We start from the raw sequence: 48945 nt of genomic DNA on the forward strand, positions 1-48945 counted from the left end.
AGGTGCTAGGTGCTAGGTGCTAGGTGCTAAAAATATTAACCTTGTGGGTTTTTCCTGCAAGGTTTTTTTATACCTAAAACTTATCAGTTAATATTTGTGCTACACAGGACTCTGCAAATAAGTAATACTTAACATCATAAATAATTAGGTAATATTCATTTATGTTAGGGTTTTGGTACAGTAAGTCTCCGCAATTTGCAAAGGATCACAAAGATTTTTGCGAGCACGTTTAATCGCCCATTTTTTACTATTTTCAACAGCTTACTTTTTCATTTTAACAGTACTCAATGTTTTCTATTTCGAGCAATTAGACCTTGCCTTAATTGACTGTTTAGGACTTGTTATCTCATTAACTATTTATTTCTGGTTTTACAAATCTGGCAACGTTAATGTAACCGCATGGGCGGTTACATTAATGGCTAGCAGCTTAGCTATGTTATTTATAATTTCGGTAGGCGGAAATCCATTCTCAATATTATGGGCTACGCTTATCCCCCCTATTGCATTTTTTTTAATAGGCAGAAAACGGGGAAGCATCATCAGCGCAATTGCATTCTCTATTTGTGCATACTTAATTTATACACAGCAACAACAAACAATAACCACAGGGTTAGGATCATTATTTAACACTATCGAAGTCAGTATCGCTCATATTCTAATTTTTAGATTTTACGAAAAAACACGTTCGTTAGCGTATCAAAACTTATCTAACCTTAATGACGAAATTAAAAAGTTAGCAGAAACAGACAAGTTGACTGAGTTATATAACAGACAAAAATTTGATGCAGAGTTATCGGCATTAATAACTAAAAGCGAGCACTCTCAAACATCTCATTGTTTACTTATGTGTGATATAGACTATTTCAAAAAAATTAATGATACCCACGGGCATTTAGTTGGCGATAAAGTACTAAAAGAGTTTGCCCATCTGTTGCAGCAAAAAATAGGTGAGTAAGCGTTAATCGCTCGTTGGGGTGGTGAAGAGTTTGTAATAATATTACTCAACACTGCTTTGTTGGATGCAGCAAAGCAAGCGAATGAATTAAGGAGTTTAATTAGCTCAAATACAGTTGCCAATATGCCTATCACTATCAGCCTTGGGGTAACCGCTATACAAAAGAGTAATGATAGCGTTTTAAAAGTATTAGAGCGAGCTGATAAGGCACTCTACTTTGCTAAACATCACGGCCGAAATTTAGTTTGCATCAACGATAACAACGCACATGTTACCTGTTATGACACATTTTTAAAATTAGTCGACGATGATATAAACGAATAATACCAATCGACTTAAATATTTAACTATTCTAGCGCGCTAAATAAAGCGCTAACTGCGTTAGTAATTTTTCATGTAGAACAACTACATGTCAAAATTTCTGCCTTGTTATCACTGTGTTTTTCTGTCGCTATAAATGGTCAGTAACTTAAAACGATTGGTATAATCTGTGATTCGAGAACGGAAAAACTACGCATTTGAAAAACAAAAAACCCAGCCTAAGCTGGGTTTTTGATATTCATAGAAAACTAAAATTACTTGATTTTAGCTTCTTTGAAAAGAACATGTTTACGGATTTTTGGATCAAACTTTTTGATTTCCATTTTTTCCGGCATGTTACGCTTGTTCTTGTCGGTAGTGTAGAAAAAACCAGTACCAGCTGTAGAAACTAAACGGATCTTATCACGCATGACTCAGGTCCTTAAACTTTTACGCCGCGAGCACGGATTTCAGTAAGAACCGTGTCGATGCCTTTTTTATCGATAATACGCATACCTTTAGTAGTAGTGCGTAATGTTACAAAACGTTTTTCACTTTCAACCCAAAAACGGTGTGTTTGTAGGTTAGGTAGGAAACGACGTCTAGTCGCGTTTCTCGCGTGTGAACGGTGATTACCAACCGCAGGACGCTTACCTGTAACTTGACATACTTTAGACATGTCTATATATCTCCAATAACTTCGCTCGAGCTTAATTTGTCCCCTAGGCTATGTATTTTGTGCCCCAGGGATAAATCGAAGGGCGCTCTTTATACAGCTTATACAGGCAAAGATCAAGTGATTGATCTAATCCAACCAGCTCATGTGTAAATTTGATAGCGGCTAATTATAAAGATCGAATGCCCTTAGGGAAAGTAAAAACTGCATTTAAATTAAACTAATTTGCAAATAAGCACTAAACCGCTCATTTTTAACACGCTTAGTGATTTGAATACGCTTAAATCAAGCCTCGTTCTGCAAACGAAACACAATTATCTCCCCCAACAACGATGTGATCTAAAATATTTATATCGACTAATTGCAAAGCTTGCTGCAATTTAGTGGTAATTAATTTATCAGCTTGGCTTGGTTCAGCAATACCTGATGGATGATTATGAGCCAGAATAAGTGCCGCAGCGTTATTTTTTAAAGCCGCTTTGACGACTTCTCTTGGGTAAACAGATGCCGCATTAATAGTGCCATAAAAAAGTGTTTCTTCTTTAATTAAGCGATTCTGACTATCTAAATACAACACCATAAACACTTCTTGCTGCAAGCCTCGCAGCTCAATCGTTAAATAGTCATATACTGATTGCGGTGAATTAAATACTGCTTCGCGCTGGCATTGCTCCATCATATAACGACGACTCAACTCCAGTACTGCTTGAAGTTGCACAAATTTTGCTGTGCCCAGTCCTTTTTGTGCACAAAAATCATCGATTGATGCATTAAATAAGTTATGCAGTGTTTGATTTTGTGTCATTAAATGTTGTGCTAACTCAACTACATTCATGCCCGGCAAACCCGTTCGCAAAAATATCGCTAATAACTCGGCATCGCTTAACGACTTAGCCCCTTTCGCCAATAACTTTTCGCGTGGTCGCTGGCTACTTGGTAAAGAGGTGAGCTGCATTATTTCGTCCCTGAAAAATGATTTATAATTTAACTGTAATGCAAAAATAAAATTTCGCCTGTAAAACTGCGAATAAATTCCATATTAAAACTTCGTCCCCAAGGCAAAGATTTGCTATCGTTAGCGCATATCGACAAACAGTTTTATCAGAGTATGACAAAGTTAATGACCAATTTAGCGATAGAATTAGTAAATAAAAAAATTGTACTTGGTATCAGCGGTGGTATTGCCGCCTACAAATGCGCCGAACTTGTTAGACGTTTAAAAGATCATGGTTGTGATGTCAAAGTGGTGATGACTGAGTCAGCTAAGCACTTTATTACTCCGCTTACCATGCAGGCCGTAAGTGGTGAAATGGTCTCAGACTCTTTGCTCGATCCATCTGCTGAAGCCGCTATGGGCCATATTGAATTTGCTAAATGGGCTGATTTAATATTAGTCGCTCCTGCCACATCTAATATCATCGCAAAAATGGCAGTCGGCATTGCAGATGATTTACTCACCACTCTATTGCTGGCAACCCCCGCAAAAGTAGCAGTGGCGCCTGCAATGAATCAACAAATGTATGCCCACCCAGCAACTCAAGCTAACCTAGCAACTTTAAAACAGCGTGGCATTGCAATTTGGGGCCCAGGTAAGGGTGAACAAGCATGTGGTGATGTAGGTGCAGGGCGAATGCTTGAACCACATCAGTTAGTGGCACTATGCACGCAACCTTCGCAACCGCAACTACTAGCTGGTAAAACAATTACAATCACCGCAGGGCCAACTCGTGAGCCACTTGATCCGGTGCGTTTTATATCAAATCACAGCTCTGGGAAAATGGGCTTTGGGCTTGCACATGCGGCAGTTAGTTTAGGTGCAACGGTTAACCTGATTTCAGGTCCGGTAACAATTGCGCCACCACCAGGTGTAAACCTAATAAACATTGAGACCGCTGAGCAACTACTTGAACAATCACTTATTTTTGCTCCCAAATCGGATGCTTTTATTGGTTGCGCCGCGGTTGCCGATTATCGCGCCGCAGCGATAGCCGAGCAAAAAATGAAAAAACAAGGCGATGAACTGACTCTCACTTTAGTTAAAAATCCAGATGTAATTGCCGCAGTTGCTAGCCTTACAGAGGGTCGCCCATATACAGTTGGCTTTGCCGCAGAAACTCAAGATGTCGCAAGCTATGCGAAAGGCAAACTCAGCAATAAAAACCTCGATATGATCTGCGCTAACGATGTATCACAAACGGGCCTTGGTTTTAATTCAGATCATAATGCTTTAACACTGTTCTGGCATAATGAACAAAAAGAACTGCCCGTCGATACCAAAAGCGCATTAGCACTGAGTGTAATGAGTGAGCTTGCTAAACGATTGTAAAAAGGCTGGAAAGAAACTGAATAAAACATTAACATAGCCCTTATCGCTTGCTCAAAAAGTGAGTGATAAGTAGCCGCCAAAAGCTAAGTAAATAATTATAAAGAAAGGAATGTTCATGCCTGCGACAAAAAGAAGTAATCGCAAAGAGCAAATACTACAAGCACTCGCACAAATGTTAGAAACCAGCCTAGGTCAACGTATCACCACAGCAAAATTAGCTGCTGAGGTAGGCGTTTCTGAAGCTGCGCTTTATCGTCATTTCCCGAGTAAAGCACGGATGTTTGAAGGCTTAATAGAGTTTATTGAAGACACTTTGTTGTCGCGCATAAATCTCATTCTTGAAAACGAAAAAGAAACTCAAAGCCGTATCTATAATATTTTATTGCTACTACTGGCATTTGCTGAGAAAAATCCGGGGATCACTCGTATTTTGACCGGCGACGCCTTGCAAGGTGAACAAGAACGCTTGCGTGAGCGTGTACAAAGCTTGTTTGAAAAGCTTGAAACACAACTAAAACAAGTACTACGCGAGCGTAAACTTCGCGAAGGTAAAACCTTTCAAAGTGATGAGTTAACCATTGCCAACTTTTTACTTGCCTACATTGAAGGCAAGATGAACCAATTTGTCCGCAGTGACTTTAAAGCAAAACCTAGCGCGCAATTTGAAAAACAGTGGTTAGAATTACAAAAAATATGGCTTTAACTCCTAGCTCCTAAAATTATCAACCTTGTCGGTTTTCCTACAAGGTTTTTTTATAAATGTTACTTTCAACCTTTATTTTCGACCGCTTATCGTTTCTACTCGAATTGTTGAACAAACTCGTTATGATGATGCAGATGAAACAAAACGAGAAGTAACAATGAAAGCACAACTTTCACTACTCAGCGTAGCACTGGTTGCAAGCCTTGGCAGTGCCATGGCATCCGCAAAAGAGCCGCTACAATTTAAAGATGTATTCGATTTCAAAGCAGCTAAAACAACGCAATTATCTGAAAATGGTGAAGTACTGAGCTTTAGTGCAACCCCATACCGTGGCGATGCAACAGGCCAAGTCTATACCTTAAACAATAATAAATTACTTGCAGAAATTGAGCGCGGCACTAAACCTCAGATCAACAAAGCAGCTAACTGGGTAGCATTCACCCAAGTCCCTACTTTGCTTGAAAAAGAAACCACAAAAAAGAAAGACACCTTAAAAAACAATCTAGTACTCGTTAATACAATAACGGGGGAACAACAAGTTTTTGAGAACGTAAAAGATTACCAGCTCTCTGATGATGGTAACTGGTTAGCTTATCGCTTTGATGAAAAAGCAGATAAAGACGCTGATAGTAAAGATATTGATGACACAAAAAACACCGCTAAAACCAGTGAAATCAAACCTGATAAAAAAGATAAAGCGTTTGAGCTCATTGTTGTAAATTTAAAAGACAAAACAACTCATACAGTAAATAGCGTATTTAGTTACGCAATCAATACATTTGGCAGCGAGCTTCTTGTCAGCCAAAGCTATCCTGACGGTAACGATAACCAAGTAGCATTAATTACATTAAACCAAACATTTGATACGAGTGTATTAATTGATGAACCAGGCGTTGTTGCAAACAAAATAGTGTGGCATCCAACTAAGAATATTGCCGCATTTACACTGGGTAATTATGTAAATGACGATATGCGCCGTCGCGATCATCAGCTAAAACTGTGGCAAAACGAACAGCTTACAAATATTGCTGCTCCTGAAAAAGATTGGACTATTGGTAAAACAGCAAAATTGAGCTGGTCTGAAGACGGTGAACGCCTGTACTTTGAAAATCACCCTAAGTTAGCGGAAAAAATTAAAGAAAAGAAATACACCGATCAAGCCTCGTTATTTGATTACGATACGATACGCGACCAAAAAGGCCTTCACGTTTGGCATAACAACGATGCCGAAATTAAACCCCGCGAAGAGCAACAATGGAACGAGAGCAATAAAAATCGTCATTATCAAGCCGTTTACCATCTTAATGGCAAACAAGTTGCGCAACTAAGTAACACTGACATGCCAGATGTGGCACTCAATACCAACAATCGCACTGCGTTACTTGGCTCTTCAAATTTACCTTATCTTAAACGTATTATGTATGGCGGTTTTTTTGCTGACTACTATGCAGTCAATGTGCAAAATGGTGAGCGTAAAGCGATTATCAGTGATTACCCGTTTAGGCCCAGCCTATCACCCAGTGGACAATTTGCTGCTTACTTTGAAAATAGCCAAGTGCAACTCAAAGACTTAGGTAACAATAAAGTCAGTACCTTAACAACAGCGATTAAAGCAACGTTCGCTGATGATCAGCACGATTACCCTTCAACTCAACCGGGTTATGGTTTTGCCGGTTGGTTAACTGATAGCAGCCAAGTGCTGGTATATAGCAAATACGATATCTGGGCATTTGACGTTAAAACTCTCAAAGCCACACGCCTTACACAAGGCAAAGAAAACAACACGCAATATCGAGTCATCAAACTTGATAAAGACCAAGTAGGCTTTAAACAAGATGAAACTTTACTACTTAGCGCTACAAACTTACAGCAAAAGCAAACTGAAATAGCAAAACTCAATCTTGCTGATAACTCGATCAGCAAAGTATTAAGCGGTAAAAAACGTTTTGACGTGGTAAAAAAAGCTAAAAATGCCGATAAATACCTATTCACTGAGCAAACTTATCAGCAGTTCCCTGACTTTTATCAAACTGATTTTAGCTTTAAAAAGCCACAACGCGTTACTAACTTAAACCCACAAGTTAACGACTTTGCGTGGGGGCAAAAACCGGAGCTAATTAGCTATAAAGGCTTCGATGGTGAAGACTTACAAGGCGTATTGATAAAGCCTGCGGGCTATAAAAAGGGCGATAAAGTGCCAGTGGTGGTGTATTTTTACCGTTATATGAGTCAACGCATGTTTGATTTCCCTAAAATGGAATTAAACCACCGCCCTAACTTCCCAATGTTTACTTCGAACGGTTACGCGATTTTCTTACCTGATATTCGCTTTGAAATTGGTCACCCAGGTAAATCATCAACGCAAACCATGATCAACGCCACCCAAAAGCTGATTGATTTAGGTATCGCTGACCCTGATAAAATTGGCTTACAAGGGCATTCATGGGCGGGCTATCAAAGTGCCTTTATGATCACCCAAACTGATATGTTCAAAGCGGTAGTATCGGGTGCGCCCGTGTCAAACATGACCAGCGCTTACAGCGGTATTCGCTTAAAATCTGGATTAGCGCGTCAGTTCCAATATGAAACTGGGCAAAGCCGTATCGGTAAAACCTTGTTTGAAGCGCCAGAGCTTTACATCGAAAACTCACCGGTATTCTTCGCTGATAAAGTAAATACACCAATCTTAATTATGTTTGGTGATAAAGATGATGCTGTACCATGGCACGAAGGCGTACAGTATTATTTAGCGCTGCGCCGTGCAGGCAAAGATGCGACGTTTTTGCAGTATGAAGGTGAACCACACCACTTAAAGAAATTCCCTAACCAAGTGGATTTTTCAATTCGGATGATGCAGTACTTTGATCACTACTTAAAAGGCAAGCCTGCCGCTAAGTGGATGACCGAAGGCGAAGCTTTCATTGAAGAATAAGCTGAAGAATAAGCAGCCATAAACTAAAACGCCCAGCAAATGCTGGGCGTTTTTTATTTACCTAAAACTACCTAGCCCGCTGACGATTACCGCCAACCTTAGGTTTGGTATTGGCTTTTTTAAACTGGCTAAATCCGGTGTGACGACTAAGCGCTGGACGCCCGCCTTTACCTGCTTTAAGCGATTTTTCGTCACGGGTTTCTTCTGGCACTAAGCAGTTTGGACCTTTACCAATCAACTTAGCTTTGCCCATACTACGCAGTGCTTCACGGATCATCGGCCAACCTGCTGGGTCGTGATAACGCAATATCGCTTTATGTAAACGACGTTGACGCGCGCCTTTTGGCACCGGCACTTGCTCAGTATTATTTTTAATATTACGCAGCGAGTTCATCCCAGTGTGATAAATCGTGGTGGCATTAGCCATTGGTGACGGATAAAAATTTTGCACTTGATCTAGTTTAAAATCGTTCGACTTTAACCACAACGCCATGTTCACCATGTCTTCGTCTTTAGTGCCAGGATGCGCAGAAATAAAATAAGGGATCAGGTACTGCTTTTTCCCTGCTTCTTTTGAGTATTTATCAAAAAGCTCTTTAAACTGATCATATGCGCCCATGCCTGGTTTCATCATCTTAGATAATGGCCCGTCTTCGGTATGCTCAGGCGCTATCTTTAAATAACCACCAACATGATGGGTTACAAGTTCTTTGACGTAACGAGGGTCTTGCACAGCTAAATCGTAGCGAACACCAGAGGCTATTAGGATTTTTTTAATCCCCTTAACTTCACGGGCCTTTTTATACAACTCGATAGTCGGTGTATGGTCGGTATCCATATGCTTACAAATATCAGGATATACACATGATAAACGTCGGCAGGTACTCTCAGCTTTTTTGCTCTTACAACGCAGTTTATACATGTTAGCAGTTGGCCCACCAAGGTCCGAAATAACCCCAGTAAACCCTGGTACTTTGTCACGAATTTGTTCGATTTCTTCAATAATCGATTCTTGTGAACGACTTTGAATGATCCGTCCTTCATGCTCAGTAATTGAACAGAAACTACAGCCACCAAAACAACCTCGCATAATATTAACTGAGGTTTTGATCATGTCGTAAGCGGGGATTTTTGCAGTACCATAACTTGGATGCGGAACACGCTGATAAGGCAATCCAAACACCGCATCCATTTCATGTGTTTCAAGCGGATACGCAGGTGGGTTAACCCAAATAGAACGATCGCCATGGCGTTGGAATAACGCTCGAGCACAACCTGGGTTCGTTTCTTGATGTAAAATACGTGATGCATGAGCGTACAGTGGTTTATTAACACTCACTTGCTCAAACGCAGGTAGCTTAACGTAGGTTTTTTCCCAAGGTTTAGGACGCGCTGGCTGAATGGTAATTGGTTTTGCCGCTTCAGCTTGTAAATCAATACCCGCTTTTTTAAATTCGCTTTTGCTACAACCCACATCATCCGCACCATATGGGTTTGGAATTGGGTCAATTTTACCAATTTTATCAATCGCGGTGGAATCACTACCACGCCAGCCCGGTAATGGCTCTTTACGAATAACCGCCGTACCACGGATATCTTGAATGGTATCCATCGTTTCGCCGGCGGCAATACGATGAGCAACTTCTATTAATGGTCGCTCAGCATTACCGTAAATAAGAATATCGGCTTTGGCATCAAATAAAATACTACGGCGAACTTTTTCTTGCCAGTAATCATAATGGGCAATTCGACGTAAGCTGGCTTCGATACCACCTATTACAATTGGCACACCTTTGTAGGCTTCGCGGCATCGTTGTGAGTAAATCATCACCGCACGATCAGGACGCTTGCCACCCACATTACCGGGCGTGTAGGCATCATCATGGCGCATACGCTTTTCAGCCGTATAGCGGTTGATCATCGAGTCCATGTTACCGGCAGTCACACCAAAAAATAAGTTAGGCTTACCAAGAGCCATAAAGGCATCTTTCGAATCCCATTCTGGCTGAGCGATAATACCGACCCTAAAACCTTGTGCTTCAAGTACACGACCAATTACCGCCATACCAAAGCTGGGGTGATCTACATAAGCATCACCACTGATAATGATGATATCGCAGCTATCCCAGCCAAGGGCATCCATCTCTTCGCGTGTAGTTGGTAAAAATGGTGCTGTGCCGTAACACTCAGCCCAATATTTAGGGTATGAGAATAACGCTCGCTTGGCTTTAAGTGCGCTCATATAAAGTAACCAATTGCTTTAAAAAAGGTCGCAGAGTATACCCGAATTAATCACCAAGCGATATTAGCTATTTACACTGGCATCAAACATAATATTATTTTTTACTTTCAATATATTGAATAAGCTCAACTTCAGGCATCGGTTTAGCGTACATAAAACCTTGCACTTCATCACAACCCAATTGCTTAAGAAAATCAGCTTGTGCTTGTGTTTCAACACCTTCTGCAATCGTTTTTAATCCGAGCTGCGCGCCAAGAGCTATAACCAGCTTGGCAATTGCGCCGCTGTCTTTTTCGGGTAAGTCTTTGACAAATGCACGATCTATTTTCAACCTATCCAACGGTAACTTTTGCAAATAACTCAGTGATGAAAAACCAGTACCAAAATCATCTATCGCCACTTCAATACCAAACTCTTTTAGATCTTGCAGTGTTTCAATCACCATCGAGAGATCATCCATCACCACACTTTCGGTAACTTCTAATTCAATATTTTTTGGGTTTACCTGATATTTTCGCAAAGTATCTTTGACTTGTTGTGCGTAGCCTTTTACCTTAAATTGCGGTACCGACACATTGACCGCAATACAAATTTCAACACCTTGAACCTCAAGACGTTTTTGCTGCTGACAAGCCTGCTCCAATACCCATTGACCAATCTCAACAATTAGCCCGGCATCTTCAGCAAGTGGTACAAAAATCGCAGGAGAAATATAGTTACCTTGTCCCGATGGCCAACGTAGTAATGCTTCACAGCCTTTTAATGACAAATCACTAAACGCCAATTGCGGTTGATACCATACTTCCAATTTATTATTTTCAAAGTCTTGGCGAAGCTGGCGAATAATCCCTAATCGCCAAGCCATTTGCTCTTCCATATCGGGTGTATAACAAACAGCATTCCCCTGATTACCTTTTTTAGCGTGATTGAGTGCAATATACGCAAGCTTAAGTGTTTCAATACCGGTGGTTTGAAAGTCCAGTTGCTCGCACAAACCAATTTTAAAATTAACCGGTAACAGATGCTCTGCTGCTGCAAACGGTAAGCTTAAATTTTCACTTAATTCGTTTAGATCAAATCCATCGCGCTCAATTAAAAAACCAAATACATCTGCACCAATCCGTGACAGTAATTTAGCGTTTGGGTATTCTTGTTTGAGTCGCTCAACGATTGATGTAAGTAAGTGATTACCCACTTCTTGACCCAGACCATTGTTGATGTCTGAAAAATGAGCGACATCAATTAGAATAAATAGATACTCGTTACTATTTAATCGATGATACTTTTCAATTTGTTCAATAAAATCAGTTCTATTGGCAAGACCTGTTAACACATCTTTGTAGGCTGCATCTCTGAGTTTATTAAAAAGTCTGACGTTATCTAAGCCTACACTGACGTTTGTTAAGAAAATTTCAGCAAATTGCAATTGTGTTAAGCTTGGTTGGCTAACGTACTCTAAGTAAATAGCAGCCTGACGATTTTTACTTTTCAATAAAAACGTAGTGTCGTGCTCAGTGTGCTGATGTTCGCCAAACTCAAAACAATTTTGCACTTGCAAAATAATCCGCCCATCATCAAGTTGTTCTACACCTTGGCCAATAAAAGCACTAAACTCAGCGCAACCACCCAACACTTGAACTTGATAACTATCATCCAGACTGCCACACACAACCCCCCTTGGCGCACAATCTAAAATTACCGAGAGCTGCTTAATCACCGCCATAGTAAATGCTTTAATGTCGGTAAAACCTAAAATTGCCTTTGAGGCTAACAGAATATTATTTAACGCTTTGCTTTGATATTCAAGTTGGCAAACTTGTTCGTATGAGCGAATAGCTGTAACTAACGAGGTAACTAGCTTACTGCGGGTAAGTTCGGTTTTAGTTTTATAATCATTGATATCATATTCTCGGATCACCTGTTCTTCAGGCGCATATCCAGGCTGACCCGTTCGTAAGATAATTCGTACGTTATGATTTTTCAGCGTATCACGTACCTCTTTAACTACTTTTAAACCCGCATCATCGGATTCCATGACTACATCTAACAGTAATACCGACACATTATTAGTATTAGCTAACACTTCAACTGCTTCAGCGCCAGAATAAGCATGATGAAAACGCAGTGTTCTTCCCCAAAACTCGACGCCTGAGAGTGCTAGTTCTGTTACAGTGTGAATTTCAGGATCGTCATCAACAATCAGAACATCCCAGTAATCTTTGGGCACAACCTCTTCATGAGGCTCATCTTCATGGTTAAAAAACAAAAAATCATTGTGTTCTGACGTCATTCCAAATCCTTTAAATTCAAATATTACGCGCCATCATTTAATATTGAGACAATTCAGTTATTGACTAATAAGTTATCACTATTTAACTTATGATACAGTATTAATGTCGATGATTAATGAATATTGATTTACAGATTATAGTCGATATTCAGCAGCTTGCTGTGCGACAGTGGAATTTATAATTTAAGGAACAGCCATTAATATTTTACCCAGAATTACTAAATTTATTTTTCTGATTACTTTAATTCTTTTGGTAATTGGGCTGCTATTGCCACAGCAATACCAAGTACAAAAGAGCATTGAAATTCATGCTCCGCAAACAGATATCACCCCGTTACTTAGTGATTTTACCAAGTGGTCTAGCTGGTCACCTTGGCAAAAAGTAGATCCGAGTATTGTTTTCACGCTTGGAGAGCCGAGCTCTGGCGTTGGTGCTCATCAATTTTGGCAAAGTAGCTGGGGATTTGGTGAAATGACGATTACCAATATAAGCAGCACTAAAATCAATTTTAATATTCTCTTTAATGAAGAGCATATTGTTACAGGTGTGGTCTCTTTTTCACCACTAGCTAATGGTAATCAAGTGACATGCTCACTAGATGGCGAAGTTACTACTTCAATTTTAGGTGGTTACTTGGCGCTATTTAGCCAATATATTTTGGCAAATACGGTGAAACTTGGACTTAATAATTTAAAAACTACTGCACAGCTGCAAATAGCCCCACACAGCGAGAAGATCGATGACGATTCAAACAGCCCAAGCAAAAATTAACCTTGCTCATATAATTGAAACTAAGCTAGGTTACTCGATGAGTAAAACCAGTTCGACTCGCCTTACCAGTACCAGTGATGATAGTTATGGCCCACAAGGGCAAAGTAAACTGCCCTATCAAGTCAATAGTGATAACTCAACACTCAATAGAGCCCAACATCGCCAACAATTGCTCCTTATCAAACAACAACACAATATTGAAGCGATTATGGCCATGGCAATGGATTTTTGCCCTGACGTAACTAGTAAAGGGCAACCTGACAGTGATTGGGTCGAACGCTTTATTGCACTATGTGAAGATACTTCAAACGAATCAATGCAAAAGCTGTGGGCAAAAATTTTAGCGGGAGAAACGGTATCACCGGGAACATTTTCAATTAAAAGCTTACAAACACTTAAGCAAATGACCCAGCGCGAAGCGGATGCATTACAAAAATGTACCGCGATTTGTGGCTATAATGAAAAAGATAATAGCCATTTAATTTTATTAGGCTTTTATAAAAAACCTTCGCTATTTGATTTGCTACGCAAAGGCAATAAAGTGTCGTTTAACTTAGGTAAAGCTGGGATCAGCTTTCCTGATGTATTAACTTTGATGGATATCGGCCTAATCTACCGTAAAGAAATTGAATCCGCAGCACTTAAGGCGGGCCAAGAAATGAATCTGACATTTTTAACCCAACGGATTGCACTCAAACCAAAAAATAACGATTTAGTGCTCAGTTACTATAAATTTACGCAAACGGGTGATGAACTTAGAAAATTGATTAACACGCCAGTTAATAAGGCCTATAAGCACTTGTTAAACAGTGCACTTGAGGAAGAGTTTGAAGTAGCGTGGCACGCAATTAAATAACGGTACCACGCCAAAGCACACAAATTAGAAGTGAATTTGTATGCCGGCAAATGGACCTGATGCATCAATATTAGTATATAGATTATCAATATCATCAAGCTCTAGCGTCATTTTACGGTAACCCGCTTTGATATCTAAATCTACCGCTAAGTTATCAAGTAAAGCCCATGCAATACCCGCTTGGTAGTCTTGTACTTTGCTATCATCGATAGCAAGTAAGCTGCCTTCAAAGAAGACGCTTAAACCCGTTAACGGTAAGCCTACTTCAGCACGACCATAAACTAATGGCACAAAGCCTGAGAAATCAACAACTACTGTTTTTTCATCATCCGAATTCTGAACTTTCCCTGTAACTGATATCTCTCCATCAAACTGCTTAGCATTTACACCTAAGTCGATAGACAACAAGTCATTATCGAAAATTTCGTAGTAAAGAATATAGTCCATATGTGAAAAATCACTGATAGCATTTACACTTGAGCCGCTAACAAAGACACTACCACCAAAATAAAATGAGCTGCCATTTGGAATATCTCCCAAACCATTTAACTCAAGCTCGGTATACTTTAACTTAATATTTGGCACTAATGGAATTGGATGCTCAAGCGCTGCGTAGTAGCTAATGAAGGTTTCATCTTCAAAATTAAAGTCTTGCATATTACCGCTATCAGAAAAGCTACCTGAATTATCAGATTGCCAGCCATCAACACCAACATATAAACCTAATAGAGTGTCAGCGTGAGCCGCTGGAGCTAAAAATGCCATCGAAAGGGCAGCGGCTAAACAGTACTTTTTCATGTGTTATCCTTGCGCTAAAAGTTCGCTAAGTTCAATAAGAGCCGCATTGGCTCGTGAAATATAATTTGCCATTACTAATGAGTGATTAGCAACAAAACCAAAACCATTACCATTTAAAATCACCGGACTCCAAACAGTCTCTTGGGTTGCTTCAAGCTCACGTATAATTTGTTGTAAGCTCACACGTGCATTCTTTTTCTCTAATACATCAGCAAAGTCATATTCTACAGCTTGCAAAAAATGTAATAAAGCCCAAGTTGCACCGCGTGATTCATAAAACACATCATCAATTTCCCACCAAGAGGTTTTTATCTGATTTTGTAATGGTGCATAAGTCGCTTGGTGTGCTTCTTTGTCACCAGCTAAATCAGTATTTAACCGATCTTGACCAACGCTGGCACTTAACCGCTGACTTAAACTACCAAGGCGTTTTTCGGCTTCTTTTAACCAGCCTCGTAGGTTGTCTGCCCGCGCGTAAAACTGACTGTCACGGCTGTTTTGGTCAGCTATTTGAGTACGATACACGATTAATAAATCAATGCCTTTTTGGTATTCACTCTCGGCACTTGGCCACGCCCATGCTTCTGAACTAATATTAAATTGGGGCTGGGCTTTTTTTAGAGCTTCATGTTCGGTCGATTGCGACTGAGAACGGCTAAAGTCTTTACGCATTGATAGCGCCAAATCGCGCGTCATTTCTAATGCGCCATATTCCCAAGCAGGCATATTATCCATAAGAATACTCGGAGGTATTACATCATTTGATAAATAGCCACCAGGTTTATTCAATAATGTGCTGGCAACATTAATCAAAGCCGTAGTTGTTGTGTAACCTGTTACTAGTTTTTCGCCACGCTGCTGCGCATCCTGTTTAGCTTGCGTGATCACATTTACGCGGCTTGGCTCAACACTCCAATACACAGATACGGCATAAAATAAAATAAAAACTAATATTAGCCCTGCTATAATTTTCCCTTTATGTTGTGACATTTAATCTCCTAGTGATGTGTATGGTGCTGTTCAGATAGTGATACTTGCTCAACTTGGCTTTCTAATGAAACCACGGTAGCTTGAGTAAATACACGATCTCCATTGCTAAAATATAGCGTGAGTTTGAGTTCTTGCCCTATTTTTAACGGCTCTTTTGGTTCAAAAACCATTAAATGATAACTACCTGGCTTAAAATCTAGCTGTTGATGTGCTTTGATCTCTAACCCATCTACTTTTTGCATTTTCATCATACCATTAACATGCTGATGTTCATGTACTTCAACTCGTCCTAAGCCCTCAAGGCTAGCCTTAGTTAATGTCACTGCTGCATCACCATGATTAACAAGCGTTAAATAACCAACACTGGATTGACTGCCAGGTAAAAAAATCCTTACTTGGGCATTGCTAACTACAATATCACTTGCTGTATCATGTTGATGCTCTGCATGGGCAAATAGCACAGGAGAGTATAGGCCTACAGCTAAAAAAGCCGCTGTGAAGATAGTTAGTAATGGCTTAAGAGTCATTTCGATCCTTGTTATAATAATCACTTTAAGTGCTAAATTTAGCATATTTGCGAAAAAATAGTCAGCTAAATTAGCATTTAAGGTAACCTCTGTGTGGCAAGCTATGCCACCTTTTTATTATCCGCGACTAACCAACACAGAAAAACAATCAGCAGTAGCGGCCATGCGATCATCACAGAACCAAACAACAAAGCCAGCATCACGCCGACTCCTATTATTAGACCTGCGCCAATCAAACCAACACTAACCAGCGCAATAATGGCAATAACGACCACCACAGCGACTAATGCACCAAATAGTTCAATGCCAACCCAACTCAAGTCAGCAATCCACAAAGGGAGCTGCCATGAGTCAAACTGCATTATCTCAAATGGACTAGAAGCGATAAACAATGCTGCTAGTAGACACAGTGCAATAATTTTCATGGCGCTCTCCTAATAAACCTTGTTGTCTAAACAACAATGTGCAATTAAATAACCCGCACCAATAAACAGTGGGAACTGAATAAACAGTACAATAGTTGCTAATCGAGTTGCCCAAATCGGAAAGTCAAACCGACGCGCTAAGCCACTACATACTCCCGATATTTTTTTATTTAATGGATCTTTACACCATTGAGTATTGTTATTAAATGTATTCATTTTTATAACTCCTAAGCCGACTGTTTTACTTTAGCTTTAAGTGCTGCAAGCTCTTTATCCAAGGCTTCGTCTTTTACAAGCGCATCAATTTGCGTTGCCGTGTCTGATTGATTAGCTGCAGCCATTTCGTATGCTTCCACTTGTGATTCAATTGACTCAACTCGGCGCTCAATCACATCAAAACGCGACAGTGCATGTGCCACTTTATCGCTATGTAACTGCTGATTAACTCGTACTCGTGCATTTAAAACACTATGCACCTGAGTTAAGCTCTGCCGCTTTGCTTTGGCAGCACTAAGTTTGTCTTGTAAACGCTGTGCATCGTCAGCTAACTTGGCCAATGAATCGGTTAATTTAACAAGCTCAGGTTCAACAGCTGCCATATCAGCGACTACACGCTGCTTTTCTTTTAATGCGGCTGTGGCTAAATCATCTCGGCCTTTACTAACGGCTATTTCGGCTTTTTCTTGCCATTGTGCTATGGATGTTAACTTATCACTTTGCTGGCGTTTCAATGCTTTTTCTTCACACAAAATCGCTGCAGTAGTAGTACGACACTCATTCAGAGCTTGTTGCATCTCGATAATAAGTAAATTAAGTAGTTTTGCTGGATCCTCTGCCTTATCAAGCACAGCGACCAAGTTTGATTGAATTAGATCATTAACACGATTCATTAGGCCCATGATTTTCTCCTGTTGATTATGGGTGATTACACCAAGGAGATTCCAAGACTTATGCCATGTCGTTAGAAAAACAACTAAAACAATAAATAACAATAGGATAGAAAGATAACATCAATTTAAAAGTGACGTTTAGCTGAATTAAAATACGTTAAATTAACTAAAAAAGTGATATTTTGACTAAATTTTAGGATCAAAAAAAGCCACTAAAAAGTGGCTTCCAAGATTAAAATTTCAGCTATTCAGGCACAAAACTTAATGCTTTATCCATCACTGATAAATCTGCTTGCTTACCATGGCCGTTTTCAGATAAATGACGTCTAAATCCTCGCGCCCCTGGTTGGCCTTGGAAAATACCCAACATATGGCGAGCTATATGCCAAAAGTTAGCGCCTTGGCGCATTTCATCTTCAATATAACCATACATTGAACGCACCACGTCATGACGCGATAATGTACACGCAGTATCACCGTAAATTTTCTCGTCCACTTCACTTAATATAAATGGATTACTATACGCTTCACGACCGATCATAACGCCATCAAGATGCGCTAAATGAGCAACACTATCAGCGATGGTATTAACCCCACCATTTAAGCTTAAATCAAGCTGTGGGTAATCTTTTTTCAGTTGATAAACACGCGGATAATCAAGTGGTGGAACTTCACGGTTTTCTTTCGGACTTAATCCCTTTAGCCATGCTTTACGGGCGTGAATAATAAAGTCATCACAGCCAACCTTATGACTCGCTTCGATCAGCGCACATAAAAACTCATATGAATCCTGCTCATCAATACCAATGCGTGTTTTCACCGTAACAGGAATAGTAACCTCCGCCTTCATTGCTGCAATACAATCAGCAACAAGCTGCGGCTCGCCCATTAAACACGCACCAAAGCGGCCATTTTGCACTCGATCCGAAGGGCAACCAACATTTAGGTTTACTTCATCATAACCACGTTCAGCAGCCAGTTTTGCACACTTTGCCAAAGCTTCAGGATCAGAGCCACCTAATTGCAAAGCAACGGGGTTTTCATGTGTATTAAAGTGTAGATAATCACCACGCCCAAATAAAATTGCACCGGTTGTTACCATTTCGGTGTAAAGCACCGCATGCTTGGTCATTTTACGATGAAAAGTACGGCAATGGCGGTCTGTCCAATCGAGCATGGGTGCCACAGAAAAACGTCTATTCAAAGTAAAATCCTCAGATGATATATAAGTATAAGGGTTATTCCCTCATTGGAAGGCGCTATATTTTACACAAATCAAAGCCGAGCTTCAATCGTAAGCAAGTTGTTGTTTGTCGGTAGCAGAGATTGAGTTGTTTAACGCAGCAACAAAAATGTATGCTGCGCTTTAGATAATATACTTAAAACGATTTTGTTAGATTATCAAATTGCTGGCCTTGCACTGTAATAGTGGTTTTTTCTAAGCTTATATAATCATTTTTTTGCTTGGGGTTAACCAAACGTGCTGCGACTTCAAATTTAGCAACTTTAGCTTCGCTATTTAGCTCAAGTATTTTTAAAGATGAATGAGTATCATGCTTAGCTGACTGCACATAATATTCACCAGCCCAACTGGCATCAAACACTAAATTAGGCGCATTTTTAGCGGAAGATTCAATAAACACTCCCTCTTTAATTTCGTCTCGTAATAAAGTAACGGTGTAATGATCTCCTCCCGTATGACCGAAATATACGGTAACGGCATGATTGTCATTATGACTAAAATCATAGTCAGTAACTTGAATAACCTTCATTTCGCTTGGAGGCGGTTCAACGCAAGCCGTTAATCCTAAAGCGAGAAAACCGCATAAAATAATCTTTTTTAATAACATTTTTCATTCCTTAAATTTTATTACGTTATATTTAATCTAGATAATTCTAAGCAATAATTCAAAATTTTATATGACAATAGTTTTTTAACAGCGCTACACAGCCTTTATATGAATACTTGTAAGCCAAAATAATGGGCTATCCCGTCGAGTATATTTGTCACGGCAACTGATGAAAGGATCAAACCCATGATCCGGCTAACGATACTCGCACCGCTATCACCAATTAATTTGTGAACATGGGTTGCCAACAGTAAAAGCACAAGTACCACAGTAAGAACAGCTAACATCATTGATGAAGTAATTAACTGCTCAACCCACGTGTATTCAGTATTACGAGTCATCAAAACAGCGCCAAGCATCGCGCCTGGACTGGCGATTGATGGGATAGCTAAAGGGAAAATGGCCGTTTCAGTGCTATCACGTACACTTTTAATTTCCATTTCTGGTTTACTTTCACCAAAAATCATCGACAAAGCGAACAGCAATAACACGATACCACCTGCGATTTGAAACGCTGACAAGGGGATATTAATAGCATTTAAAAGCAGCTCCCCAGCGACAACAAAAAACAATAATACCCCAGCAGACACCAGAACAGCTTTCAACGCGACTTTACGTTTGAATTTGTCACTATCTCCGCGTGTTAAGGCTATAAAAACAGGCACAGTACCGATTGGATCGATAACCGCAAAAAAGAAAATAAATACCGCTAATAATTCATTCATTGTTAGCCTTCCTAGAATAAAACTGTCTAATAAAAACGCTGCAACTACAATACAGTATGTTAGTATAACACGGTAGCGTAAGGATAAGAGAAGATGAAAATAGAATCACTCGTTAGTAAAGCCAAACAAGTGTGTGACAATCGCGGTGCGCGATTCACTCCAATTCGTGAAAAAGTATTTCGCCTATTAGCAAGTGCGCAAGGCGGAGTGGGCGCTTATGATTTATTAGAGCAACTAAAACTCACTGAATCAGGAGCAAAACCAGCCACAATTTACCGTGCCTTAGACTTTTTAGCTGAATTAGGTTTTATTCACAAAATTGAAAGTACTAACGCATTTATGTTGTGTCATCATTTTGATCATATCCACCCTGTACAACTGTTGATATGCGACAGTTGTGGTTTTGTCAAAGAGCTGCACTCTAGCGTGATTTCGCATGAACTTAATAGTCTTGCTGCTGAGAGTGGTTTCGTCGTATCGGGGCAAACTATTGAAGCCCATGGTAGATGTGGAAATTGTAAAGAATAATTAAGTGCAGAGCTAAAATAACTCACTACACTTTAACGTATAACCGCAGTTAAACTGCTAAATTCGAGGGATAAACAATAATGAATGTAGAGTTCATCAATCCTTTTTTATCATCTTTATTAAATGTGCTCAGCACAATGGCGCAAACCGAACTAAAACCGGGTAAGCCGAAAATAAAAAAAGATGAAGTTGCCTGTGGCGACGTTTCGGGATTAATTGGCATGGTAGGACCGCAAACTAAAGGTTCATTTTCGATCACTTTTGATGAGAGCCTTGCCTTGACTATTATGGAAAGAATGCTAGGTGAACGCCCTGATTCGATCAATGAAGAAGTAACCGATATGGTTGGTGAAATTACCAATATGGTCACTGGTGGGGCAAAAAATCTACTTGGTGAAAAAGGCTATGACTTTAATATGGCTACACCAATCGTTGTGTCTGGTAAAGGCCATACCATAACTCATAAAAGTGAAGGGGCAAAAATATTAATCCCATTTACCTCTGATGCCGGTAATGCCAATATTGAAGTTAGTTTCGATAAAATATGAGCTGGTTGCAAAAAACCATTCAATTAAAGATCCACCTTCTAAAGAAGGTGGTTTTGAATTAGCCCCCTAAAAGGGAGCGTTGTTTACTCCAGAGTTAACGGAGCTTGCTCTTGTCTCCCCCTTTCTGCTGATGCCTGACATATCTTCGTATTGTTTCTTCGTTTACCATCTACTGAAGTAGGTGGTTTAAGGGCTGAAAATAAAAACCCGCTATAAGCGAGTTTTTAACTAGAAAACAGTATCCATCTTAGCTTTTTTTAGTTGTATATATACCAACACTGAGTGCTTGGAAAACTTTCTAGATTACCATTCATGTTTCTAACTTGAACAATCGTGTTTACACATCTTTTAACTCTTCTTAATTGTCTTTCCCACAAAAAGTCCCACATAGCATCACTGGCATTTAAGTCATAGTCTCTATTCCCCAACCAGCTTGTTTCATTTCCCTCTACGACTCTATAAATAAATTCAGAAAGCTTTACATACCCATTTAAATCTATATCGGCACGTATGTATGCGATAACATTCCCATGCGGATTCAAAAACTTAAAAAATACAGGCTTATTACTAGCTTTTAAAAAAAGGTCAACAGCTGTGGTGATATCAGAAAATGAAATGGAGCGATCTAGCTCCAATAGTCTATTTTTAAGATTATCCTCAATTTTCTTTCTATTCGCATTTCCAACCATTGCTTTAAAAAAAATGCTTATATCTCCAACTAGATGCTGTAAATGTTCTTTGTAATCACTTAAGTTACAATTTTTTTGATCGCAATCTTCAAAACGTAAATTAATATCTAATTTATTTACCTTCACATTTTTCTTAGTACTAAGCGTCAATGCTCCTTGCTTTTTTGTCTCTGTAAATAGTGAAGCATAATATTTTACTTCAAACATTTTGCCTGATATCAATAACTCTTCTTCACCTTCAATTTTACTTTTACCTGTGATTAACACCTTTATTGGACACACCTCATAATAGTGGTCAGGCTGATTAGGTTTATCACAATCATCTAAAGGCGCAGAAAATGCTCCGAATGAAATAAAAACAAAACCCATTAACATTAAATATTTCATAAATAAATTCCCTTTTGAGTTATTCCCATATTTTACAATAGCAAAAAAAGGGAATTACTCAAAAAATATAAAACTTAAAGTGGCTGATAAACGGACTGAATACACTAAATTGATGTGGGAAGCCGTGTGTCTCTTAGAAATCAGCTAAAGCCTTAAACATAACGCTTAGAACGTCTTTTAGATGACGACATGTGTTTATCTGCTAGTGAATTAATAGAGATTGGATGTTTACTTAAAGAGATTGGAGCGGTACACGAGGCTCGAACTCGTGACCTCGACCTTGGCAAGGTCGCGCTCTACCAACTGAGCTAGTACCGCATAATATTTTTCACTTTAAAATTACTCCAATTTCTTTGGTTAGAAATTGGAGCGGCACACGAGGCTCGAACTCGTGACCTCGACCTTGGCAAGGTCGCGCTCTACCAACTGAGCTAGTGCCGCATTTCAAAATAGTCAGTAATTTGTCCGTTGGTGCGCGACAAGTCGCGGTAAAACGTTCTGGCAACTGAGCTAGTGCCTCATTTCAAAATAGTCAGTAATTTGTCCGTTGGTGCGCGACAAGTCGCGGTAAAACGTTCTGGCAACTGAGCTAGTGCCGCATTATAATTTTTAGGTTCTAGGTTCTAAAAAAGTTTATAGCTTTTAATTTGAAACTTGCTGCAATTTCTTTGGTGAGAAATTGGAGCGGCACACGAGGCTCGAACTCGTGACCTCGACCTTGGCAAGGTCGCGCTCTACCAACTGAGCTAGTGCCGCATTTCAAAATTGTCAGTAATTTGTCCGTTGGTGCGCGACAAGTCGCGGTAAACGTTCTGGCAACTGAGCTAGTGCCGCATTCAAAATAGTCAGTAATTTTTCCGTTGGTCCGCGACAGGTCGCGGTGAACGTTCCGGCAACTGAACTAGTGCCGCATTCAAATTGCTCAAGCACACTAACCCCGCGGGGGTTATCGTCTTAAGCGGGGCAGGATTCTACAATAATCCGATGTGTTTGCAAGTGTTTTTTACAAATTAAAGAATTTTTCTTGGTAGACTTTTAATTCCATGATGGAATCTTTGATATCATCAAGAGCAAGGTGTGAACCTTTTTTGTGCACTTGTGCTAAAACTTCTGGTTTCCAGCGTCGTGCTAGTTCTTTGATAGTGCTTACGTCTAAATTACGATAGTGGAAGTAATCTTCCAGTTCACGCATATATTTATTCATAAAGCGTCTATCTTGGCCTATTGAATTACCACACATAGGCGAAGCGCCTGCAGGAACCCACTGCTTTAAAAATGCCAAAGTTTGTTCAACAGCATCTTGCTCTGTGAATGTGCTCGCTTTACAGCGTGCAGTTAACCCTGACTGACCATGTTGCTTAGTACACCATTCATCCATACCATCAAGCAACTCATCACTTTGATGAATTGCAATAGTTGGCCCTTCAGCCAAGATGTTTAACGCACTGTCGGTGACAACCGTGGCTATTTCGAGTATTTTGTCTGTACTTGGTTCAAGACCTGTCATTTCGAGGTCGAGCCAAATCAGATTTGATTTATGAAAAGACATAATTACCTTGCGGTGCTTTCCTTTAGATCTAACGCATTTAGATATATCATATTAGTATCATCAGTCGACCTAAAGCTTTTTTTTCAAAAAGCACGACATTTAACTAAGTTATGGGCCAAAAGTGGCAAAACAGAAGAAATTAAGTAAAGGTCAATCCCGTAGGATTAAGGCCAATCACCAAAAACGCTTGTCTAATGCAGATTCTGCGCCAACCACTAACAAGGTTGAGCAATGGCAAACTGACAATTTAGGTGCGCCTGAAAATGCCGTGGTGATCAGTCGGTTTGGTCAACATGCCGATATTGAAACTGATAACGGAGATGTTTTGCGCTGCAATATTCGCCGTACCGTTAAAGGTATTGTTTGCGGAGACGAAGTGCAATTTCGCCGCGCAAAAGTCAGCGAAGGTGATTTAGCTGGCGTTATAGAAGCGATGCATGAACGGCGCTCGCAACTTACTCGCCCTGATTTTTACGACGGTGTAAAAGTCATAGCCGCCAACATTGACCAGATTTTGATGGTCTCTGCGGTACTACCAGAGTTTACCCCCAGTATTATCGACCGCTATTTAATTGCTTGCGAAGATATGGGCATTGAGCCTATTTTAGTGCTCAATAAAATAGATTTAATTGATGAGCCTGGGCTTGCTAACATCAATAAAATTCTGGATATTTATAGGTCACTTGATTATCAAGTATTACTAGTCAGTAATAAAACCGGTTACGGTATTGATGCACTCAAAGAAACCTTAATTGATAAAAATAGTATTTTTGTTGGTCAAAGTGGTGTGGGTAAATCAACTTTAGTTAACACTGTTTTACCTGATGCTGAAATACTGACCAAAGAGGTCTCTGAAAATAGTGGCCTTGGCCAACACACAACAACCGTGTCACGACTTCATCACTTACCTTCAGGCGGTAACTTAATTGATTCCCCTGGTATTCGTGAATTTGGCTTGTGGCATTTAGATGTAGAGCGCGTTACTTGGTGCTTTAAAGAGTTTCGCAAGTTTATTGGCGGTTGCCGCTTTAGAGACTGTAAGCATTTAAATGATCCGGGCTGTATAATTCGCCAAGCAATCGATGATGGTGATATTTCACAGCTACGTTTTGATAGCTACCATAGAATTTTAGAAACAATGGCCGATGGCCGAGCGGGTGCTCGTGCTCCACGCGTATAATTTTTTAGGAAAAAACTTGTGAGTTTAGACAAATTCAAAATCGCAATGCAGTACGCAATGCCAAAACATTTTGTATCCCGTATGGTAGGCAAGTTAGCTGCAGCTAAAGCAGGCGCACTAACAACTACTTTAATTAAATTGTTTATTAAACAATATAAAATTGATATGAATGAAGCGCAATATAGCGACCCAGCTCACTATAAAACGTTTAATGAGTTTTTTACTCGTCCTTTAAAAGAAGGCGTTCGGCCATTAACCACTGAAGATGACATCATTACTCATCCTGTAGATGGTGCCATCAGTCAACTAGGCCCAATTGTTGAAGGCCAGCTTATTCAAGCCAAAGGACATGGCTATAGCTTACAAGCTTTACTTGGCGGCTCAGAGCAAGATACAGCGCCTTTTTTAGGCGGCGACTTTGCAACGATTTACTTAGCGCCAAAAGATTATCATCGTATTCATATGCCGATTGATGGCACCTTGAGTAAAATGATTTACGTCCCCGGTGATTTATTTTCAGTAAACCCACTTACCGCGCAAAATGTACCTAACCTATTCGCTCGTAACGAACGCGTAGTAGCCATTTTTGAGACTGAAATTGGCCCGCTTGCCATGGTATTAGTGGGTGCAACAATTGTTGCCAGTATCGAAACTATTTGGGCAGGTACAGTTACACCACCAGCAGGTAAAGATGTATTTAGCTGGAACTACAAAACCTCAGGTGAAAATGCAATTACCTTGAAAAAGGGTGAAGAGATGGGTCGCTTTAAATTAGGCTCCACGGTTATTTTAGCCTGGGGTGCTAATAAAGCAGATATCTTTGATGATCAAAAACCAGGCACAGTGACTCGCATGGGCACACCGTTTGCTAAAATTGATGATTGATGATTGATGATTAATACCTAATTAATAATTAAGTTATAACTCATTTTAATTAAAAACGCGGACTGACTAATGCAGTCATGCCGCGTTTTTTATTTAAGCTCTTTCCCCAGCACACTCAGTACATTCGGGCGCTTTAGTTAATTTAAACTGCTGCTGCGCTAAACTTAGCCCATCAAAACGAATAAACTGACTGCCTTGATGATGGCCCAGCAAGATATTAACTGCCAACAGTGCTTGCATCGAGCCAATAACACCTAACAACGGACTAAGCACGCCCGCGTTACTGCAATTAAGCGCTTGCTGTTGCGGTTGTGCTCCAAATATACACCCGTAACAAGGGCTCTGTGGCTGGCGAAAATCGAAACACATCAACTGCCCTTCACTCGCTATTGCCGCCCCCGACACCAGTGGAATACCCAGTGCCAAGCATTGCTGGTTTACTACATAGCGAGTGCTGAAGTTATCGCTGCAATCAAGTACTAAGGTTGCGCCAGTAAAAACTTGTTCAGCATTTTCAGTGGTTAGTTTTGCACTTACTGTGTTGATCTTGATTTGATTATTTAAGCTGCTTAATACTTTGCCCGCAGCGCTGACCTTATCTTGCCCTAAATGATTTACTTTATAGAGCACTTGGCGCTGTAAATTTGAAAGCTCAACCTTATCATCATCTAGCAAGCTTAATTCGCCAATGCCAGCCGCAGCTAAATACAGTAATGCGGGGCTGCCTAACCCCCCCGCTCCAATTACCACAACGTGAGCGGCTTTGAGCTTTAATTGCCCTTCAAAGCCGACTTCTTTAAGCATTAAATGACGACTGTAACGTAACTGCTCTTTGTCAGATAAAGATCCTTTTATTGCCTCACTCATTGCTATTAATAGCCATTTGTAAATCGGCAATCGCCTGTTGATAGTCACTGGCCTCACTAATAGCCCTAACAACAGCTACACTGCCAACACCGGTTGCAGCAACCTCGCCCGCTCGTGCTAAATCAATGCCACCAATAGCTACCGTTGGGTAATCACTCATTAACGGCACAAAATGCTTTAACTTTTCAAGCCCTTGAATTTGCCCTGTCATATCTTTGGTCGTGGTTGGGTAAATAGCGCCAAACGCCATATAACTCGGGCGGTAATTATGAGCGCGCAGCATTTCATAAAAACCATGGGTCGAAATCCCCAAACGCATGCCCGACTCTTTAATGGCCACCAGATTAGCCTCAAGTAAATCTTCTTGACCTAAATGCACACCATAAGCGCCATGTTTGATTGCCAGCTGCCAATGATCGTTGATATACACATTGCCATCGTACTTTTTACCAAGTGTGACCGCCGCAGCAATAGCGTGTTCAAGCTCTTCTTCGCTGGCGTTTTTCATTCTAAGTTGTACAGTTTTAACGCCTTGCGCTAAACACTTTTCTAACCAATCGAGACTATCAACCACTGCATATAAACCAAGCTGTTTGTTTTCACACTCAGTAAAACCTGCCGCCATAGTAAATTCGTTTGGTTGTTCAAAATCCAGCTCATCACCCAGCCAACTACCCGCTTCAATGACTTGTGGGTAATCATCAAGATTATCGGGAAAGCTCGTTTGTGCCACAGGGCCAATTCCTTCACCATAACGAACCGCAGCTTTTAAACCTTGATTTATATAGGCTTTGGCTAAAATAAAGGCATCTTTAAGCGGGTAACCTTTCGCTAAACACGCTGCAATCACTGACGCCATACTACAACCGGTACCATGGCTGTGCGGCGTTTGAATTTTTTCGTTACCAAGCCAATATTCATTACTGCCATAAGAGCTGGCATCACTGCAGTAATCAATGCAATATCCGCTTGGATAATCCCAATGGCCACCTTTGATCAGCACCGCTTTTGCGCCCCAACTTTGTAGCTTTTGCGCAGCCTCGATCACAGCACTGGGACCAATTAAATATATCCCAGTGAGCAACTGCGTTTCATGGGTATTCGGAGTGATCACATCCACCAGCGGCAATAAGCATTCTTTAATTGCGCTAACGGTATCTTCTTCTGTCAGTAAGTCACCACTGCTAGCAATGGCCACCGGATCATATACAACCAAAGGCGCAACCGGCCAAGTGGCTTTATAATGTTTTAGATGCTCACTGATCAATTGAATTTGCTGCACATTGGCAAGCATACCAATTTTAATAACACGGGCTTTCATGTCGCTTTCAAGGGCGAGTAATTGCGACTCAATAACATCGGTTGAAATCGGGTTAAGTGCTTCAACGCCTAGGCTGTTTTGCGCAGTCAATGCGGTGATCGCTGTACAACCATGGACGCCAAAACTTTGCATCGCTTTAATATCCGCCTGAATACCTGCACCACCGCCAGAGTCAGAGCCAGCAATTGTCCAAACAACATGATTCATAGTTACGTATTTCCTAATTTTTTACTTCATTTATTACTGTTGATGCCAAAATGGCATACCCATAGTGGGCGTAGATGGCGCAGCGACGTCTTTTTCTGGCATCGCCTTTGCTCGGTAAGCAAAACGACCCGCATCAACGGCTGCTTTAAATGCATGACTCATGGTAACAGGGCAGCCCGCCCCTGCAATAGCCGAATTCAATAACACCGCATCATAACCTAATTCCAGCGCTTGGCAGGCGTGTGATGGTAAGCCAAGGCCAGCATCAACAATCAATGTGGTATCGGGTAAGCGCTCCCGAATAGTTTTTAAGTTATATTTATTTAACAAGCCCTTACCTGTGCCAATAGGCGCTCCCCACGGCATCAGCACTTCACACCCTGCATCAACTAAACGCTGACATAACACTAAGTCGTCAGTACAATAAGGTAATACTTTAAAGCCTTCGGCTAATAAAATCTGTGTCGCTTCCAGTAATGCAAATGGATCTGGTTGCAGGTTATAGTCATCACCAATCAACTCAAGTTTTATCCAATCGGTAGCAAACACTTCGCGGCACATTTGTGCCAGTGTAATTGCTTCATTGACACTGTGACAGCCTGCAGTATTGGGTAGAATTTTTAAGCCCGTATCTTTGATCAATTGCCAAAAGTCATCTCCTGCGGCGGCACTTTGTTGACGTCGTAATGACACAGTAACAATCTGCGCGCCAGAGGCAACAATCGAATCGGCCATAACCGCAGGTGATGGATAAAGTGCTGAGCCAATTAATAACCGACTAGTGATCTGCTCACCATAAATACTGAAACTATCTGATATTACGCTACTCATATTAGCCACCTTGGATCGGTGACAGTAATTCAATGCTATCGCCTTCGTTAAGTAAGGTAGTATCACATTGACTACGCGGTATAAATTGACCATTAAGCGCCACTGCAAAAGGCTCTTTTGCTGCAAACTGCGTCAAACCTTGGGCTATATTGGCGTTATCTGCTAACTCAAAATGTTGACCATTAATTGTTATTTTCATACTTACTTTCATAATAAGCCTTATTTTATCCGTGCAATGGCATCGGCCACTAAACTCGGTGCGAGTAAATAACCATGACGATATAAGCCATTAATGCTGATCACATTTTGCTGCTGGGAAACCTGCGGGCGATTATCACTAAATGCAGGACGCAGGCCGGTTTGAATATTCAACACTCGCGCCTCAGCAAAACCACTGTGTACTGTGTACGCTGCTGACAACAACTCAAGAGTCGAACGCACAGTGGCAGCCCCCTTATCTTGTGATTCAATTTCTGTCGCGCCAATTACGTATTGATGATTTGGCTTCGGAGCAATATAAATAGGATAACGCGGGTGCATTAACCGCACTGGCCGCGTTAAATTAACCTCAGGGGCGTACAAACGCACTACTTCACCACGCACTCCGCGTAGCTTACACGCTGCGCTTTTAGCGCCAAGGCCACGGCAATCAATAATATAATCAAACGATTGCTGTAGATTTAGCGATGTTACATCAACCTGTTGTGCAAACTTAAAGCTCACATTACGCTGCTTTAGAGTGTTAAAACTGGCTTGATAAAAAGCCTGATTATCAATTTGCCCTTCGCAAGGTAAATACACACCTTGGTTAAAACGCCCTGTAAGCTCTGGCTCTAATTCAGCAATATGTGCCCCTGTTAACTGATGTCCTTGATGTTCAGCTAAAGGCTTTAAACGCAGTATAAAACTTTGTAAGTCACCTTTATCTTGCTGGTGTGCAACCACAAGTGTGCCTTGCTGTTGGAAAAACACCGCTTCATCAAGTTGCGCTAAAATTCTCGGCCAACGCTTTATTGAATCCAGCCCCATCAAGGCCAAGTCTTGCTCGCAGAATACAGATTCAGCCAGTGGTGCAAGCATCGCCGCTGCCACTCTTCCTGCACTATCAAGCGCTTGTTTGTCACCCGCTTCATAAACAGTTACCCGATGCTGTAAACTCAACTCAAGCGCCGTTAAACGCCCCGTTAAACCAAACCCCACCACCGCAATATTGTAAGACATGAGAATCCTTAATTCAGTTTTCTAGCTACAAGAGTAAAGTTAGCGAGCTTTTCACTCGCCAACTCTCTAACTCACTAACTAGTTTTTAAACCGCTTTATGATAAATCTCTGAGCCGCTTTGTTTAAATTCGGCTGATTTAGCTTGCATCTCGGCTTCAACATCGACCATTTTGATCTCAATAGCATCACCTACGTTGTTAGGATCTATGCCTCTGGCTTCTAGATCTTTAGCGTATTCTCGTACTTCTTGGGTGATTTTCATTGAGCAGAATTTTGGCCCACACATAGAGCAAAAATGCGCTACTTTGCCAGATTCTTGTGGCAGTGTTTCGTCATGGTATTCACGAGCACGAACAGGGTCTAAACCAATATTAAATTGGTCATGCCAGCGGAACTCAAAACGCGCTTTTGATAACGCATTATCACGCTCTTGCGCTCCGGGATGACCTTTGGCTAAATCGGCGGCATGAGCGGCAATTTTATAGGTGATCAGCCCTTCTTTTACGTCTTCTTTATTTGGTAAACCTAAATGCTCTTTTGGTGTGACATAACACAGCATTGCACAGCCATACCATGCAATTTGCGCCGCCCCAATACCAGAGGTGATATGGTCATAGCCTGGGGCGATGTCAGTTGTCAGCGGGCCAAGGGTGTAAAAAGGTGCTTCGTCGCAATGCTTAAGCTGCTCTTCCATATTGGCTTTGATCATATGCATTGGCACATGCCCTGGGCCTTCAATAAACACTTGTACATCGTGTTTCCACGCGATTTTTGTCAGCTCACCTAACGTACGCAGTTCACTAAATTGCGCGTCATCGTTGGCATCTGCAATTGAACCAGGACGCAGGCCATCTCCTAATGAGAAACATACATCGTACTGTTTCAAAATCTCACAAATATCTTCAAAATGAGTATAAAGGAAGTTTTCTTTATGATGCGCTAAACACCATTTCGCCATAATTGAACCGCCGCGCGACACAATCCCAGTGACACGTTTTGCCGTCATTGGAACGTAGCGTAATAACACCCCAGCGTGAATAGTAAAGTAATCCACCCCCTGCTCGGCTTGTTCAATTAGAGTATCGCGGAAAATTTCCCACGTTAGATCTTCGGCAACCCCATTTACTTTTTCAAGCGCTTGATAAATAGGCACTGTACCAATTGGCACTGGTGAGTTACGTACTACCCATTCACGAGTTTCATGAATATAACGACCCGTTGATAAATCCATAACTGTGTCAGCGCCCCAGCGGGTTGACCAGACCATTTTTTCAACTTCTTCTTCAATAGATGAGCTAACTGATGAGTTGCCAATATTAGCGTTCACTTTCACTAAAAAATTGCGCCCTACAATCATCGGCTCGGTTTCTGGGTGATTAATGTTGTTAGGTAAAATCGCACGACCACGGGCAATTTCATCACGCACAAATTCAGGAGTGATAAACTCAGGGATACTCGCACCAAACGACTCGCCTTGGTGCTGCTGTGCTAATAACTCTTTTTGAAGTTGCGCACGGCCCATGTTTTCACGAATTGCGACATATTCCATTTCCGGTGTGATAATACCTTGGCGAGCATAATGCATTTGCGTGACATTTTTACCGGCTTTAGCGCGGCGAATTTTTGGGAGATGCTCAAAACGAATATGATCAAGGCCTTCATCTGCCATGCGTTGCTGAGAAAACTGCGAGCTGACTGAGCCTAAAATTTCAGTATCGCCACGGCTTTCAATCCACTGTTCGCGGTACTTATCCAGCCCTTTACGAACATCTAGAGTAAAATCAGGATCTGTGTATGGGCCTGACGTATCATAAACACGCAGTGGTGCATTTGATTCGTACACTGGGTTTTCATCGGTGCCACCGATAAAGGTATCACTCAAAGTAATTTCACGCATACCAACACGCACATTATCTTGCGTACCTTGTACATAAACTTTGTGTGAGCTTGGAAATGGTTGCCCAGTAAGGTTATAAATATAATCTGATGCAGCCGCACGAGTTTCGCGGCGAGACGGTTTATTTGATGTGTTTGACATGACTTACCTCATTGCTAAAAGGGTTGTCTTGTCAGATACTGCTGTGCGATAAAAAGCAACGCAATAGAGAGTAGCAAATGCTACATGGATCGTAGATTGGTGTTACAAAAAAGCACTACCAACCTTGGCAGCCACAGTGCTTATGCCCAAAACTGGCGCACAAGCACCCGTTTTAGGCAGCTTGTTCCCTACGCAGGTGTTAGCCTGATCAGGTTCACGGATCCCGCTTTCGCGATCTCAGCCTTTAAGTTAAAAACTCAAGGCACTCCGACAAGTAAAATTCTATATATTGTTCGCTAACGAGTGTACGTTAGATATTGCGAGCCTGCAAGAGATCAACTTGCGGGAATAAACGCAAATGTTTGCTCGCCATTTAAAACCAATTGTTGATCTTGAATTTGCAGTGGCACACCTTGCTTTAACGCATTTAAAAACTGCTGTTCAAACTCGTCCAATTTATCTCCGCATGATTTACGGGTCATACCTAATTTATTCACCGTTAAATGATTATCATCAAGTTGACCTTCACCAAAAAATTTATTACAACCAGCAAAGCCATTGACTTGCAGGGCTTCAATAAAACTTAATGATGCTGAATATGATGCAGGGATTGCTAAACCATCAACCCGTGATAGTTGCCACTTAGTGTATTTTAATTGCTCACTGGTGACTGTCCCTGTCGATGAGCAGCCAATACATAAACCGATTATAAGCATCGGGATTGCTGCTAATTTCATGTAATTACTAACCTAAAACTCAATTGCAACATGATAACAATAAATAACAGTTTATACCGTTAATAATGCATGTTTTTAATGTAAAAAAATGTTCTAAGATAGTAAAAAAGGTGGCACCGGAAAATTACTCAGACTTAAATAGTAGATCAACTTGCTCGGGCAAAAATGGCCGACCTAGATCATTCACCGCGGTGCCAATCACCAGTGCCTTTAACATCACTTTTTCATCATGCTTTCGTACCACGGTTTGTCGAAAGCCAAACTTTAAGCGACTAATACGCTCAGGCTCTACAGCAACATAAAACTCATCGCCGGGCATTAGTGATTGCTTGTAATCCATCTCGCTACGCATTACGACTAAATTAATTTTATCGCGAGTAAGCTGAGCAAAATCAACCCCATTCGCATGCAAAAACTCATGGCGCGCATGCTCTAGGTAATTAAAATACACACTATTATTTACAATGCCTTGTAAATCGCATTCGTAGTCGCGTACTTTAAAGTCAACTTTAAAGGTCATATTTGTATTCCTTATTATGTATACTGTGCGCGTTTATAGCACATAAATATAACTGGTATCACGACTTTAATGAGAATAGTTGCTATCATGCAAGTCCTTAAAATGGAGTTAAGTAATAGAATGAAACTACGCCTGTCTTTAATTACTGCCGCGCTTTTACCTTTGATAAGCGCCCCAGCTTTTGCTGAAGATACTGATCTTGAAAAAATACTCGTCACCGGAGACTTTCAAAAAGAAAGCATTCAAACCCTTAGTGCCAGTGCCAGTTTATTTAGCGAACGCGAAATTAATGACCGAGGCGCTAGTTTTCTAGACGAAATGCTTGCCAGTGCTGCCAACGTAAATTTTACCGCTGGTGCTTCTCGTGGCCGTTACATCCAAATTCGTGGGGTTGGTTTACGCTCACAATTTGTTGACCCTATTAACCCTTCTGTTGGCTTAGTGATTGATGGCATTAATTATTCAGGGTTAGGTGGTAGTTCATTACTGTTTGATGTTAACCAAGTTGAGATTTATCGCGGTCCGCAAGGTACTCGCTTTGGTGCTGATGGTATGGCTGGTATGATCCAAATGGAATCAGCCGATCCAACTTTTGATCCAAGCGTCAAAGTGCAGCTAGGCGCAGGTAACTACAACAGTTATGAAGCCGGTGTTGCCGCAGGTATTGGTATTACAGACAGCACCGCAGTGCGCGCTAGTATTTATCAACGTGAGTCTGATGGTTATGTTGATAACCTATATTTAAACGAGTCAACACAACAGCAAGATGAACTGGTTAGTCGTTTTAAACTACACAGCCAACTTACAGATCATCTTCGCACTGAATTAAGTGTTCATTATATTGATATCAATAACGGCTACGATGCATTTACGCTTGATAATAGCCGTAATAGTGTAGCCGATCACCCAGGCCAAGATAACCAAGAAAGTATCGCGGTAGGTCTTGCCAACATCTACACTGGCTTTGATTGGTTTGATGTCAGTTTAAACTTATCAGGTATTGATAGTGATTTAGTTTATAGCTTTGATGAAGACTGGGTATGTAACGATATTAATAAGCCGCAGTTATGTGGTGCAGGACTGCACCCCGATGGTTATAGCTCAACCGATAGCTACTTTCGAGATCGTCAAGACCAGGCTGCTGAACTGCAATTTAATGGCAAAGGTGGTAACTGGGTTACGGGACTTTATTACCAAGCCCGTAATGTTGATTTAGAACGCCAATACACTTGGCTTGCAGCTCCATTCGCTTCAACTTATGAAACTAGTAATACCGCAATTTACGGCCAACTAGCAACGCCGATTGGTAATAAAACCACCTTAATAACAGGCTTACGCGTTGAGCAATACCAAGGTGATTACACCGATAATAATGGTTTTATTGAAAGTACTGATGATGTGATGGTCGGTGGTAAACTTGCCCTTGAGTATCAAGTCATTGACCGTACCATGATTTATACCAGCCTAACTCGTGGTTACAAAGCAGGAGGGATTAACTCAGAAGCACTCGCCAAAGCGAAAGATGACGGTTTAAATCTTGATGCTGATTTCTTTAAAAACCACACTAGTTTCGCACCAGAGTACCTATGGAGTGGTGAATTTGGCGTTAAAGGTAGCTCTTTAGATGAGAAATTTATTCTGCGCTTAGCGGCCTTTTATATGTATCGCGAAGATATGCAGTTAAAAGCCTGGAAAGTGGAAGACCAAAAGTTTACTGGTTATATTGATAACGCCAGCTCTGGAGAGAATTACGGCCTTGAAATTGAAGGCAGTTACCAATTAACTGATGACTTATTTTTCACCGGTAGCGCTGGTTATTTACATACTAAAATCAATGACTTTGTCGCTCAATCTGGTCTAGATCAAGATGGTCGCGAGCAATCACAAGCGCCTAAATACCAGTATGCATTCACGGCTCGCTATAACTTTACTGATGAGTTATTTGCTACAATAGGCATTGAAGGTAAAGATAATTATTACTTCTCAGATAGCCACAACTCGCAGGCACCGAACATTAATTTAGTTAATTTAACTGCTGGTTACGAGGCTGAGCAATGGTCAATTCGCGCTTGGGCACGTAACGTGTTTGATGAAGAAGTACCTACACGTGGTTTTGAATTTGGTAACGACCCACGCGAAGGGTATGCAACTCACACATACACTCAGCTTGGCGAACCAATGGTTGCCGGCGTCACATTTATCTACGAGTTATAAAAACGAGTTTCAAGGGATAAGTTAAAAGGTAAAAGCTAGATTACTTTTACCTTTTCTTAACCTTGAATCTTGAGCCTTTTAAGCCCTACCTACATCAAACGCGATGACTTCTTTTATGGTGTTTTTTTGCGTTGCTAACATCACTAACCTATCAACCCCTAATGCTACTCCTGCGCATTGTGGTAAACCATGCTCAAGAGCGGCGATTAAACGGGTGTCCATAGGCACTTGTGTTAAGTTATTCGCTTTGCGGTATGCATTATCTTCAGTAAAACGTTTAGCTTGCTCCTGTGCATTGGTGAGCTCATTAAAACCATTCGCCAGCTCCATGTTCTGATAATAAAGCTCAAACCGCCCAGCGACTCTAATATCATGCTCACAAATACTCGCCAGTGCGGCTTGCGATGCAGGAAAATGATAAATAAAACAAGGTTTTTGTTGGCCAATTGTTGGCTCAACTTTCATACAAAATAATAATTGTAGTAACGTATCACGGTGAGTTTCATGCTTAGCGATATCAGCAAAACCCTGTTCACAGGCAAGTGTTTGTAACTGTTCAATAGTGGCACTGAGCGGATCAAGTCCTAATGCTTTGGTAAAAGCATCTTGATAGGTTAAACGCTCTGCAGGTGGAACATTTAAGATAAGCTGCATTAATTCATCAATTTCATCCATCAGCGCAAACTCATCAAACCCAGGGCGATACCATTCCAACATAGTAAACTCAGGATTATGATGGCTGCCCGCCTCTTCGTTACGAAATGCCTTACAAATTTGGTAAATAGCACCACTGCCGGCTGCCAATAATCGCTTCATGGCAAATTCTGGTGATGTTTGTAAGTAAAGCGGTAAGCCTTTAGCGAAACCGGGCCCAATAAACTGCGTTTTAAAACTCGCTAAATGAACATCAGTAACACTCGCTGCACTTAAACTAGGCGTATCAACTTCCATAACGTGGCGTTGGTAAAAGAATTCCCGAATAGTGCGTAAAATTGCGGCTCGTTGTGCCAAAGTATTTACTTGTGCGCTTGGTTGCCAAAGATCTGCTGACATATTTTCTCCAAAAAAAATCCCAGCTTAAGCTGGGATTTATTAAGCTATATTAAAGTTACTTAACACGGCTTACATATTCGCCGTTACGGGTGTCGACTTTAATTACTTCACCGATTTGTACGAATAATGGTACACGCACAACAGCACCAGTACTTAGCGTTGCTGGCTTACCACCAGTACCTGCTGTGTCGCCTTTAAGACCAGGATCTGTTTCAGTGATCTCAAGCTCTACAAAGTTAGGTGGTGTAACAGCTATTGGATTGCCGTTCCACAAAGTAATAGTACATACATCATTTTCAACTAACCATTTACCAGCATCGCCAAGCGCTTTTTCATCAGCTGCGATTTGTTCAAATGTTTCGTTATTCATGAAATGCCAAAACTCACCATCAGTGTAAAGATACGCAAGATCGGTATCCATTACATCAGCACCCTCTACTGACTCACCTGATTTAAAAGTTTTTTCAAGTACTTTGCCAGAGATAAGTTTACGAATACGAACACGGTTAAACGCTTGGCCTTTACCAGGTTTTACCATTTCATTTTCTAAAATACTGCAAGGCTCGCCGTCCATCATAATTTTTAGGCCGCCCTTGAACTCGTTGGTGCTATAATTCGCCATCGTTTCCTCTATCTAATAATTTCGAGTAATCTACCTACCAATGATACAAAGAAATGAAGCAAATTTGCATATAAACTGGCAAAAAGAATTAGCTAATGTTGTTACTTGCCCAAGCACCTTGCTAGAAATGCTAGGTTTATCAAGCATGGCCGACGAAAAAGACCTCAAAGCACGAGCTCTTTTCCCGGTACGTGTGCCTGTGCCTTTTATCAAAAAAATGCGTTATGGCGATATAAATGACCCATTACTGCTGCAAGTCATGCCGCGCCACCAAGAGTTTATCGCTAAAACAGGTTTTGATAAAGATCCATTAAAAGAGCAAAACAACGCTCAACCAGGATTATTACATAAATATAAATCCCGAGTTTTAGTGATGTTTAAAACTGGTTGCGCCGTTAATTGCCGTTATTGCTTTCGTCGCCATTTTCCATACCAAGAAAATCAGCTAAATAAACGCAGCTTAATTGCAGCGCTCGATTACATAAAATCGGATGCTAATATTAACGAGGTGATTTTAAGTGGTGGTGATCCGTTAATGGCCAAAGACGACGCAATTAGTTGGTTTATGGATGAGCTTGAACAATTACCACAAATTAAACGAATGCGAATTCATAGCCGCCTACCGGTGGTGATCCCATCTCGCATTACTGACCAATTGTGCGAACGTTTTGCAAAGTCTCCACTTAAAATTGTGTTTATTAATCACATTAACCATGGCAACGAGATTGATGATGATTTTAAAGTGGCAATGCAAAAACTCAAAAAGGTAGGTGTCACATTGCTCAATCAAGCGGTGCTATTAAAAGATGTAAATGATACCAGCGAAGCGCAAGTCGCATTAAGCGAAGCGTTATTTGATGCCGACGTACTGCCTTATTATTTATATTTACTTGATAAAGTTGAAGGAGCGAGTCATTTTGATATCAACGAATCACAGGCACGCAAAATCATGGCCGAAATGCTTATTGCATTGCCAGGATTTTTAGTACCAAAGCTGATGCGCGAAATCGGCGGTCAAAAAAGTAAAACGCCGATTGACCTCAAGCTTTTATAAACACAAGACTTAAACGTATACGTTAACGTTATTGCCAAGCGAAGCTGTAACTGATTTTGCTGGCGTTTGTGCAGCGCTCGAACTAGCGGCACCTTCAATAAGTGCCAGTGCTGCTGCACCATCCGCTTTTTGCTGTTTTTTTGCCAATGCTGCGCTGTATACTTCGCCACTTTGACCCGCGCCACTCATGGCCGGTAGATTTCCACCTGATATATTCATAGCTCATACCTGACTTTTTAGCTTATTACCCGTATTATATCGGCATTGCGGTCTAAAGCTTTAGGAAAAAAATGGATTCAATTATTGAACAACTCAATGCCAACTTAAAAATTGTTTATCGTCAGTCACTTGACGCAGATAAAAAATTAGATGAGTTGCAACAACAAGGCTTAGGTAAATTTACAGCGTTATTTCCTGCCGATGCTGGTTTTACCTTTGAAGCAAAGCGCTTCAAACCTTATGTGTTAGATGTAGCTGCAGATGTAGAAAGCTTAAGTTCAGAAGGTTTTAGTGAAGAAAAGCTAAAAACCACTGTTATTAAATTACAACAGTTACTGCAATTACTCGCAACGTTCAAGTAACTAAAAAAGCGCTAACATTAAACTGTAGCGCTTTTTACTGTTAATTTAGCTTGGGGTGACAACTGGCAGTAATTCTTTATCAAACCAATCAGTGATCAAACGTTTTTCATAGTAAAACTGTTCATCACGGCCCATTTTAATTTTATCCATAAAGCCCATATCTTTTAATTCGACTTTATCGCTTTGACTAATCACGTTACCGTCTTTATCAGTAACCGAATATTGAAACTCAATGCGTGGAAAATAAATTGGTTTTACAATACGTAAATCATTCATACCGCCAAAGCGTACATCACCGGCTAAATCCAGCTCAGTCACTTCAACATTAAACTTATATCCTTCGGGCAACTTTTCTGCCAGTTTATTAAAGTGCTTTTCGAAACTGCTCGCTACATGTTTATGGTATGAGCCTTTAGGTTCATTTGAAGGACGTACATCACGGTAGTCATTGAAGTCTTGCCATTTAACGACAGCTTCTCCTGCTTGAGCAAATACCGGCAGCATAACTAACATAGCCATCGCTACTTTTTTAAATGTATTCATTGTCTATCTCCAAAATGCCCGTGGGCTAATGTAGTTGAAATAATAGCATTAACAACTTAACTATAGCTTAATACTATTCACCATCATTGTTATCATTTAGGTAAAACATGTAACCAGGCACCAGTTAACTATGATTAATTGATACCGTAACATCATGGAACAACAAAAAGATCAGATAAAGCATGTATTGAAGTGCTATTTATGATGAAATTACAACTATACACCTTCACCTTATATATGGAGATTTCATGACAATTTTAGTAACAGGTGGCGCGGGATACATAGGCTCACACACTGTTGTTGAATTATTACAACAAGATAATGATGTTGTTATCATTGATAATTTAAGCAACTCGAGTGTGGAATCACTTGAGCGTGTAAAAAAAATCACTGGTAAAACTGTGCACTTTTATCAAGGTGATATCCTTGATAAAACATTTTTGGCCAGCGTTTTTGCAAAACATACAATTGAGAGTGTTATTCATTTTGCCGGTTTAAAGGCTGTCGGTGAATCAATGGTGAAACCCATTGAGTATTACCAAAATAACGTGCAAGGTACGCTGACTCTCGTTGATGCTATGCGCGATGCAGGTGTGTTTAAACTCGTATTTAGCTCATCGGCAACAGTATATGGTGATCCAGCAAGCCTACCAATTCAAGAAGATTTCCCGGTAGGTGGCACTACTAATCCATACGGCACATCAAAACTGATGGTTGAAATGATGTTACAAGACATCGCTAAATCAGATGAGCGCTTTGCATTTGCAATTTTGCGTTACTTTAATCCCGTAGGTGCGCACGAGTCAGGCCTAATTGGTGAAGATCCCAATGGTATTCCAAACAACTTATTACCTTACATCGCGCAAGTGGCAGTGGGTAAATTAAAGCAGCTGGGTATCTTCGGCGATGACTATGATACGGTTGATGGTACTGGTGTGCGTGATTACATCCATGTTGTTGACTTAGCGCTTGGTCATTTAAAGGCACTTAATAAAATAAACCAAGATACCGGTGCCCATGTTTACAATCTTGGCACCGGTAATGGTTATTCGGTGCTACAAATGCTCAACGCATTTAGCAAAGCCTGTGGTAAAGATATTCCGTATCAGGTATCACCTCGTCGCCCAGGTGATATTGCAGCTTGTTATGCTGCGCCTGAAAAAGCCCTTAGTGAACTTGATTGGCAAGCAGAGCGTGGTATCGATGTGATGATGCAAGATACGTGGCGTTGGCAAAGTAACAACCCAAATGGGTATAAATAGCTAAACTTAAACCAGCTTCAATAAGCTGGTTTTTTTATATTTTTTGAAATAAAAAGTCTCGTTTACCACTCTTTTACAGTATCTATATTTAATCACCTATAAAAAATGCAACCAACCTATACTCGTTTCAGTATTCATTCACTGCTAATTATTAGCTTATCGCTATTGGGTCTTAGTCTCTTATTAGGAGCAGGGGTAAATAATGTGCATGCTATTTTCAATTTTTATCAATTAGCCAATGTAATCCCTAAAACTGGGCAATCAATACTCGCAGGAGTGGCTTTTTTAGTAACCGCTTTATTTATTATTTTAAGTTTAAAACAATCACGTTTTCAGACCCCTGCTTTTGTTAGCCTGATCACTGTTGCCGTTATACCGCTTGTTACCTTATTAAGTGAAAGCCGCTGGATGACTGACTTAGGTGGCTTCCCAATTATAGGCTCTGGGCAAGGTATAATTAAGTACACCGCACTTGTTTCTCTCGCTATTTACCTTTATAAACCGCAGCGCTTGTCAGCTCAAGGCATGGCAATTTTGAACTTCTTTCCTGTTGCATTAGTGCTTATTTGGATTGGTGGTATGAAATTTTACGAGTTTGAAGCAAATGGAATTATATCACTGGTATCAACCTCTATTTTTATGTCTTGGTTATATACCTTATTTTCAGTGCAAACAGCGTCTAATCTAATTGGTGCGTACGACATCTTTTTTGCTTTAGCACTCGCTCTGGCTATCATTAAAAAGCATCCATTAGCCATTTATGTTGCGGCTCTTGGCTGCAGTGCCGTATTTTTAATGACGCAGACATTTTTATTCTCAGCTGAAGGAGCTTTTGACAGCTCAACACTACTTGCAAGATTAGGCCTTTTTGTTATTAAAGACTTATGGTTTATCGCAAATTTACTGGTAATTGTTAGCTTTGCAAAAAAGAGTCTTAATTAACTACTATTTCAATAACATATTTAATAATGTGCATTGTAAGATCTAAAAAGCGCTATCACTTAACCAATCGTGGTAGCGCCTTATAAATATATACTTTTATATTTTGAGTTTAAATACACATCACTACAACCTTTTTACGTCTGTGCCCATTGCCTTAATAAATTATGATACACGCCAGTTAACCTAACAATCTCAGGGCTATCGCTGACTTTTTCGCGCAAGCTTTGAATCGACATATCCAACTCAAATAGCAAACCACGCTTTTCATCGCTATTAACCATGCTCTGCAACCAAAAAAATGAAGCTAAACGTCGCCCCCGAGTTACGGGAGTGACTTTATGTAAACTGGTTGATGGATACAACACCATGCTACCTGCAGGGAGTTTTACTGTGTGAGAGCCATAAGTATCTTCAATAACGAGTTCGCCACCATCATAGTCTTCTGGTTCGCTCAAAAATAACGTCATTGATAAATCCGTACGAATTTTCACTGGTGTGCCAGGTACTTGTCGAATCGCATTATCAACATGAATACCAAACGATTGGCCACCTTGGTAACAGTTAAATAAAGGTGGAAAAATTTTTGCAGGCAACGCCCCTGACATAAATAGATCACTGCGAGCCAGAGCCCCCATAACTATATCACCGAGCTCTTTGGCTGCAGCGCTTTGCTCAGGTAATTGTAAGTTATTTTTGGTCTTCGTTGATTGATAACCTGCGGTAACACTGCCATCAGTCCATTGCGCGGCCAATAAAACATTACGGCAATAAGCGACTTCATCAGCACTAAGCAAGTCTGGTATTTTTAATAGCATGGAAGTTCCCAAATCTTAAAAAAACAGGCTAATAAGCATTAACCTGTTTAATAAGCTTTAACCTATTCAACAAACATTAATTTGTAATTAGAAAGAATAACTAGCCGTTAGTGTAAAATAACGACCTTGACCAGGAATAAAGTGTCCGCCACCTAGTTTATCTTCATAATCTTCATCCGTTAAATTCTCACCATTAAACTGAATGCTTAACTGCTCAGTTGCTTGATAAGAAAGCATCATATCGAACAAAACATAACTGTCGGCTTTACGACTGGTCGCTGAATTACCATTATAACGCTCACCAATATATTGTGCGCCAAAACCTGCAGCTATCGCGTCGCTAAAGTCATATCGAGCCCAAACACTGTAGCTATTTTTAGGTGCTCGAGCCAAGTTATGCCCAACATCACCATCAACCGTAGATTCAGTAACTTCGCTATCTTGATAGCTATAAGAACCGATGATACTTAATTCATCGGTGATAATACCTGTTGCAGACAACTCTAAACCTTGCACTCGTTGCTCACCATCAAGCACTTCAACACCACGCTGATCACTATTAGGATCATCCACGCGCGCATTAGTTTTAACCGTTCTAAAAATAGCGGCACTGGTCATCAACTTATCATCAAGTAAATTCCATTTAGTGCCTAACTCATAGCTTTGGCTCTTCTCCGGATCTAACTCACTTGAATTACCACGAGTAGATACTGCAATGCCTTCAGCCGATGGGTTATACGAGTTACCTGCACCAAAGTAAATGCTGCTATTTTGACTTGGCTTATATACAGCAGATGCGTTCCAACTAGTCATGGTATCGCTAGTTGAGATCGTTAATGCTGGATCCTTGTAATCATACTGATAATCGCTATCGTACTGCTCTGAACGTAAACCCGCAGTTAATTGCCAATATTCATTAAATGTAATTGTATCAAATGCATAAATTGCACGGGTTTTAGCAACCGCTTCAGTACTAGTGCCATCACGACCATACTGACCAGTGTAAGGTAAATAAGCATCTGGGTTGTATAAGTCATTCAGCGCTGGTTCGTTCTTTAAATTATCAGCTACCAATGCAGTCACATTCCAACGGCTAAATGTCTCGTTAGTTAATTCAACACCAGTAACCACATTATGTTTTACACCAGCAAAATAGTACTCACCAACTAAATCAAGTTGCAGTGTAGCCAATTCATTGCGCGTATCGCGATTTTTAACGTCGCTCATTCTGATATCAGTTGTTGTTTTTACATCAATAAAACGCGGCGCTGTCACTGTATCTTTTCGCTCTACACGACCAATGCGACCTTGGGCACGTAGCGTGGTTGTTTGCGACAAGTCATACTCGTACTTTGCAGTTGTTGAATACGCTTCGATATCTTCAAAATCACGATATACGTTACCGTAAAAATTAGTGAAATTCACCGGTGGCGCTGCATTTTCGCTACCAGCAAGTTCAGCAACAGGGCTAGAACCAACCCACGGAATACCGTAATCAGACATATTATCTTGATTCTGATAATCAGCATTAAGATTAAAACGGCTATTGGTTCCTAAACCAGTCGCAAACGAAACAGCGACTGCTTGTTTTTCTTTTTCAACATGATCACGCCCAGCAACATCCCCTTTATCAACCAGTAAATTGACACGTAACGCTGATGTTTCAGCCACTTTAAAGTTACTATCTATTTGCGCGCGGTAATCACTCTCTGTGCCTAAACGCAGCGAAGCATCATTAAATTCATCCAACGTCGCCGTTTTTGTAGTTAAGTTAATACTACCACCCGTTGAACCTCGACCTGTTGTTGCTGAACTTGGGCCTTTTGCAACTTCGATTTGCTCAACGTTATAAGTATCACGGTCGTACCCGGCAATATCACGAATACCATCGATAAAAATATCATTGGCAGCACTAAAACCACGAATAGATAAACTGTCACCAGCTGGCGCACCGCCTTCACCCGCCGCCAATGAAATACCCGAAACATTACGTAACGCATCTTGCAAACTATCTACATTTCTATCTTTCATCACAGCTTTGTTAATAACCGTTATTGATTTTGCAGTATCAACCAACGGCTGGGTGTTCTTTATTGATGATGATTTTTCAACTTTATAGCTTTGTTCCGATTGCGTTTTTGCTTTGGTTACTGATAGCTCTTGTATATTTTCAGCTCCTTGAGCAGACGCCCAAGTTGATAAAGTTGCGGTAACAAAAGCAGCCAGCGGTTTTATATAAGTTCGGCGTTTATTAGTCATTTTACCCATTTTAGCTCCATTAGCAGGGAACTTGCTAACACGTTGTTTTTGTAGCAAGTCATTTAAGCACGTTGATTTAAGTTCGGCGGAATCCTAGCACTGAGTAATATTAATGTAAATGCGAAATGTTATCACTTGTATTATTTTATCAATCATTGTACTATTTTTCACACTTTTAAACTTACGTAACGCGACTGTAAATGCACAGTAAACTTGGGGGCATGAGTGGCGTAAAAAATTAAGTTTAAGCGCTTAAAAATCAAGGTTTTTTAATTTTATAAAGTTAAAGCCAGAGCTTGGCTTTGTACTGTAAATGGTTATTACTTTTAGGGCATTACTTAGCATATGCAACGTTTTATAAAATCTGTTGGGGCAGTTATTTTACTAAGCTCATTCTCAAGCTTAGCTGATCCGGTTAGCGAACTTGAAAACCTCGTTAATCAGTGGTTACAAATAGAACAACAAACTAGTGAGTTAGAAACACATTGGCTAGAAAAAAAAACCTCGATGCAACAAACATTAATCTTACTTGATGCAGAGCAAGCACAACTTAAACAGCTAAACCAAAATCGTCAAAAGAACACCTCTGAGCTGGCAGAAAAGCGCACTGCGCTAATTCAACAACAAAGCCAGCTTGAGACCGATGAAAACGCGCTCAATAGTCAATTAATCCAGCTCAGCCAGCAATTGCGCTCACTGCAAGTACAATTACCTCCCCCATTACTGGCGAGCTGGCAAAGTATTGGCGATCTAGATAACGAAAGCCTAGATGCGAATGAAAAGCTACAAATTGCTTTAAAAATGCTTGGCCAATTGGCTGATTTTCAAAACCGAATTTCAATTCATGAAATGGCAATCAGTAATAGTGAAGGCAAAGAAATATGGGTAAAACAGCTTTATTTGGGTGCCGCACAAGCATGGTTTGTTAGTAATGATTTAAGTTATGCGGGCATTGGCTTCCCTTCTGAGTTAGGTTGGCAATGGCAATTTGATACTGAAATTGATGGCGAGCAAATTGCCCACGGTATCGCTGTACAAGAAAAAAAACAAGCAGCTCACTGGCTTACCTTGCCTGTATTTAGCTATGCAGCTAAGGAGCTGACGCCATGAAACGATTCTGTACTTTTTGGTTTGTCACACTACTGAGTTTTAGCCAAGTAGTAACAGCCGCGACTGCGGATGCTGCCAAACAACAATTGCTAACGGATATTAAAACGGCGCAGAGCGTTTTAAATAAAGCACAACAGCGGATTGCCAAACAGCAAACAACTATGGCACAACAGATATTTGAAAAACAGCAAGCACTTAAAAAAGAGCGTGAGCAAGCGACACTCAATCGCCGTTTAGCTGATGAAGACACATTGAGTTTAACCCAGCTACAAACACGCTTAGATAGCTGGCAACAACAACAGCAATATCGGCTAAATTTACTCAACCGATTTACTCGTCAATACGCTCAGCAAGCGCAAAGTAAAAACGATCAACAAGCACTTTTGAATGATGTAGTCGCGGTGATAGAGCAGCAAACCGCGGCATTATATCCAGAGTTTAAAAAACAAAATATAGTATTGAAAAATGGCGAGCTCACCGCAGCTACAACATTACAAGTAGGTCCCGTGGCTTGGTTTAGTGTTGCACAGCCAAAACTAACCGGCCTGCTTTCATCAGCAGCTAACGCTGCAGTACCAAAAGTAGCTATAGTTCAATCACGTGATGAGAATAACCCATTTGATATCGCTTACTCACAAGTAAATACAAACTCAGCTAAGATCGCAGCTTCTTTAACATTTGATCCAAGTTTAACCCGCTTAGTTGCCAGTCAAGCGCAACAAGAAGGTGCAGTTGAACATCTTGAAAAAGGTGGCTTATGGGCAATCCCTATCATTTTATTTGCATGTTTTGCATTATTAATTGCGCTATTCAAGGCATATCAATTATTTAGCCTTAGTAAGATCAAAGCTGTCTCGACGCTGACTTTACAAACTGCGTTTGATCAACCTGAGCAACACAGCTTCAGCGGAATGCAAGCAACACTGTTTCAACTCTCTGTTGATAGCAACATAGGACAAATAAGAGATGACCAGTTATTTAATCAGCTGATGCATAATAAACACAAGCTTGATAACTACATTGGCGCAATCGCGATCACAGCATCGGTAGCACCGCTACTGGGCTTATTGGGCACAGTCAGTGGCATGATTGAAACATTCAAAATGATGACGTTATTTGGCTCTGGCGATCCAGAAGTGGTATCTGGTGGTATTGCCCAAGCTTTGATCACTACCGAGCTTGGCCTCGTTGTTGCCATACCAGCATTAGTACTCAATGCGCTACTATCGCGTAAAGCTAAAGCCTATTACACCCAACTTGAAGCGTTCGCACTGCAACTTAGTCAACTTGAGGTGAAAAATGTTTGAGCAACTGTTCGATAATTTTATCTGCTGGCTTATCATCCTATTAGCGCTATTTGTTTATCAGCTCATTTGGCACGATATCCTGCATTTAAAACAATATAAACTGCAACGCCAAGGTTACTGGCACGACGTCAGCTCTATTTTGACCGCTGCGCTGCCATTACTTGGTTTATTAGGCACCATTATTGGTTTACTCGATACATTTAAAGTGATGTCGCAAGGCGAAAACGAATTAATGAGCGAAGCGATAAGTAATGCTCTACTCACTACACAACTGGGGTTAGTCTGCGCAATTCCTGCATGGCTGATGCAAGCTTACTTGCTGTACGTAACACGTAACAGTGCTATCCAACAGCAAGCGAGCTAAGCCAATGCAAGCACGTTTAAAACAACGCCTAGAACAACAATCTGCGCATCATATTGATATGTCACCACTATTAGATGTGGTATTTATACTATTGATTTTCTTTATTGTAACCACCGTTTTCGTTCGCGAAAGTGGGGTCGAGGTTGATAAACCGCAAGCCGTCTCAGCAAGCAGATTAAAGCAACAAGTTATTTTTCTTGCCATAACTGATAGTCAGCAGGTTTACTTTGACGGTAGCCAAATTGGCGTGGCCGGTGTGCGCAGCAGCGTAGAGCAAATGCTAAAACAACAGCAAAGACCGGTAGTGATCCAAGCTGATAAAACCGTACCAACCGAGCTATTAGTAAAAGTAATAGACGAAGCAAAACTTGCTGGTGCAGCAACCGTTAACTTAGCGACCCAGCAATAATATGCAAAATAATATACTCGCATCACAACCTGCAATAGCGAATAAACGTCATCCGTTTTTTGCTTTTATGTTGAGCCTAACGGTACTTGCATGCGCATTAGTTTTACTTTGGCTTGGCCAAATAGCTGAGCACGTTATCAACGACAAAGTTATCGTTCGCGAAGTTGCTTTAGTGCCACTGCCTCCACCTCCGCCACCAACCGTGACGCAATCAGCTGTGACAGAGCCGATGCAAAGCCTCGTTGTCGAAGGTGCGGGTGCAACTATTCAAGCCATTAATATAAAAATTGAAAGTAAAATTTCGCTTAGTAAACCAACCCTTGCAAATATGCCAATTGCGACTCCTGAATTTCAATCTATCGACGTTAATTGGGATGCCTTTAGCTTAAATCAACTAGATGGTTTACCCACGCTACTCACTCCCGTAAAAGCAGTATTACCTAAAAAGTTAACTCGCCAAGGTGTGAGTACCTTCATCGTGAAGCTCGATGTTTTTATCGATGAAAATGGCCGATTAAGCTTAATTGATGTTATACAAAACCCGTACCCTGAGCTAAAGCCTGAAATAGATAAGATCATTAAGCAAAGTCGGTTTAGTTCACCAAAAAAAGACGGTGAAATAGTGAGAGCCAGATTTATTTGGCC

Annotated in this window: 49 protein-coding genes, 3 tRNA genes, 1 pseudogene and 1 riboswitch; of the genes and pseudogenes, 20 read left to right on the plus strand and 33 right to left on the minus strand. The window is 40.7% G+C overall.

Going from position 1 to position 48945, the window contains the following annotated elements:
* Positions 1-217: 217 nt before the first annotated feature.
* Positions 218-1279, plus strand: a pseudogene (locus tag H5232_RS09820) (GGDEF domain-containing protein).
* Positions 1280-1530: 251 nt separating this feature from the next.
* Here H5232_RS09820 and rpmG read toward each other — a convergent pair.
* The 3 genes from rpmG to radC all read right to left on the minus strand — a co-directional run bounded on the left by rpmG (position 1531) and on the right by radC (position 2886).
* Positions 1531-1686, minus strand: coding sequence for a 50S ribosomal protein L33 (gene rpmG / locus H5232_RS09825; protein ID WP_004335545.1), 156 nt, complete (start codon positions 1684-1686; stop codon positions 1531-1533).
* A gap of 11 nt (positions 1687-1697) precedes the next feature.
* Positions 1698-1934 carry a 50S ribosomal protein L28 gene (gene rpmB, locus H5232_RS09830; protein ID WP_004335549.1) on the minus strand — a complete coding sequence of 79 codons (237 nt, stop codon included), beginning with the start codon at positions 1932-1934 and terminating at the stop codon, positions 1698-1700.
* A gap of 277 nt (positions 1935-2211) precedes the next feature.
* Complete coding sequence (gene radC / locus H5232_RS09835) at positions 2212-2886, minus strand: DNA repair protein RadC (protein ID WP_169020545.1); 675 nt, start codon at positions 2884-2886, stop codon at positions 2212-2214.
* Between the two features lie 153 nt (positions 2887-3039).
* Here radC and coaBC point away from each other — a divergent pair, with 153 nt between their 5' ends.
* The 3 genes from coaBC (at position 3040) to H5232_RS09850 (ending at position 7892) form a co-directional block, all read left to right on the plus strand.
* Entirely contained in the window at positions 3040-4257 is a 1218-nt protein-coding gene (coaBC, locus tag H5232_RS09840) for a bifunctional phosphopantothenoylcysteine decarboxylase/phosphopantothenate--cysteine ligase CoaBC (RefSeq protein WP_404936400.1), read from the plus strand.
* 115 nt (positions 4258-4372) lie between these two features.
* Positions 4373-4960, plus strand: a complete 588-nt coding sequence (gene slmA / locus H5232_RS09845) for a nucleoid occlusion factor SlmA (RefSeq protein WP_182718344.1) — start codon at positions 4373-4375, stop codon at positions 4958-4960.
* A gap of 157 nt (positions 4961-5117) precedes the next feature.
* Positions 5118-7892 (plus strand): prolyl oligopeptidase family serine peptidase, encoded by a 2775-nt coding sequence (locus H5232_RS09850; protein ID WP_182718345.1) that lies wholly within the window; start codon positions 5118-5120, stop codon positions 7890-7892.
* A 67-nt stretch (positions 7893-7959) separates the two neighbouring features.
* Here H5232_RS09850 and H5232_RS09855 read toward each other — a convergent pair whose 3' ends face one another.
* Positions 7960-10134, minus strand: a complete 2175-nt coding sequence (locus H5232_RS09855; RefSeq protein WP_145234682.1) for a YgiQ family radical SAM protein — start codon at positions 10132-10134, stop codon at positions 7960-7962.
* Positions 10135-10228: 94 nt separating this feature from the next.
* On the minus strand, positions 10229-12424 hold the full coding sequence (locus H5232_RS09860) for an EAL domain-containing protein (protein WP_182740731.1): 2196 nt from the start codon (positions 12422-12424) through the stop codon (positions 10229-10231).
* 268 nt (positions 12425-12692) lie between these two features.
* Between H5232_RS09860 and H5232_RS09865 the strand changes: the two genes are divergently transcribed.
* Positions 12693-13196: an SRPBCC family protein gene (locus tag H5232_RS09865; protein ID WP_246175639.1), complete on the plus strand. Its 504-nt coding sequence runs from the start codon at positions 12693-12695 to the stop codon at positions 13194-13196.
* Positions 13165-14052 (plus strand): TIGR03899 family protein, encoded by an 888-nt coding sequence (locus H5232_RS09870; protein WP_182718347.1) that lies wholly within the window; start codon positions 13165-13167, stop codon positions 14050-14052. Before H5232_RS09865 ends, H5232_RS09870 begins: the two co-directional genes overlap by 32 nt.
* A gap of 24 nt (positions 14053-14076) precedes the next feature.
* Here H5232_RS09870 and H5232_RS09875 read toward each other — a convergent pair whose 3' ends face one another.
* From H5232_RS09875 to H5232_RS09915, 9 genes are all read right to left on the minus strand, one after another.
* Positions 14077-14850 (minus strand): TIGR04219 family outer membrane beta-barrel protein, encoded by a 774-nt coding sequence (locus H5232_RS09875; protein ID WP_182830830.1) that lies wholly within the window; start codon positions 14848-14850, stop codon positions 14077-14079.
* 3 nt (positions 14851-14853) lie between these two features.
* Entirely contained in the window at positions 14854-15840 is a 987-nt protein-coding gene (locus H5232_RS09880; RefSeq protein WP_145234671.1) for a DUF2333 family protein, read from the minus strand.
* 8 nt (positions 15841-15848) lie between these two features.
* Positions 15849-16367: a copper chaperone PCu(A)C gene (locus H5232_RS09885; protein WP_182718348.1), complete on the minus strand. Its 519-nt coding sequence runs from the start codon at positions 16365-16367 to the stop codon at positions 15849-15851.
* Between the two features lie 101 nt (positions 16368-16468).
* The gene (locus tag H5232_RS09890) at positions 16469-16792 is read right to left on the minus strand and encodes a hypothetical protein (protein ID WP_145234667.1); all 324 of its coding nucleotides are present in this window, start codon (positions 16790-16792) and stop codon (positions 16469-16471) included.
* A 9-nt stretch (positions 16793-16801) separates the two neighbouring features.
* Positions 16802-17008, minus strand: coding sequence for a PspC domain-containing protein (locus tag H5232_RS09895; RefSeq protein ID WP_149983241.1), 207 nt, complete (start codon positions 17006-17008; stop codon positions 16802-16804).
* A gap of 11 nt (positions 17009-17019) precedes the next feature.
* Positions 17020-17691, minus strand: coding sequence for a PspA/IM30 family protein (locus H5232_RS09900; protein WP_182718349.1), 672 nt, complete (start codon positions 17689-17691; stop codon positions 17020-17022).
* 235 nt (positions 17692-17926) lie between these two features.
* Complete coding sequence (gene dusA, locus H5232_RS09905; protein ID WP_220491376.1) at positions 17927-18886, minus strand: tRNA dihydrouridine(20/20a) synthase DusA; 960 nt, start codon at positions 18884-18886, stop codon at positions 17927-17929.
* Between the two features lie 175 nt (positions 18887-19061).
* Positions 19062-19532, minus strand: a complete 471-nt coding sequence (locus H5232_RS09910) for an outer membrane lipoprotein-sorting protein (RefSeq protein WP_149983244.1) — start codon at positions 19530-19532, stop codon at positions 19062-19064.
* 104 nt (positions 19533-19636) lie between these two features.
* Positions 19637-20257 carry a MarC family protein gene (locus H5232_RS09915; protein WP_149983245.1) on the minus strand — a complete coding sequence of 207 codons (621 nt, stop codon included), beginning with the start codon at positions 20255-20257 and terminating at the stop codon, positions 19637-19639.
* Positions 20258-20350: 93 nt separating this feature from the next.
* Between H5232_RS09915 and H5232_RS09920 the strand changes: the two genes are divergently transcribed.
* Both H5232_RS09920 and H5232_RS09925 read left to right on the plus strand, forming a co-directional pair.
* Positions 20351-20785 (plus strand): transcriptional repressor, encoded by a 435-nt coding sequence (locus H5232_RS09920; protein ID WP_145234655.1) that lies wholly within the window; start codon positions 20351-20353, stop codon positions 20783-20785.
* Positions 20786-20865: 80 nt separating this feature from the next.
* Complete coding sequence (locus H5232_RS09925) at positions 20866-21333, plus strand: chemotaxis protein CheX (protein WP_145234652.1); 468 nt, start codon at positions 20866-20868, stop codon at positions 21331-21333.
* Between the two features lie 257 nt (positions 21334-21590).
* Here the strand turns inward: H5232_RS09925 and H5232_RS09930 are convergent, their stop codons facing one another.
* The 5 genes from H5232_RS09930 to orn all read right to left on the minus strand — a co-directional run bounded on the left by H5232_RS09930 (position 21591) and on the right by orn (position 23958).
* Positions 21591-22409, minus strand: coding sequence for a hypothetical protein (locus H5232_RS09930; RefSeq protein ID WP_169021497.1), 819 nt, complete (start codon positions 22407-22409; stop codon positions 21591-21593).
* Positions 22410-22651: 242 nt separating this feature from the next.
* Positions 22652-22727 (minus strand) — tRNA-Gly (locus H5232_RS09935).
* A 47-nt stretch (positions 22728-22774) separates the two neighbouring features.
* A tRNA-Gly gene (locus tag H5232_RS09940) sits at positions 22775-22850 on the minus strand.
* A gap of 239 nt (positions 22851-23089) precedes the next feature.
* Positions 23090-23165: transfer RNA gene (locus H5232_RS09945), tRNA-Gly, on the minus strand.
* Between the two features lie 247 nt (positions 23166-23412).
* The gene (orn, locus tag H5232_RS09950) at positions 23413-23958 is read right to left on the minus strand and encodes an oligoribonuclease (RefSeq protein ID WP_145234646.1); all 546 of its coding nucleotides are present in this window, start codon (positions 23956-23958) and stop codon (positions 23413-23415) included.
* A gap of 121 nt (positions 23959-24079) precedes the next feature.
* Here orn and rsgA point away from each other — a divergent pair, with 121 nt between their 5' ends.
* Together rsgA and asd are read left to right on the plus strand one after the other, a co-directional pair.
* Complete coding sequence (gene rsgA, locus H5232_RS09955; RefSeq protein WP_145234644.1) at positions 24080-25138, plus strand: small ribosomal subunit biogenesis GTPase RsgA; 1059 nt, start codon at positions 24080-24082, stop codon at positions 25136-25138.
* Between the two features lie 18 nt (positions 25139-25156).
* Complete coding sequence (asd, locus tag H5232_RS09960) at positions 25157-26023, plus strand: archaetidylserine decarboxylase (RefSeq protein ID WP_182718350.1); 867 nt, start codon at positions 25157-25159, stop codon at positions 26021-26023.
* 93 nt (positions 26024-26116) lie between these two features.
* Here asd and H5232_RS09965 read toward each other — a convergent pair whose 3' ends face one another.
* The 8 genes from H5232_RS09965 to H5232_RS10000 form a co-directional block, all read right to left on the minus strand.
* Entirely contained in the window at positions 26117-26890 is a 774-nt protein-coding gene (locus tag H5232_RS09965; protein ID WP_182732512.1) for a HesA/MoeB/ThiF family protein, read from the minus strand.
* Complete coding sequence (gene thiE / locus H5232_RS09970) at positions 26883-28418, minus strand: thiamine phosphate synthase (RefSeq protein ID WP_182762270.1); 1536 nt, start codon at positions 28416-28418, stop codon at positions 26883-26885. The genes H5232_RS09965 and thiE overlap by 8 nt, the downstream gene beginning before the upstream one ends.
* A gap of 33 nt (positions 28419-28451) precedes the next feature.
* Positions 28452-29249, minus strand: a complete 798-nt coding sequence (locus H5232_RS09975) for a thiazole synthase (RefSeq protein WP_145234637.1) — start codon at positions 29247-29249, stop codon at positions 28452-28454.
* A gap of 1 nt (position 29250) precedes the next feature.
* Positions 29251-29448 (minus strand): sulfur carrier protein ThiS, encoded by a 198-nt coding sequence (gene thiS / locus H5232_RS09980; protein ID WP_145234634.1) that lies wholly within the window; start codon positions 29446-29448, stop codon positions 29251-29253.
* 20 nt (positions 29449-29468) lie between these two features.
* Positions 29469-30470 (minus strand): FAD-dependent oxidoreductase, encoded by a 1002-nt coding sequence (locus H5232_RS09985; RefSeq protein ID WP_182718353.1) that lies wholly within the window; start codon positions 30468-30470, stop codon positions 29469-29471.
* Between the two features lie 85 nt (positions 30471-30555).
* The gene (gene thiC / locus H5232_RS09990) at positions 30556-32508 is read right to left on the minus strand and encodes a phosphomethylpyrimidine synthase ThiC (protein ID WP_220493106.1); all 1953 of its coding nucleotides are present in this window, start codon (positions 32506-32508) and stop codon (positions 30556-30558) included.
* A 168-nt stretch (positions 32509-32676) separates the two neighbouring features.
* Positions 32677-32788, minus strand: a riboswitch (TPP riboswitch).
* A 55-nt stretch (positions 32789-32843) separates the two neighbouring features.
* Complete coding sequence (locus H5232_RS09995; RefSeq protein ID WP_281290953.1) at positions 32844-33245, minus strand: META domain-containing protein; 402 nt, start codon at positions 33243-33245, stop codon at positions 32844-32846.
* Between the two features lie 124 nt (positions 33246-33369).
* Positions 33370-33765: a thioesterase family protein gene (locus H5232_RS10000; protein ID WP_182718354.1), complete on the minus strand. Its 396-nt coding sequence runs from the start codon at positions 33763-33765 to the stop codon at positions 33370-33372.
* Positions 33766-33885: 120 nt separating this feature from the next.
* Between H5232_RS10000 and H5232_RS10005 the strand changes: the two genes are divergently transcribed.
* Entirely contained in the window at positions 33886-35979 is a 2094-nt protein-coding gene (locus H5232_RS10005) for a TonB-dependent receptor (protein WP_182762268.1), read from the plus strand.
* A gap of 78 nt (positions 35980-36057) precedes the next feature.
* Here the strand turns inward: H5232_RS10005 and epmA are convergent, their stop codons facing one another.
* Both epmA and efp read right to left on the minus strand, forming a co-directional pair.
* Positions 36058-37032, minus strand: a complete 975-nt coding sequence (gene epmA / locus H5232_RS10010) for an elongation factor P--(R)-beta-lysine ligase (RefSeq protein ID WP_145234622.1) — start codon at positions 37030-37032, stop codon at positions 36058-36060.
* 55 nt (positions 37033-37087) lie between these two features.
* The gene (gene efp, locus H5232_RS10015; RefSeq protein WP_182830831.1) at positions 37088-37654 is read right to left on the minus strand and encodes an elongation factor P; all 567 of its coding nucleotides are present in this window, start codon (positions 37652-37654) and stop codon (positions 37088-37090) included.
* A gap of 40 nt (positions 37655-37694) precedes the next feature.
* On the opposite strand from efp, the gene epmB reads away from it, so the two are divergent.
* Complete coding sequence (gene epmB / locus H5232_RS10020; protein ID WP_182768002.1) at positions 37695-38708, plus strand: EF-P beta-lysylation protein EpmB; 1014 nt, start codon at positions 37695-37697, stop codon at positions 38706-38708.
* A gap of 9 nt (positions 38709-38717) precedes the next feature.
* Here the strand turns inward: epmB and H5232_RS10025 are convergent, their stop codons facing one another.
* Positions 38718-38927, minus strand: a complete 210-nt coding sequence (locus tag H5232_RS10025) for a hypothetical protein (RefSeq protein ID WP_145234615.1) — start codon at positions 38925-38927, stop codon at positions 38718-38720.
* Positions 38928-38998: 71 nt separating this feature from the next.
* On the opposite strand from H5232_RS10025, the gene H5232_RS10030 reads away from it, so the two are divergent.
* On the plus strand, positions 38999-39289 hold the full coding sequence (locus H5232_RS10030) for a prephenate dehydrogenase (protein WP_145234613.1): 291 nt from the start codon (positions 38999-39001) through the stop codon (positions 39287-39289).
* Between the two features lie 45 nt (positions 39290-39334).
* Here H5232_RS10030 and H5232_RS10035 read toward each other — a convergent pair whose 3' ends face one another.
* Complete coding sequence (locus H5232_RS10035) at positions 39335-39832, minus strand: DUF3016 domain-containing protein (protein WP_149983255.1); 498 nt, start codon at positions 39830-39832, stop codon at positions 39335-39337.
* A gap of 248 nt (positions 39833-40080) precedes the next feature.
* Between H5232_RS10035 and galE the strand changes: the two genes are divergently transcribed.
* Together galE and H5232_RS10045 are read left to right on the plus strand one after the other, a co-directional pair.
* Complete coding sequence (gene galE / locus H5232_RS10040; protein ID WP_149983256.1) at positions 40081-41094, plus strand: UDP-glucose 4-epimerase GalE; 1014 nt, start codon at positions 40081-40083, stop codon at positions 41092-41094.
* 204 nt (positions 41095-41298) lie between these two features.
* The gene (locus tag H5232_RS10045; protein ID WP_310736249.1) at positions 41299-42036 is read left to right on the plus strand and encodes a DUF417 family protein; all 738 of its coding nucleotides are present in this window, start codon (positions 41299-41301) and stop codon (positions 42034-42036) included.
* Between the two features lie 134 nt (positions 42037-42170).
* On the opposite strand, the gene H5232_RS10050 is transcribed toward H5232_RS10045, so the two are convergent.
* Both H5232_RS10050 and H5232_RS10055 read right to left on the minus strand, forming a co-directional pair.
* Positions 42171-42851: a Fe2+-dependent dioxygenase gene (locus H5232_RS10050; protein WP_149983258.1), complete on the minus strand. Its 681-nt coding sequence runs from the start codon at positions 42849-42851 to the stop codon at positions 42171-42173.
* Between the two features lie 87 nt (positions 42852-42938).
* On the minus strand, positions 42939-45119 hold the full coding sequence (locus H5232_RS10055) for a TonB-dependent siderophore receptor (protein WP_182718357.1): 2181 nt from the start codon (positions 45117-45119) through the stop codon (positions 42939-42941).
* A 336-nt stretch (positions 45120-45455) separates the two neighbouring features.
* On the opposite strand from H5232_RS10055, the gene H5232_RS10060 reads away from it, so the two are divergent.
* From H5232_RS10060 to H5232_RS10080, 5 genes are all read left to right on the plus strand, one after another.
* Positions 45456-46220 carry a DUF3450 family protein gene (locus H5232_RS10060; protein ID WP_182718358.1) on the plus strand — a complete coding sequence of 255 codons (765 nt, stop codon included), beginning with the start codon at positions 45456-45458 and terminating at the stop codon, positions 46218-46220.
* The gene (locus tag H5232_RS10065) at positions 46217-47527 is read left to right on the plus strand and encodes a MotA/TolQ/ExbB proton channel family protein (protein ID WP_182762262.1); all 1311 of its coding nucleotides are present in this window, start codon (positions 46217-46219) and stop codon (positions 47525-47527) included. Before H5232_RS10060 ends, H5232_RS10065 begins: the two co-directional genes overlap by 4 nt.
* Positions 47520-47891, plus strand: a complete 372-nt coding sequence (locus tag H5232_RS10070) for a MotA/TolQ/ExbB proton channel family protein (RefSeq protein ID WP_145234597.1) — start codon at positions 47520-47522, stop codon at positions 47889-47891. The genes H5232_RS10065 and H5232_RS10070 overlap by 8 nt, the downstream gene beginning before the upstream one ends.
* 4 nt (positions 47892-47895) lie before the next feature.
* Positions 47896-48300: a biopolymer transporter ExbD gene (locus H5232_RS10075; RefSeq protein ID WP_182718359.1), complete on the plus strand. Its 405-nt coding sequence runs from the start codon at positions 47896-47898 to the stop codon at positions 48298-48300.
* Position 48301: 1 nt separating this feature from the next.
* Positions 48302-48945 (plus strand): hypothetical protein (locus H5232_RS10080; protein ID WP_182830832.1); only part of this gene is annotated, 644 nt, incomplete at its 3' end.

This window comes from Pseudoalteromonas sp. SG41-5 (assembly GCF_014164495.1).
Classification (GTDB): domain Bacteria; phylum Pseudomonadota; class Gammaproteobacteria; order Enterobacterales; family Alteromonadaceae; genus Pseudoalteromonas; species Pseudoalteromonas rhizosphaerae.

Excerpts from the sequence above, each read along its gene's own strand:
- H5232_RS10065 (WP_182762262.1), top strand. The coding sequence starts at position 46,217 with ATGAAACGATTCTGTACTTTTTGGTTTGTCACACTACTGAGTTTTAGC.
- H5232_RS09855 (WP_145234682.1), bottom strand. The coding sequence starts at position 10,134 with ATGAGCGCACTTAAAGCCAAGCGAGCGTTATTCTCATACCCTAAATAT.
- epmA (WP_145234622.1), bottom strand. The coding sequence starts at position 37,032 with ATGTCAGCAGATCTTTGGCAACCAAGCGCACAAGTAAATACTTTGGCA.
- H5232_RS10000 (WP_182718354.1), bottom strand. The coding sequence starts at position 33,765 with ATGACCTTTAAAGTTGACTTTAAAGTACGCGACTACGAATGCGATTTA.
- H5232_RS09965 (WP_182732512.1), bottom strand. The coding sequence starts at position 26,890 with ATGAGTGAGGCAATAAAAGGATCTTTATCTGACAAAGAGCAGTTACGT.
- thiS (WP_145234634.1), bottom strand. The coding sequence starts at position 29,448 with ATGAAAATAACAATTAATGGTCAACATTTTGAGTTAGCAGATAACGCC.
- H5232_RS09910 (WP_149983244.1), bottom strand. The coding sequence starts at position 19,532 with ATGTTATTAAAAAAGATTATTTTATGCGGTTTTCTCGCTTTAGGATTA.
- H5232_RS09870 (WP_182718347.1), top strand. The coding sequence starts at position 13,165 with ATGACGATTCAAACAGCCCAAGCAAAAATTAACCTTGCTCATATAATT.
- H5232_RS09930 (WP_169021497.1), bottom strand. The coding sequence starts at position 22,409 with ATGAAATATTTAATGTTAATGGGTTTTGTTTTTATTTCATTCGGAGCA.
- H5232_RS09985 (WP_182718353.1), bottom strand. The coding sequence starts at position 30,470 with ATGTCTTACAATATTGCGGTGGTGGGGTTTGGTTTAACGGGGCGTTTA.
- H5232_RS09890 (WP_145234667.1), bottom strand. The coding sequence starts at position 16,792 with ATGAAAATTATTGCACTGTGTCTACTAGCAGCATTGTTTATCGCTTCT.
- H5232_RS09885 (WP_182718348.1), bottom strand. The coding sequence starts at position 16,367 with ATGACTCTTAAGCCATTACTAACTATCTTCACAGCGGCTTTTTTAGCT.
- radC (WP_169020545.1), bottom strand. The coding sequence starts at position 2,886 with ATGCAGCTCACCTCTTTACCAAGTAGCCAGCGACCACGCGAAAAGTTA.
- rpmG (WP_004335545.1), bottom strand. The coding sequence starts at position 1,686 with ATGCGTGATAAGATCCGTTTAGTTTCTACAGCTGGTACTGGTTTTTTC.
- H5232_RS10060 (WP_182718358.1), top strand. The coding sequence starts at position 45,456 with ATGCAACGTTTTATAAAATCTGTTGGGGCAGTTATTTTACTAAGCTCA.
- H5232_RS10050 (WP_149983258.1), bottom strand. The coding sequence starts at position 42,851 with ATGCTATTAAAAATACCAGACTTGCTTAGTGCTGATGAAGTCGCTTAT.
- rpmB (WP_004335549.1), bottom strand. The coding sequence starts at position 1,934 with ATGTCTAAAGTATGTCAAGTTACAGGTAAGCGTCCTGCGGTTGGTAAT.
- H5232_RS09895 (WP_149983241.1), bottom strand. The coding sequence starts at position 17,008 with ATGAATACATTTAATAACAATACTCAATGGTGTAAAGATCCATTAAAT.
- H5232_RS09900 (WP_182718349.1), bottom strand. The coding sequence starts at position 17,691 with ATGGGCCTAATGAATCGTGTTAATGATCTAATTCAATCAAACTTGGTC.
- H5232_RS09920 (WP_145234655.1), top strand. The coding sequence starts at position 20,351 with ATGAAAATAGAATCACTCGTTAGTAAAGCCAAACAAGTGTGTGACAAT.
- H5232_RS09850 (WP_182718345.1), top strand. The coding sequence starts at position 5,118 with ATGAAAGCACAACTTTCACTACTCAGCGTAGCACTGGTTGCAAGCCTT.
- H5232_RS10075 (WP_182718359.1), top strand. The coding sequence starts at position 47,896 with ATGCAAGCACGTTTAAAACAACGCCTAGAACAACAATCTGCGCATCAT.
- coaBC (WP_404936400.1), top strand. The coding sequence starts at position 3,040 with ATGACAAAGTTAATGACCAATTTAGCGATAGAATTAGTAAATAAAAAA.
- H5232_RS09880 (WP_145234671.1), bottom strand. The coding sequence starts at position 15,840 with ATGTCACAACATAAAGGGAAAATTATAGCAGGGCTAATATTAGTTTTT.
- H5232_RS09925 (WP_145234652.1), top strand. The coding sequence starts at position 20,866 with ATGAATGTAGAGTTCATCAATCCTTTTTTATCATCTTTATTAAATGTG.
- H5232_RS09995 (WP_281290953.1), bottom strand. The coding sequence starts at position 33,245 with ATGAAATTAGCAGCAATCCCGATGCTTATAATCGGTTTATGTATTGGC.
- orn (WP_145234646.1), bottom strand. The coding sequence starts at position 23,958 with ATGTCTTTTCATAAATCAAATCTGATTTGGCTCGACCTCGAAATGACA.
- H5232_RS10055 (WP_182718357.1), bottom strand. The coding sequence starts at position 45,119 with ATGGGTAAAATGACTAATAAACGCCGAACTTATATAAAACCGCTGGCT.
- thiE (WP_182762270.1), bottom strand. The coding sequence starts at position 28,418 with ATGAATCATGTTGTTTGGACAATTGCTGGCTCTGACTCTGGCGGTGGT.
- H5232_RS10070 (WP_145234597.1), top strand. The coding sequence starts at position 47,520 with ATGTTTGAGCAACTGTTCGATAATTTTATCTGCTGGCTTATCATCCTA.
- galE (WP_149983256.1), top strand. The coding sequence starts at position 40,081 with ATGACAATTTTAGTAACAGGTGGCGCGGGATACATAGGCTCACACACT.
- H5232_RS09915 (WP_149983245.1), bottom strand. The coding sequence starts at position 20,257 with ATGAATGAATTATTAGCGGTATTTATTTTCTTTTTTGCGGTTATCGAT.
- efp (WP_182830831.1), bottom strand. The coding sequence starts at position 37,654 with ATGGCGAATTATAGCACCAACGAGTTCAAGGGCGGCCTAAAAATTATG.
- thiC (WP_220493106.1), bottom strand. The coding sequence starts at position 32,508 with ATGTCAAACACATCAAATAAACCGTCTCGCCGCGAAACTCGTGCGGCT.
- slmA (WP_182718344.1), top strand. The coding sequence starts at position 4,373 with ATGCCTGCGACAAAAAGAAGTAATCGCAAAGAGCAAATACTACAAGCA.
- H5232_RS09975 (WP_145234637.1), bottom strand. The coding sequence starts at position 29,249 with ATGAGTAGCGTAATATCAGATAGTTTCAGTATTTATGGTGAGCAGATC.
- H5232_RS09875 (WP_182830830.1), bottom strand. The coding sequence starts at position 14,850 with ATGAAAAAGTACTGTTTAGCCGCTGCCCTTTCGATGGCATTTTTAGCT.
- H5232_RS09860 (WP_182740731.1), bottom strand. The coding sequence starts at position 12,424 with ATGACGTCAGAACACAATGATTTTTTGTTTTTTAACCATGAAGATGAG.
- H5232_RS10030 (WP_145234613.1), top strand. The coding sequence starts at position 38,999 with ATGGATTCAATTATTGAACAACTCAATGCCAACTTAAAAATTGTTTAT.
- epmB (WP_182768002.1), top strand. The coding sequence starts at position 37,695 with ATGATACAAAGAAATGAAGCAAATTTGCATATAAACTGGCAAAAAGAA.
- H5232_RS10005 (WP_182762268.1), top strand. The coding sequence starts at position 33,886 with ATGAAACTACGCCTGTCTTTAATTACTGCCGCGCTTTTACCTTTGATA.
- H5232_RS10035 (WP_149983255.1), bottom strand. The coding sequence starts at position 39,832 with ATGAATACATTTAAAAAAGTAGCGATGGCTATGTTAGTTATGCTGCCG.
- H5232_RS10025 (WP_145234615.1), bottom strand. The coding sequence starts at position 38,927 with ATGAATATATCAGGTGGAAATCTACCGGCCATGAGTGGCGCGGGTCAA.